The following is a 43,676-nucleotide window of genomic DNA, read 5'->3' as shown; positions in this document are numbered from 1 at the left end:
TCCTGCTGCCGGACGCCGCGCCGCTGCTGGGGATGTTCTGCTTCGGCAACCTGATGCGCGAGAGCGGCGTGGTGGAGCGGCTGAGCGATACGGTGCAGAACGCGCTGATCAACATCGTCACCATCTTCCTCGGGCTGTCGGTGGGGGCCAAGCTGGTGGCGGACAAGTTCCTGCAGCCGCAGACGCTGGGGATCCTGGTGCTGGGGGTGATCGCCTTCTGCGTGGGGACCGCGGCCGGGGTGCTGATGGCGAAGCTGATGAACGTGTTCAGCCGGCACAAAATCAACCCGCTGATCGGCTCGGCGGGGGTGTCGGCGGTGCCGATGGCGGCGCGGGTGTCGAACAAGGTGGGTCTGGAAGCGGACGGGCAGAACTTCCTGCTGATGCACGCCATGGGCCCGAACGTGGCGGGGGTGATCGGCTCGGCGATCGCCGCCGGGGTGATGCTCAAGTACGTGCTGGCGATGTAGGCCGGCATCCTTCCCGGAGGTGTGGCTGTCGCCCCACCTCCGGGCTGATTTGATACCCACTCCTGGCATGACGGGGCCGGGCACATGTCTGAAATTTTCTGTTCTGTGCTCCACCTGTCGGCGCCGGGGGCGCAAAACGGGGAGAATAACAATTTAATGTCTATCTACCCAATGTATACCCGAAAAATCACCCACTGGTTTGCCAGGCGATCGTTTCAGAATCGCATCTTCCTGCTGATCTTATTCACCTCGACGATCGTCATGCTGGCGATGTCATGGTATCTGACAGACATTACCGAGGAGCGTCTGCATTATCAGGTCGGGCAACGGGCGCTGATTCAGGCGATGCAGATTTCGGCGATGCCGGAGCTGGTGGAGGCAGTGCAGAAACGCGATCTCGCCAGAATCAAAGCCCTTATCGACCCCATGCGTTCGTTCTCCGACGCCACCTACATCACCGTCGGTGATGCCAGCGGCCAGCGCCTCTATCACGTCAATCCTGATGAAATCGGCAAATCGATGGAAGGCGGCGATAGCGATGAGGCGTTGATAAACGCTAAAAGCTACGTGTCAGTGCGCAAAGGCTCGCTGGGATCGTCGCTGCGCGGTAAATCGCCGATTCAGGACGCAACCGGCAAGGTGATCGGCATTGTGTCGGTAGGCTATACCATTGAGCAACTGGAAAACTGGCTCAGCCTGCAGATAAGTTCGCTGCTGATCCCGATGGCCATCATGTTACTGCTTCTGCTCTTTTGCGCCCGCCGCTTCTCACTACATATCAAAAAACAGATGCTCAATATGGAACCCCAGCAGCTGTCACAGCTGTTGATCCAGCAAAGCGTGCTGTTTGAATCGGTGTTCGAAGGGCTTATCGCCATCGACTCCGATTATAAAATCACTGCGATTAATCAGACTGCGCGTCGCCTGCTCAATTTGAGTCAGCCGGAACCGACGCTTATCGGCAAACGGATCAGCAGCGTTATCTCGCAGGAGGTCTTCTTCTACGATGCGCCACAGACCAATAAAAAAGACGAGATCGTTACCTTCAATCAGATCAAAGTGATCGCCAGCCGGATGGCGGTGATCTTAAACAATGAGCCACAGGGCTGGGTGATCAGCTTTCGCAGCAAAGACGATATCAACACCCTTAGCCTGCAGCTTAGCCAGGTACAACAATATGCCGATAACCTGCGCGCCGTACAGCATGAGCATCGCAATCTGATCTCCACTATCGCCGGTCTGCTGTTTCTTAAACGCTATAACCAAGCGCTGGAACTGATCCAACAGCAGTCGGAAAGTCACCAGAAGGTGATCGATTTTATTGCACGCAATTTCCAGGACAACCACCTGGCCGGGCTGTTGATCGGCAAATATTACCGGGCCAAAGAGCTTGGACTTGAGCTGATTTTCGATCCGGCCTGCTTCGTTGATAGATTACCTACCGCCCTTTCGCACAACGAATGGATCTCGATCGTGGGGAATCTACTTGATAACGCCTACAATGCCAGCCTGCGTCAACCGCAGGGTTCAAAACAGATCGAATGCCTGATCAACAGTGATGGCCAGGAGGTGATCATTGAGATCGCCGACCAGGGATGCGGCATTGACGAGGCGCTGCGCGATCGGATCTTCGAGCGCGGCGTCACCAGCAGCGCCAGCAAAGATCATGGTATCGGACTCTGGCTGGTACGCAGCTACGTGGAACAAGCAGGCGGCAGTATCGTCGTCGAAAATAATATTCCTTTTGGCACCATTTTTACGCTTTATATCCCCCTGACCCGAGATGAACATCATGGATAGCATCACTACTCTTATTGTTGAAGACGAACCTATGCTGGCGGAGATCCTGGTGGATAACATTAAACAGTTTCCCCAGTTCGACGTCATTGGTATTGCGGATAAGCTTGAGAGCGCCAGGAAACAGCTCAGACTGTATCAACCGCAGCTGATCCTGCTGGATAATTTTTTACCCGACGGCAAAGGTATCGATCTGATCCGCCATGCAGTCAGTACACATTACAAGGGACGGATTATCTTTATTACTGCGGATAATCACATGGAAACCATCAGCGAAGCGCTGCGTCTTGGGGTGTTTGATTACCTGATTAAGCCGGTGCACTATCAGCGCCTGCAGCACACGCTGGAGCGCTTTGCCCGCTATCGTAGCTCGCTGCGCTCCAGTGAACAGGCCAGCCAGCTCCATGTCGACGCGCTGTTTAATATTCAGGCCCGGGAACAAACGGAACCCGCCAGCGCACCACTGCGCGGGATCGATGAAAGCACCTTTCAGCGCGTGCTCCAGCTGTTTGCCGACCCGACGGTGGTGCATACCGCCGACTCGCTGGCCCGTATCCTCGGCAGCAGCAAAACCACCGCTCGCCGTTATCTGGAACAAGGAGTGAAGAACGACTTTCTGGAAGCGGAAATCAGCTACGGCAAGGTTGGCCGACCTGAGCGTATCTATCACGGCAAGCAGACCTATCCTGAGCAGAGATAAAACGCTTACGCCAGGGTGTAGCTGACCACCAGCTGCCCCTTCTTCATCTTAATCTGACTAATGACAATGTCGCCCAGCTCCGCCAGACGGGCGACGTGGGTGCCTCCGCAGGGATAGGCTGGCAGCTCGCCGAATCCCACCTTGCGCATGCCATCAGCGAACGTCACCTGACGCGGTAAGTCCTGCGCCTGCCATGCCTTTACTAACGCCAGTAGCGCACTGGCGTCCGGCAGCGCGGCGCTATTCCTGCTGGTAAAGGTTATCCGCCCTTCGCCGGGCCAGTGGTGCGCTTTCACCGGTTGCCAGCCAAGCTGTTCGCCCGCCAGGCCAAGCAGGTGGCCGGCAGAATGCAGACGAGCATGCAGCTGTCTCGCGGAGGCATCAATTTTCATCTCCACTTCACCGAGGGGAAGGGGTTGCGACAGAATATGCAACACCCTTTCGCCGCGCACAGCCACCGTCTCAACCACCTGCCCGGCAATCCATCCACGGTCCGCCGGTTGACCGCCCCCTTGCGGGTGAAACAGCGTCCGATCCAGTTCGATGGCGTAACGGCCATCCGCTTCTGCAGTGCAGGCGATGATCTGGGCGCGCCCGTCGGTAGCATCGCTGGTGTAATAAACCCGTTCAGTCATAGTGATTCTCCTCTCTGTCCGGCCAGTATATTATTAATGCCGACAGCGATAATCCCACCACCCGCCAATGCACTCTTGCTCCGGGAGCACAAATGAATCTGAACCTCCTGCCCGACCTCGCTCTTTTCGTTCAGATAGTCGACCAGGGCAGCTTCTCCGCCGTCGCCCGCCAGAACGGCATTACCCCTTCAGCCGTTAGCCGCAGCGTGTCACGGCTGGAGCGAGAGATGGGCTGTAAACTGCTGCAGCGTACCACCCGCAAGCTGCGTCTTAGCGATGCCGGGGAAACGATATATCAGCATGCCCAGCAGATGCTGGAAGCGGCGCGACAGGCAATGGATTCCGCAGGCAGTCGCCAAACGGTCGCCCAGGGAAAGCTGACGCTCAGCGTCCCGAAAGCCGTCGGCCGCTTTGTGATCCACCCGCTGATGATGGCGTTTTTCCACCGCTACCCGCAGGTGGACGTCTGCCTGCGGCTGGAAGATCGCCCTCTCGATTTTATCGATGACGGTATTGATCTGGCGCTACGCATCACCGATACCCCCTCCCCCGGCCTGCATGGCAAACCGCTGATGCCAATCAGGCACGTTATCTGCGCCACTGAGGCCTATTTACAGCAGCACGGTACGCCGTACACGCCGCAGGATCTGCGCTCGCATAGCTGCATTAGCCTTGGCGAAACGCCCGCCGATGCGCGCTGGAAGTTCCGTCGGGAAGGCAAAACAGAAACGGTGCAAACCTACGGGCGGTACGCCGCCAACCATACCGCCGTACGCCTCGACGCGGTCAGACAGCATTTAGGGATCGGCAGCCTGCCGCTGTTCACCGCCCGTGAGGCGCTGGCGAACGGCGACATCGTGCAGGTGTTGCCCGAGTGGGAATTTATCAGCAGCTACTCAGGCGACCTGTGGCTACTGTGGGCGGGAGATAAGCATATGCCCGCCAGGATGCGGGCGATGATCGATTATCTCAGCGAGACGGTGCCGGCGCTGAACGCAGGCAGCACAGAGCCAGCGAAATAATTGCAAACCACGGAATGATAACTCCCAACACAAACCAGATCCCGGAGCGGCCGATATCATGCATCCGCCGGCAGCCTACAGCCAGCAGGGGGAGCGCCATCAACAGCAGCCACAGCGCCGCAAAGGGTATGACAACAAAACTGAGGATCCCGTAGTGAGGGTCAACAAGGGTGGCCAGACTCCAGGCGGCCACTGGCGCGGCGGCGATCAGCACATTGATAAGAAAAAACGTCCAAAACTGCTGCCGGCTGGCGCGTCCGCTAAAGTTAAAGGTCTCTTTCCAGCCGCTCAAATACGCCTGTCCATAGGTCATTGCTTCTCTCCTTGAAAATCGAGTGATATATCACGGCGCCAGGGCAATCACCTCCGCCGCCCAGCGCTGAAACCCTTCGACGTCGATGTCCAGCGCCACCTGGGCGTTCGCCGGCTGGCCCAGTCGTCCTTCGATATCCACCACCGTGGTGCCGGTGGTCCAGGTCCCCTGCGTCTCCACCGCCACAAAGCACGGCTGGAGAGTGAACAGTTCCGGGCGGGCCAGCCACGCAATAGCGCACAAGTCGTGCATGCGCAGACCACTGCTCATGCTGCCGCTGCGATAGTGGCTAAACAGCGCATGGAGCATTTTACCGGTCTGGTTCAGCGTCGGCAGCGTCGCCAGATAATCCGCCGCCAGCAGCGCCCGGTTGGTGACGTCCAGCCCGCACATCACAATCTCCAGCCCGCTGTGGAACACTTTCGCGGCGGCCTCCGGGTCGATAGCGATATTGAATTCCGCATTCGGCGTGAAGTTGCCGCGGCCCGCCGAGCCGCCCATGATCACCAGCCGGCGAATATTAAACACGCATTCCGGGTACTGGGTCAGCAGCAGCGCTATATTGGTCAGCGGGCCAATCGCCACCAGGGTGATCGGCTCGGCAGCATGCATAAGCGCATCACGGATAGCCTGGAAGGCCGGCTTCGCCAACGGTTGACGTTGATGCTCAACAAAGTCATACCCCTCCATGCCGGATTCGCCATGCACCGAGGCGGCGTCGCGCAACGGACGCACCAGCGGCATCGACGCGCCCTGCGCCAGCGGTACATCGGCATTCCAGAAATGCAGCAATTGCAGCGCGTTACGGGTCGTCTTCTCCACCGAGACATTGCCCGCTACGGTGGTCATCAACTGCAGATCCAGCTCAGGCGCGAACAGCGCCGCGGCAATGGCGGCGGCATCGTCGATGCCCGGATCGGTATCAAGAATGATTGGTAAGCGCATGGTTTCTCCCTAAAAAAATAGCCAGACGTTAAGTCTGGCATCTTCTCATACTGCTGGAGGAAAGAACTTACTCTACTTCACGGACATCCACACGCAGCTCTTTCGGCACTTCAAAGACGATATTCTCTTCCCGGCCTTCCAGCGGCACGGCTTCGCCGCCGCCCAGCTCCTGCAGGCGGGTAATGACGTTCTGCACCAGAATATCCGGCGCCGACGCGCCCGCCGTCACGCCGACGCAGGCCGCATCCTTGACCCACGCTTCCTGGATATCGGAGGCGTCGTCAATCAGGTAAGCCGCCTTACCCATCCGCTGCGCCAGCTCGGCGAGGCGGTTAGAGTTGGAGGAGTTTTTCGACCCGACCACCAGCACCACGTCAGCCTGCTCCGCCAGCGCGCGCACGGCTTCCTGACGGTTAGTGGTGGCATAGCAAATGTCGTCTTTGCGCGGGCCGACGATTTTCGGAAAACGCGCGCGCAGGGCGTCAATCACATCCGAGGTATCGTCGACGGAGAGCGTGGTCTGGGTCATAAACGACAGCCGGGCGTCATTTTTCACTTCCAGCTTCAGCACGTCTTCCGGCGACTCGACCAGGTACATCCCCCCTTGCGGGTTGTTGTACTGTCCCATGGTGCCTTCGACTTCCGGGTGGCCGGCATGGCCAATCAGAATCGACTCTTCGCCGCGGCGGCTGGCGCGGGCGACTTCCATATGGACTTTGGTCACCAGCGGACAGGTGGCATCGAACACCGTCAGGTCGCGGCTCTTCGCTTCGTTGCGTACCGCCTGCGACACGCCGTGGGCGGAGAAAATCAGGATCGCGCCGTCCGGCACTTCGCTGATCTGTTCGATAAAAATGGCGCCACGCTTGCGCAGGCTATCCACCACATAGCGGTTGTGCACCACTTCATGACGAACATAGATCGGTGCGCCATACAGCGTCAGCGCGTTTTCTACAATGCTGATAGCGCGGTCAACGCCAGCGCAAAAACCGCGCGGGTTAGCCAACAGGATCTGCATGTTACTCCTCCAGCGCCGGATCGATCTCCAGCACTTCAATATCAAAATGAACAGTGCGCCCGGCCAGCGGATGGTTGAAGTCAACGGTGATGGAATCGCCGTTCACTTCGCGGATCACGCCAGGCATTTCGCTGCCATCCATTGCGGTAAAGAGCATAATCGCGCCGATCTCCGGCTCGCCAGCGTCGATAAACTCGCGGCGAGAGAAATACTGAATCAGGTCCGGGCTGGGTACGCCAAAGGCGGCGTCAGGCTCCAGCGAAAAGGCCTTTTTCTCCCCCTCTTTCAAACCGAGAAGCTGTTGCTCCAGCCCTTCAGACAAAGAGGTGTCGCCGAGGCGAAACAGCGCCGGTTTGCCGTTGCTGCGGGTGGACTCGGCAGTGGAGCCGTCGTCCAGTTTCAGAGTGAAGTGCACCAGTACCGCGCTGTTGCTCTGTACGGATTTAGACATGCAAATTGCTCGCTTGTTTAGGTCACCCGGTGCCCGGCGGCATTACGCTTACCGGGCCTACGGGGGCCAAAAATTCTGTAGGCCGGGTAAGCGTCACGTCACCCGGCATTGAGATTTACGCCTGCTCTTTCACAGTCGGTTTCGGCAGGAAGCCTTCCAGCACAATCAGCGCTGCGCCGATGCAGATCGCGCTATCGGCGAGGTTGAAGGTGGCAAAATGCCAGTCGCCGACGTAGAAGTCGATCATATCGACCACAAAGCCATGCCACAGGCGATCGAACAAGTTGCCCAGCGCGCCGCCGATAATCAGCGCGTAGGCAATATTGTTCAGCTTTTGCGTCGCCTTCGAACGGTACATCAGCACCGTCAGCACTACGCAAATACCGATCGCGATCCCGGAAAAGAACCAGCGCTGCCAGCCGCCGCTGTCGGCGAGAAAGCTAAAGGCCGCGCCATAGTTGCGGGCATAATGCAGATTAAGCGACGGGAACAGCGGAACCGTCTCCCCCAGAGCGAAGTTCTGGAGGATCAGGAATTTGCTGCCCAGATCGATAATCAGCACGGCTACGACCACCCACAGCCAGCGTAGCCCCGTTGAACAGATCGATTTACTCATCAGGCGAATTTACGTTGCTCGCCGTCACCGGCGACGTTGCTCACACAGCGTCCGCAGATTTCCGCGTGTTCCGCCACCTTGCCGATATCGGTGGTGTAATGCCAGCAGCGCGGGCATTTCTCACCTTCAGCTTTACTCAATGCGACTTTCAGCCCTTTGAGCAGTTCGCTTTGCTGCGCATCAGCGGACGCGCTCGCATAGTCTGCGACGTTCGCCCCGGAGGTCAACAGGACAAATCGCAATTCATCGCCCAGCGCATTGAGCTTAGCCGCCAGATCGGCATCAGCATACAGCGTGACTGCCGCTTCCAGCGAGCCGCCGACTTTCTTATCCGCACGCGCCTGCTCGATCACCTTGTTGACTTCGCCACGCACCTTCAGCAGCTCATCCCAGAAATCGTCGTTCATCGCTTCGTCGTCGGCCAGGCCGAACAGACCTTCATACCACTCGCCGGTGAAGACATATTTCTCACGCTCGCCCGGCAGATAGCCCCAGATTTCATCTGCGGTGAAGGACATGATCGGCGCCATCCAGCGCACCAGCGCTTCCACGATATGGAACAGCGCGGTCTGACAGCTGCGACGCGCCACGCTGTCCGCCTTGGCGGTGTACTGGCGGTCTTTGATGATGTCGAGGTAGAACGAGCCCATCTCGATGGAGCAGAAGCGCATCAGGCGCTGCACCACTTCATGGAAGTCGTAGGATTCGTAGGCTTTCAGGATATCTTCCTGTGCCGCCTGCGCGCAGCCGACCGCCCAGCGGTCCAGCACCACCATCTCTTCCGGTTTAACCATGTCTTTCGCCGGATCGAAACCGTTAAGGTTCGCCAGCAGGAAGCGCGCGGTATTACGGATACGACGATAGCTGTCCGCAGCGCGTTTGAGGATCTCGTCAGAGACCGCCATTTCGCCGGTGTAGTCGGTGGAAGCCACCCACAGGCGCAGGATATCGGCGCCGAGCTTGTTCATCACGTCCTGCGGGCTAACGGTGTTGCCGATAGACTTGGACATTTTGCGGCCCTGACCGTCGACGGTGAAGCCGTGGGTCAGTACCTGACGATATGGCGCTTTGCCTTTCATCGCCGTGGAAATCATCAGCGAGGACATGAACCAGCCGCGATGCTGGTCAGAACCTTCCAGATACATATCGGCGGCGTGACCGGCGAATTCCGGACGCACGTCAACCACGGAAGAGTGGGTCGACCCGGAGTCAAACCAGACGTCGAGGGTATCCGGCACTTTCTCGTAGCTGTCGGCGTCATCGCCAAGAATGTCGCGGGAATCGAGATCCCACCACGCCTGGATGCCGTCAACTTCAACGCGTTTTGCCACTTCTTCCATCAGTTCAAGGGTACGCGGGTGCAGTTCATGGGTTTCTTTATGCACGAACAGCGACATCGGCACGCCCCAGGTGCGCTGACGGGAGATACACCAGTCAGGGCGGTTAGCGACCATCGATTCGATACGCGCCTGGCCCCAGTCCGGGATCCACTGCACGCCTTTGATCTCTTTCAGCGACTGCGCGCGCAGGCCTTTCTGATCCATGCTCACGAACCACTGCGGAGTGGCGCGGAAGATGATCGGCGACTTGTGGCGCCAGCAGCATGGATAGCTGTGCTGCAGTTTCTCAACGTGTAACAGCGCGCCACGCTCACGCAGCATCTCAACGATGATGTCATTGGCTTTGAAAACATTAATGCCGTCCAGAGACGGCCAGGTGCCAGGCAGGTAAGCGCCGTCCGGGCCAACCGGGTTGGCGATTTCCAGACCGTATTTCTGGCTGATGGTGTAGTCGTCCGGACCGTGGCCGCCAGCGGTATGCACCGCACCGGTACCGGCATCCAGCGTCACGTGGTCGCCAAGGATCGCCGGCACGTCGAAATCGAGGAACGGATGCTTAAAGCGCATCAGCTCAAGCTCAGAACCTTGTACCGCCGCCAGAATAGTGTAGTCCGTCGCGCCAACGCGCTTCATTACGCTCTCAACCAGGTCTTTCGCCAGGATCAGCGCCTGGCCGTCAACCTGCACCAGCGCATAGTCGAACTCAGGAGACAGAGAGATAGCGCGGTTGGCCGGCAGGGTCCACGGCGTGGTGGTCCAGATAACCAGCGACACCGGACCGTTGACGTCGGCTACGCCGAATTTCGCCAGTACCGCGGCTTTGTCTACCGCGTGGAACGCGACATCGATAGACGGAGAGGTTTTGTCGTAATACTCCACTTCCGCTTCCGCCAGCGCGGAACGGCAGTCTACGCACCAGTGCACCGGTTTGGCGCCTTTATGCAGGTGGCCATTACCGATGATTTTGCCCAGCGCGCGGATGATGTTGGCTTCGGTTTTGAAGTCCATGGTCAGGTACGGATGCGACCAGTCGCCCAGCACGCCGAGACGGATAAAGTCTTTACGCTGGCCATCGATCTGCTCGGCGGCATATTCGCGGCACTTAGCGCGGAATTCGGCAGCGGTAAATTTCTCACCCGGCTTGCCGTATTCCTGCTCCACTTTCAGCTCGATCGGCAGACCGTGGCAGTCCCAGCCCGGAACGTAAGGCGAGTCATAGCCCGTCAGTCCTTTGGACTTAACGATAATGTCTTTCAGAATCTTGTTTACCGAGTGACCAATATGAATGCTGCCATTCGCATAAGGAGGGCCATCATGCAGAATGAAGGTTTTTTTGCCTTTTTTGGCTGCACGAATGATGCCGTACAGGTCATCATCGGTCCAACGCGCCAGCATTCCCGGTTCGCGTTTGGCGAGGTCGCCACGCATAGGGAACCCTGTTTCCGGCAAATTCAGGGTCGATTTATAGTCACTCATCAGATTCTCGGTTCCGTATTTCGGTTTGATAAACACCAGTGGCTCAGGCCTGGCTGGTCAGCCCAAATAATTCGCGGGCCGTTAACTCATCACGTGCGATTTGCGCCTTCAGCTCGTCCAGCGACGCAAACCGCTGCTCGTTACGTATCTTTTTACGCAGTATTACATTGATATGGCGACCGTAGAGGTCCATTACAACGTCCAACAGATGTACTTCGAGCTGCTGACGCACGCCCGCAACCGTTGGACGGGTGCCAATATTGGCGACGCCCGCTATCGGTTTGTCACCCAGCCCTGTCACTTCTACCGCATAGACCCCTTTAACCGGGGAAACCTGACGACGCAGCGGTAAGTTCGCCGTCGGAAAACCTATGGTTCGGCCTAGTTCATCACCATGCACGACGCGTCCGGAGATGCTAAACGGATGGCCGAGCAGCGTCTCCGCCAGCAGGAGATCGTCATCGGCCAGCGCCTGGCGTACCGCCGTGCTGCTGATTCGCACCCCGCCTTCGCAGAAGGTTTGGGTACTGGTGACGTCGAAGCCATATTCCGCCCCCGCCTTTTGTAATAACAAGAAATCCCCCTGGCGACCAGCGCCAAAGCGGAAATCGTCACCAACGGCGAGGAACTGCACGCCCAGGCGACGCACCAGCAGTTCACTGATAAAATCCTGCGCGGTTAGCGCGGCGAACCGGCGGTCAAAGCGAACGCACAATACATAGTCAACCCCGCTTTCAGCCAGATAGCCCAGCTTTTCACGCAGGCGGGTCAATCGCGCCGGGGCTTTATCAGCGGCAAAGAGCTCCAGCGGCTGGGGTTCAAAAATCATCACCACGACCGGTAAACCGCGCTGGCGGCCCTCTTCGCGCAATCGCTGCAGCAGCGCCTGATGCCCACGATGCACGCCGTCAAAATTGCCAATGGTCAGCACGCACCCGTGCGGGGCCTGACTGAGATTATGTATGCCGCGTATCAGCTTCATGTCTGGCTCAAAACAGTGAAAATCGTCCGAGTATACCTTGTACAACTGTCAACGTTAACCAGCGATTGCTCCTCGGCAACGAAAGTTCTCAGGAATTCATTCACTCAGCGCGGGTAAGCGGGAAAACCGCCCGCCCCCGGCGATTTTTATGGTGGAAAAGCTGTATTCGCCTGCAACAAGCTGGTAGAATCTTGCGCCATCACTACGTAATGAAGCGCTGTGGTGTTAAACGGCGCTTATTTGCACAAATCCATTGACAAAAGAAGGCTAAACGGGCATATTCCTCGGCCTTTGAATTGTCCATATAGAACACATTTGGGAGTTGGACCTTGGCTAATATCAAATCAGCTAAGAAGCGCGCCGTTCAGTCTGAAAAGGCTCGCAAGCACAACGCTAGCCGTCGCTCTATGATGCGTACTTTCATCAAGAAAGTATACGCAGCTATCGAAGCTGGCGACAAAGCTGCTGCACAAAAAGCATTTAACGAAATGCAACCGATCGTGGACCGTCAGGCTGCTAAAGGTCTGATCCACAAAAACAAAGCTGCGCGTCATAAGGCTAACCTGACCGCTCAGATCAACAAACTGGCTTAATCGCTGCTTGTTGTCGCTTTGTGAAAAAACCCGCGAAAGCGGGTTTTTTTATGCCTGTCATCTTCCCCGCCCTGGCGCGACCTGAGCCACGCCAGCCACGCTTTCCGGCTATCTGGGTTCAGTAAACAGCGACGAATAATCGCGATTGCAGATGCGCTGTACCGCCGGATGCTGAATCATCCGTTCGGCGAAAATAGCGTGATACTCCTCCATCACGCTATCCATGCGGCCAATTTCGACAATCGATTCATCATGATAGAAATCATGCGCGTAGAGCGTCGGCGCGACAAATATCGCATTATGCGCAGCGCCAAAGGCTTTCATGAGCGCCGCGTCGTCAAACTCGCCGAGAATCTCCACCTTCAGACCCTGCACATTAATCCAGTTCAGCAGCTTACGTCCCAGCATCGATCGTCGGCCGGGGATTAGCAGCCGTCGCTCTTCGAGACAAGCCGGGAACGGCTTCGTCGGCGCCGGGTTCATACACCAGAAGCTGACGCTACACTCGCCAATCTTCACCGAAAACAGCCCTTCCTGCTGCGTCGAGTCGATCGGGCAGTCAGAGATAATCATATCGAGCTTATGCTGGCTCAACTGCTCCAGCAGCAGCTCATGGGTGGATTCAAAACAGCGCAGATGAATCTGCTCGCTTTCGACAACGGCGGCATCCAGCACGCCGCTGACCAGCCGCTTCGAGAGCGCATCGGCCACGCCGACGTCAAACAGCAGATTAGACTCTTTGCGATAGTTGACGATGTCGAGCATCTCCTGGCTCAGGGTAAACATCCGGTCGGCATAGCGGAAGACCAACTCCCCGAGCTCGCTCGGCTCCAGCCCTCTTCCCTTGCGCTTGAATAATTTACCCTGCAGACGTTCCTCCAGCGCTTTGATCTGCCCGGTAATGGTCTGCGGCGTCAGAAACAGCGCCTCCGCCGCGCCCACGACAGACCCTTCTTTATAGACGTGTCAGAAGTAGTACAGATGGTTGTAGTTGATATGTGACATGCTTCTCTCCCTGATAATGTCCTGGAGGGCCGGAGAGGCCCTCCGCAGAAAGGTTATACCGCGAGGCGAGTATCCGTCGCGCGCTGACGCAGTATGAGGTATCCGGTGACGGCCGATAACACTGAGCCGATCAAGATGCCAAGCTTGGCCCAGTTGATCAACGCGGGATCCACGTTGCCAAAGGCGAGACTGGCGATAAAAATCGACATCGTAAAGCCAATCCCGCACAGGATCCCCACCGCCATAATCTGCCCGCAGGTGGTCCCCTCCGGCAGCGAGGCCCACTTCAGCTTCAGGGCCAGCCAGCAGAACAGGCTGATCCCCAGCGGCTTACCGATAAACAGGCCGGCCATGATGCCCAGAGGCAGCAGCGACGTCAGTCCATCAAGTGTGACCCCTTGCAACGAGACACCCGCGTTGGCAAAGGCAAACAGCGGTAGGATCATAAACGCGACCCACGGGTGCAGGACATGCTCAAGCGCTTTGGCCGGGGATTTACCCTGCTTTTCCTGTAACGGAATCATAAAGCCGACGATGACCCCGGCAAGCGTCGCGTGAACGCCGGACTTCAGCACCGCCGTCCACAGCACCGCGCCGACCAGAATATAGATCCCAGTGCGCCGCACGCCGCTCAGATTCAGGGCCACCAGCACCGCAATCGCCGCCGCCGCCACGCCCAACGAGAGCATTGACAGGTCGTGGGTATAAAACAGCGCGATAATCACGATAGCCCCCAGGTCATCAATGATCGCCAGCGCCATCAGGAAAATCTTTAGCGCCGTCGGGACGCGGCTGCCTAACAGCGCCAGCACGCCAAGGGCAAAGGCAATATCCGTCGCTGCCGGGATCGCCCATCCCTCTCTGGCGACAGGATCCTGAGCGTTAAAGGCCAGATAGACCAGCGCCGGGACGATCATCCCGCCGAGCGCGGCAATCACCGGAAAGACCGCCTGACGACGACTCGCCAGCGAGCCCTGAATCAGCTCGCGTTTGACCTCCAGGCCAATCAGCAAGAAGAACACCGCCATCAGGGCATCATTGATCCAGAGCAGCATATTCTTGTTGATCTCCAGCGCCCCCACCCGCAGCTGTACAGGCGTATCAAGGAAGGAGTGATACAGACCGCTGGTCACGCTGGTATTTGCCATGACCATCGCCAGCACCGCGGCGATGATTAAGACAATGCCGCCGGAAGCATCGCTACTGAAGAATCGTTGCAGATGTTTCACTTTTACTTTCATCCTGTTGGTGAATAACTCGATAAAAGCATAATACACAAACTGATAACTCGAAAAAATCAGATTTAAGTTGAGCAAACATTCGATTTTTACGAATAAAAGAGGAGCGATAAGACAAAAAAAGCCCGGGCAGCAAAGGCCCGGGCCAGGAGTCAGCGAAAGCGGAATTAGCGGGTCAAATCGTCGAAGAACTTCTTCACACCGTCAAAGAAGCTTTTCGAACGCGGGCTGTTGTTTTCCCCGGTCGGGCCGCCGAAGCTTTCCTGTAGCTCTTTCAGCAGCTGCTTCTGCTTCTCGTTCAGCCCCACCGGCGTCTCCACCACCACCCGGCACAGCAGATCGCCCTGCGCGCCGCCGCGAACGGATTTCACGCCTTTGCCGCGCATGCGGAACAGTTTGCCGGTCTGGGTTTCGCCCGGAATCTTGAGATTGACGCGGCCGTCGAGCGTCGGGACCTCAATCTCGCCGCCCAGCGCAGCCATGGTGAAGTTGATCGGCACTTCGCAGTACAGGTTGTTGCCTTCACGCTCAAAGATAGCGTGCTGCTTCACCTGGACCTGAACGTACAGATCGCCTGCCGGTGCGCCATGCTCGCCGGCTTCACCTTCGCCCGCCAGACGGATCCGGTCTCCGGTATCCACGCCCGCCGGGATTTTAACCGACAGGGTTTTGGTCTTCTCAACGCGGCCGTGACCATGACATTTATTGCACGGATCTTTAATCAGCGTACCGCGTCCCTGACAGTGCGGACAGGTCTGCTGTACCGCAAAGAAGCCCTGACGCATCTGTACCTGGCCTGCGCCATGACAGGTCGGACAGGTTTGCGGTTTGCTGCCTGCTTTGGCGCCGCTGCCGTGGCAGACGTCGCACTCTTCCAGCGTCGGAATACGGATCTCTTTGGTGACGCCACGTACCGCTTCTTCCAGCGTCAGCTCCATGTTGTAACGGAGATCGGCGCCGCGCGCCGCGCGCTGCCGGCCACGTCCGCCGCCAAAGATATCGCCGAAAACATCGCCAAAGATATCGCTGAAGTCCGCACCGCCGCCAAAACCGCCACCGCCGCCCATGCCGCCCTGTTCAAAGGCCGCGTGGCCGTACTGATCGTAGGCCGCACGCTTCTGGGCATCAGTCAGGATTTCATACGCTTCTTTGATTTCTTTAAATTTGGCTTCGGCCTCTTTATCACCCTGGTTGCGGTCCGGGTGATACTTCATGGCCAGGCGCTTATAAGCCTTTTTGATTTCACGCTCTTCCGCTGTTTTGGAGACGCCTAAAATCTCGTAGTAATCTTGCTTTGCCATCGGTGTTTTTCAGCCCCTTAACATGCGTGCACGGGCGGAGAGGAAACCTCTTCGCCCGTGCCAGTGTTTTACCCGTTCAAAGGGCGATTATTTTTTATCTTTCACTTCTTCGAACTCAGCGTCGACAACATCGTCGTCTTTCGCGTTGCTCGCCTGAGCGTCAGCGGAACCCGCCTGCTGCTGAGCATGCTGCTGCTGGGCGATTTCCATCAGCTTCTGGGAAGCCTGCGCCAGCGCCTGCATTTTCGCTTCGATGTCCGCTTTGTCTTCACCTTTCAGCGAAGTTTCCAGCGCGGTCAGCGCAGACTCGATGGCAGTTTTGTCGTCAGCCGGCAGTTTATCGCCTGCTTCTTCAACCTGCTTGCGAGTGCTGTGCAGCAGATGGTCGCCCTGGTTGCGGGTCTGTACCAGCTCTTCGAACTTACGGTCAGATTCGGCGTTAGCTTCCGCTTCGCGAACCATTTTCTGAATTTCTTCTTCATTCAGACCGGAAGACGCTTTGATGGTGATCTTCTGCTCTTTACCGCTGTTTTTGTCTTTCGCGGAGACGTGCAGGATACCGTCAGCATCGATGTCAAAGGTCACTTCGATCTGCGGCATGCCGCGCGGCGCCGGGTTGATACCATCCAGGTTGAACTGACCCAGAGATTTGTTATCAGACGCGCGTTTACGCTCACCCTGCAGCACATGGATGGTGACCGCAGACTGGTTGTCTTCAGCGGTAGAGAACACCTGGCTATGCTTGGTCGGGATGGTGGTGTTTTTGCTGATCAGCGCAGTCATCACGCCGCCCATGGTTTCGATACCCAGCGACAGCGGGGTCACGTCGAGCAGCAGAACGTCTTTCACATCGCCAGTCAGTACACCGCCCTGAACGGCAGCACCGATCGCCACGGCTTCATCCGGGTTAACGTCTTTACGCGGTTCTTTACCAAAGAACTCGGCCACTTTCTTCTGCACCATCGGCATACGAGTCTGACCACCAACGAGGATCACGTCGTTGATATCGGAAACGGACAGACCGGCATCCTGCAGGGCTACTTTCAGCGGCTCGATGGAACGGTTAACCAGGTCTTCTACCAGGCTTTCCAGTTTCGCGCGAGTCACTTTGATGTTCATGTGTTTCGGACCGGTCGCATCTGCAGTGATGTACGGCAGGTTAACGTCGGTCTGCTGAGCAGAAGACAGTTCAATCTTCGCTTTCTCAGCGGCTTCTTTCAGACGCTGCATCGCCAGCGGGTCGTTGCGCAGGTCAATGCCCTGATCTTTCTTAAATTCATCAACGAGGTAGTTGATCAGACGGGTATCGAAGTCTTCGCCGCCCAGGTGGGTGTCACCGTTGGTCGCCAGTACTTCGAAGGTTTTTTCGCCATCCACTTCGTCGATTTCGATAATAGAGATATCGAAAGTACCACCACCGAGGTCGTAAACCGCGATAGTACGGTTGCCCACTTCTTTATCCAGACCGTACGCCAGCGCGGCCGCGGTCGGTTCGTTGATGATACGTTTGACTTCCAGACCGGCGATACGGCCAGCATCTTTGGTGGCCTGACGCTGCGCATCGTTGAAGTAAGCCGGTACGGTGATAACCGCTTCAGTTACCGGTTCACCCAGGTAATCTTCAGCCGTTTTCTTCATTTTTTTCAGCACTTCAGCAGAGATCTGCGGCGGTGCCGTTTTGGTGCCTTTCACATCCAGCCATGCGTCGCCATTGTCTGCGGCAACAATTTTGTATGGCATGATAGAAACGTCACGCTGAACTTCTTCGTCCTGGAAGCGGCGGCCAATCAGGCGTTTAATCGCAAACAGGGTGTTTTGCGGGTTTGTCACTGCCTGACGTTTAGCCGGCTGACCAACCAGAGTTTCACCATCCTGGGTATAGGCAATGATAGAAGGCGTGGTGCGATCGCCTTCGGCGTTCTCCAGCACGCGTGCAGTAGTGCCATCCATAATCGCTACACAAGAGTTGGTAGTACCCAGGTCGATACCAATAATTTTACCCATCTAAACGTCTCCACTAAAAATTCGATCAACATGTGGTTGTGAACCTGTAATAAGGGCGAAACCTGCGGTTTCAACTGCCCAGACATCATTTTTTTTCAGGTTCTTCACTGCGGTTGACTACAAGATGGGGTCGCCCACTCCGGCATCAAGGGGCAAGTAGAAAAATTTTTTGCCGGGTACCAGCCGACGCCCTCGCCCCCTGTCGCCGATGGCTCAGCAAACGATGTTGCCGGGCGGCAAAAAAGATGGCGAAACATCCATATAAATAACGAATAAAATAACCAAATATATTCATAATATCATTGACATAAAACGCAATACTTGTGCGCTAAAAGCCCCGTTTTCGCAGTGATAAGATCCCCGCCCTCGCACTTTACTTATTCAGGGGACAGATTAATGAAATCACTATTCCGGCTTTCAGCGGGGCTTATCCTTAGCGTGTCAGTTATCACCTCGGCGGCCGCCAACGACCATAAGATCCTCGGCGTGATCGCCATGCCGCGCAATGAGACCAACGATCTGACGCTGAAGCTCCCCGTCTGCCGGGTGGTCAAACGTATTCAGCTCAGCGCCGAGCGCGGCGATATACAGCTCTCCGGAGCAACCGTCTACTTTAAGGCCAGCCACGGCGCCAGCCACACGCTGAACGTGCCCGCCGGGATCAAAGAGGGCAACACCACCGGCTGGATCACCCTCAACAGCGATAACGACAACAAGCGCTGTGTGAAAAAAATCGCCTTCTCCGGCCAGACGGTCAACTCCTCAGATATGGCCTCACTGAAAATTATCGGCGACGACTAACGTCGTCCCCTGCCCGAGAGAAAACGTTATGCGTATTAATTATCTGGATGATGACGATCTCGCCTTTCTGCCTGAGTGCAGCGAGGCGCATCTGGAAGCGTTTACCCGTATTCTGACCCACGGGGAAAATGGCAAACCCCGTCTCTCCAGTACGCTGCTGCGCAACGAAACCTTTCTGTCTATGGAGGGCCACCCGGAGCGCTATCGCCGCAACTGGCAGTTGATCGCCGGCGAGCTACAGCATTTCGGCGGCGACAGCATCGCCAATACGCTGCGCCGCCATGGCAAATTTTATCGCGCCATCCTGCTGGATGTGTGTAAGAGGCTGAAGGCAAAGGTCGATAAACAGATGACGACGCCGCAGATTGAGCAACAGTTGTTGACGCATTTTCTGCAGCACAGCTGGAATAAGCTGGATGCGGCACAAAAAACGCAGTTTCTCGCCGCGGTGGAGTGCCGGAGTCTTGAGCTGGAAAGCCTGCTGCCCCATCTGTTGAGACGCCGCAAGCTGAGTGAAGGCGTTGCCCTGCTACTGGATGAGCGGTTAACCGCCATCCTGCGCACGCACGCCGCCGTGAGCGTCATCGGTCATGGCCTGGTACGCGGCGCCGGGCTGGGGGGCCGCTTGGCGCCGCGCTGAACAGCGTGAAAGCGGTGAGCGGCAGCGCTTATCGGGTCACCATCCCCGCGGTCCTGCAAATTGCCTGTTTACGACAAATACTCCACTCGTCGTCGGGCGCAACTGAAATTGGTGAAAAATACCCCGCCAGATCATAGACAGCCTTTACGCGCCTCATTATTATGCCGCGCCCCGCCGCCAAGTCGCGGGGTAATGCTTCCCTTTTAATGATAATTTTGAGGAATTATGGGCAACACTAAGTTGGCTAATCCGGCACCGCTGGGCCTTATGGGCTTCGGCATGACCACTATTCTGCTTAACCTGGCGAATAGCGGCCTCTTCGCATTCGATGTAGCTATCCTGGCGATGGGCATTTTTTACGGTGGCATTGCGCAAATTTTTGCCGGCCTGCTGGAATACAAAAAAGGCAACACCTTTGGCTTGACCGCTTTTACCTCCTACGGCAGCTTCTGGCTGACGCTGGTTGCTATCCTTCTGATGCCGAAAATGGGCCTGGCTGATGCGCCGAACGCGCACTTCCTCGGCATGTATCTCGGCCTGTGGGGTATTTTTACGTTGTTCATGTTCTTCGGCACGCTGAAAGCCGCACGTATGCTGCAGTTCGTGTTCCTGAGCCTGACGGTGCTGTTCGCGCTGCTGGCGATTGGGCATCTGGTAGATAACGAAGGCATCGTGAAAGTAGCCGGCTGGATCGGCCTGATCTGCGGCGCCAGCGCCATTTACCTGGCGATGGGCGAAGTGCTGAACGAGCAGTTCGGCCGCACCGTGTTGCCGATCGGCGAACCGCGTTAATCTTCCGCCGCCGCCCTGTGACAGGGCGGCGGCTGGTCATCATCGGTAAACCCTGCTTAGCGCTGCAGCTCCCCTTCCGGCAACCTCGCCGCCGTCAGCCCCTGACGCAGCCAGATACCTAATCCCAAGCCCATCAGCGACAAGGCCAGAACATACCAGGCCGGGGCCATCGGCGACACCCCCATCAGCATCGTGACGGCAATCGGCGTCAGGCCGCCAAAAATCGCGTACGACAGATTGTAGGAAAAGGAAATGCCGGTGAAGCGCACTTCCGCCGGGAAGGCCCGCACCATCACATAAGGCACCGCCCCCACCACGCCCACGCAGAGTCCCACCGTACCGTACAGCAGAAACAGCCGCTGCGGGCTGGCGCCGGACAGGTGATAAAATGCCCAGCTGGCAACCGCCAGCAGCAGGCTGCCGACGATAAAGGTGCGGCTGGCGCCGAAGCGGTCCGCCGCCAGCCCGGCGAGCAGACAGCCGATGCACAACATAATCGTGGCAATGCTGTTGGCCTGCAGGGTCATCGCCGGGGCGAAGCCATAGTGTTTCTGCAGCCAGACCGGCGACATCAGGATCACCACCACCACGCCTGCCGACAGCAGCCAGGTCAGCAGCATAGAGACCGCCACCGCCTTCTGGTGCTTGAGGACGACCGCCTTTACCGGCAGTTCCTGCGCCAGCGCTTTGCGCTGCTGCATCTCAAGAAAAATCGGCGTCTCCTGCAGCCAGCGGCGCAGATACATCGCCACCAGGCCAAATACGCCCCCCAGCAGGAAGGGGATCCGCCAGCCGCCGTCGTGGATCCCCTGCAGCGTCAGGCTGGTGTTGATAAGCGTCGCCACCACCGATCCCAGCAGGATGCCTACGGTCAGGCCGGCCGTCAGCGTGCCGCAGGCGATACCAATGCGTTTTTCCGGAACATGCTCGGCGACAAACACCCAGGCGCCAGGTACCTCGCCGCCGATCGCCGCCCCCTGCAGAATACGCATCAGCAGCAACAGCAGCGGCGCGACGATGCCCACCGAGCTGTAGGTCGGCAGCAGACCAATCGCCAGGGTCGGCACCGCCATCAGCAGAATGCTGAGGGTAAACATTTTTTTACGCCCTACCAGATCGCCAAAGTGGGCCATGATGATCCCCCCCAGCGGACGCGCCAGGTAACCGGCGGCGAAAATGCCAAAGGTCTGTACCTGGCGCAGCCATTCCGGAATATCCGCGGGGAAGAAGAGCTCGCCGACGACGGCGGCGAAGAAAACGAAGATGATAAAGTCATAAAACTCCAGCGCGCCGCCAAGGGCGGCCAGCGTTAGCGTTTTATAATCCTGGCGGTTGAGCGGTCGGTTTGCATATGACATAACGCGATTTCATCCTGAGGTGTGCAGCGTATTTTATAGTGTGTAAAGTAAACAGCACTATATCGTAAATAAAACGGCACACCATCAGCGATGCAGGTTATGTCACAAATGCATCAAATTCAGGATAAAGTTTCGCGTCTGGCGCTTTTTGGACGAAATGCTTCTACCACACGGCCATCGGTTTCCACATAAGGCCCCTCCAGCAACTGTACACAATAAGGTACACTTGCGAAAATACCGTGCACCAGCACGTTGCCGTCAGCATCTTTCACCCCTTCCAGGGTCTCCTGAATCGCTTTCGGTTGTCCGGGTAGATTGAGGATCAGCGCCTGCTTGCGGATCACCCCGACCTGCCGGGAAAGGATCGCCGTCGGCACAAAGTGTAGGCTAACCTGGCGCATTTGCTCGCCGAAGCCCGGCATCTCGCGATCGGCAATCGCCAGCGTGGCGTCGGGCGTCACATCGCGACGCGCAGGGCCGGTTCCGCCGGTGGTCAGCACCAGGTGGCACCCCATCTCGTCAACCAGTTCGCACAGCGTTTGCTCAATAATGACCTGCTCATCCGGAATCAGGCGAGTCTGCAGTTCAAAAGGGGTAGTGAGGGCACGCGCCAGCCACTCTTCCAGTGCCGGGATGCCTTTGTCCTGATAGACGCCGCTGGAGGCGCGATCGGAAATGGAAACTAAGCCGATTCGTAAGGTATTCATGGTTATTCCGTTCAAACTGTAGCGTTAAACGAAATGATACACTGCTGCTGGCGGGACAGACAGTGTAATGTGGCCGACGGGCGTCGGCCACTTGCGGGATTACAGCAGTTCGCCGATCATTTTTTCCAGTTTTTCCTGGTCGATCGCAAACTTACGGATACCTTCCGCCAGTTTGTCTACCGCCATCGGATCCTGGTTATGCTGCCACAGGAACTCAGATTCGGTAATACGCTCCGGACGCGCTTTCACTTCACCGGTATACACCAGTTTACGCTCAACGGCGCCTTCGCTCTCGGACAGCTCTTTCAGCAGCGCCGGGGCGATGGTCAGGCGGTCACAGCCAGCCAGTTCGAGAATTTCACCAACGTTACGGAAGCTGGCGCCCATCACTACGGTTTCATAACCGTGCTGCTTGTAGTACTCGTAGATTTCGCTGACGGAAACCACGCCCGGATCTTCTGCCGGCGCGTACTCTTTCTTATCGGTGTTGGCTTTGTACCAGTCGAGGATACGACCAACGAACGGCGAAATCAGGAAGACGCCCGCTTCGGCGCAAGCACGAGCCTGAGCGAAGGAGAACAGCAGGGTCAGGTTGCAGTTGATGCCTTCTTTTTCCAGCTGCTCAGCGGCGCGAATGCCCTGCCAGGTGGAAGCCAGCTTGATCAAAATACGATCGTTGCTGATGCCCGCGTCGTTATACAGCTTGATGATGCGCTTGGCTTTGGCGATAGACGCTTCAGTATCGTAGGAGAGACGTGCATCCACTTCGGTGGAGATACGGCCCGGGATCAGTTTCAGAATTTCGAGACCGATGTTCACCGCCAGCTTGTCGGAAGCATCAAGGATCTGCTGTGCGCGATCGCTGCTCTGGCTACGAGCCCAGGCCACAGCGTCGTCAATCAGCTTACGGTACTCAGGGATCTGAGCCGCGCCGAGGATCAGGGAAGGGTTGGTGGTGGCATCCTGAGGCTGATACAGCTTCATTGCCGCAATATCTCCGGTGTCAGCGACGACAGTGGTGTACTGACGCAGAGAAGTTAATTTATCCGTCATGATATATTTCTCTTAAACAGCAGTTAAGGGGATGTAACCGGTCTGCCCAGATGATAACACGCTGCCGGGTCAGCGCAACCGCCGACGAGAGAAGAGCGCAGAGTGTGATAAACTATGCAGATTAATTTGCTGAAAGCGCAAGGATTGTCACTTAATTGGTAACGCTTACACTGGCGTTCCGGCATGGACAAGAGGATGTTTAATGCCTGATTTTCTCTCATTTATCAATGAAATACTCTGGGGCTCAGTGATGATTTATCTGCTACTGGGTGCAGGGATCTGGTTTAGCTGGCAAACCCGGGGTATTCAGTTCCGTTACGTGCGCAAATTTAGCCGCAGTCTGAAAAAAAGCCTGCACCCGCAGCCGGGCGGTTTAACCTCTTTTCAGGCGTTATGTACCAGTCTTGCCGCCAGGGTTGGCAGCGGTAATCTTGCCGGCGTCACGCTGGCCATCGCCGCCGGCGGACCCGGAGCGGTATTCTGGATGTGGGTCTCCGCCCTGCTCGGCATGGCCAGCAGCTTCGCCGAATGTTCCCTTGCCCAGTTGTATAAAGAACGCGATAGCCGCGGTCAGTTCCGCGGCGGCCCGGCCTGGTATATGGCGCGCGGGCTCGGCATGCGCTGGATGGGCGTTCTGTTTTCGATCCTCCTGCTGCTGGCCTATGGCTTTATCTTCAATACCGTGCAGGCCAACTCCGTGGCTCATGCCCTGCGCTATGCGTTCGATCTACCGGCGGCGGTCAGCGGCGGCGTGCTGGCGGTTGTCGTTCTGCTGGCCATCCTCCGCGGTTTACGCGGCGTGGCGCGCCTGATGCAGTGGATAGTGCCCATCATGGCGCTGCTATGGATCGCCACCAGCCTGCTTATCGGCCTGTGGCATATCACCGCCCTGCCGACGATTTTCGCCACCATCTTTCGCTGCGCCTTCGGCTGGCAGGAAGCCGCCGCCGGCGCGGTGGGCTACACCATCAGCCAGGCGCTGACCAGCGGCTTTCAGCGCGGCATGTTCTCCAATGAAGCAGGGATGGGCTCTTCGCCTAACGCCGCCGCAGCCGCCGCCTCATGGCCGCCGCACCCGGCGGCGCAGGGTATCGTGCAGATGATAGGCGTGTTTATCGATACCATCGTGATCTGTACCGCCAGCGCGATTATCGTCATGCTGGCGCCGCGGCCCGACAATGAATATACGCTCAATGGTATTCAGGACTTGCAACACGCGATGAGCGTGCTGGTCGGCGGCTGGGGAGCGGATTTTATCGCCCTCATCGTGCTGCTGTTCGCTTTTAGCTCTATCGTGGCCAACTACGTGTATGCGGAAAATAATCTGATCTTTCTGCATCTGGATAAGCCGCGTTATATCTGGGGTCTGCGAATACTCACCGTCCTGATGGTGCTGTTGGGGACCCTGGTTAGCCTGCCGGTCGTCTGGCAGAGCGCGGATATCATTATGGCGCTGATGGCGATGACCAACCTGACGGCCATCCTGCTGCTCTCCCCGACGGTGCGAATTATCGCCAGTGATTATCTGCGTCAGCGCCAGCTGGGCATCCAGCCCACTTTTGATGCATCGCGCTATCCCGAGATTCACCAGCAGCTGGCCCCGGGCGCGTGGAATGAACTGCCGCGCGAATAACGCGGCAATCGCAGCTATCGATCCCACCATGCACTTTTTTTGTTAAAATTCGTCGAAATTACCTGCAAGGACTGGATATGCTGATTCTGATTTCACCTGCTAAAACGCTCGATTATCAAAGCCCGCTGGCAACGACTCGCTATACCCAGCCCGAACTCCTCGAGTATTCTCAAGAGCTTATCAGCATCGCCCGTCAGCTGACCGCGCCGCAAATCGGCAAGCTGATGAGCATCAGCGACAAGCTGGCGGATCTGAACGCCACCCGTTTCCACGACTGGCACCCTGACTTTACGCCGCAAAATGCCCGCCAGGCGATCCTCGCCTTTAAGGGCGATGTCTACACCGGCCTGCAGGCAGAGACGCTCACTGAGGACGACTTTGACTTCGCCCAGCGACACCTGCGCATGCTCTCCGGCCTGTATGGCGTGCTGCGCCCGCTGGACCTGATGCAGCCCTACCGCCTGGAGATGGGGATCCGTCTGGAAAACCCGCGCGGTAAAGATCTGTACCAGTTCTGGGGCGATACCATTACCGAGAAGCTGAATCAGGCGCTGCAGGCTCAGGGCGACGATATCGTCATCAACCTGGCTTCCGATGAGTATTTTAAATCGGTGAAAACGCAAAAATTGCAGGGCCAGCTGATCAAGCCGGTCTTCCTCGATGAGAAGAACGGCAAATTCAAAGTGATCAGCTTCTATGCCAAGAAAGCCCGTGGCCTGATGAGCCGCTACATTATTGAAAATCGCTTAACCCAGCCGGAGCAGCTGAAATCCTTTAATAGCGAAGGCTATTTCTTTGATGCGGAGGCATCGGAGAAAGGCGAACTGGTGTTTAAACGCCACGAGCAGTAAGTAAGCGTCCCCCTGCGGCGTTCGACGCGACAGGGGGACGGTAAGGATTTAGCCCATCATCAGCTTACGCAGCGCGGCGAAATCCGCCGGCAGGTTGTGAGACAGCAGCGGCAGGTCGGCGCGGTCGGCCAGCTCTTTCGGCAGCGGCAGGGTCTCCTGCAGGATCTCCTCCACGCTCTCTTTGAACTTCGCCGGATGGGCGGTGCCGAGGAACAGACCGTACTCTCCCGGCTGCAGCTGATCGCGCAGCGCGCGCCAGGCAATCGCCGCGTGCGGCTCAGAGATGTAGCCGATGGCCTTCAGCTCGCGCATTGCCGCTTTGGTGGTCTCATCATCGACCGCGGCATAGCCCAGCTCGCTGAGACGCCAGATTTTACGGCGGAACAGCTCTTCGACACGCGGCCAGTTGTTCGGCTGGCTGACGTCCATGGCGTTGGACAGCGTCGCCTGGGTGGCTTTTGGCGCCCACTCGCCGCCCTGCAGATAGCGCGGAACAGTGTCGTTGGCGTTGGTGGCAGCGATAAAGCGTTTGATCGGCAGACCCAGCGACTTCGCCAGCAGACCGGCGGTCAGATCGCCGAAGTTGCCGCTCGGCACAGAAATCACCAGCTGATTGCGGGCTTCCTGCGGCAGCTGCGCCGCCGCTTCGAAGTAGTAGCAGATCTGCGCCAGCAGGCGGCTGATGTTAATGGAGTTAGCCGAGTTCAGCCCCAGCGTCGCCTTCAGTTCTTCATCGTCAAACGCCTGCTTCACCAGCGCCTGGCAGGCGTCGAAGTCGCCGTCAATCGCCACGGTTTCGATGTTGCCGCCGAGAGTACAGAACAGCTTCTCCTGCAGCGGGCTGATCTTGCCGCGCGGATAGAGGATCACCACCTTAACGTTCGGCAGACCATAGAAAGCATGCGCCACCGCCGCACCAGTATCGCCAGAGGTCGCCGTGAGGATGGTGACCGGCTTGTCGCCCGCAATGTGGGTCAGCATCTGCGCCATAAAGCGGCCGCCGAAATCCTTGAACGCCAGCGTGGGGCCATGGAACAGTTCCAGACAGCCGACATCCTCCTGAACCTTGCTCACCGGCGCCGGAAACGCAAACGCCGCGCGGACCCGCTGCTGCAGGACATCCTGCGGGATCTCATCGCCGATAAAGGCGGATAAAATTTTGGCGCTGCGGGTGACAAAGTCCTGCGCCAGCATATCGTCGATTTCAGTCAGGCTGAATTCCGGCAGATCGTGCGGAAAGAACAGGCCCTGATGCTTGCCAAGTCCCTGGGTAACGGCCTGCGCAAAGCTGACCTGCTCATTGTGATCTTTTAAGTTATACAGTTTCATTGGTTATCCCACTACGCGTGCGCCCGCCGTATCCAGCCGGCAAATATGAACAAAGCCTTCCTGATTCTGTAGATAGTGCGCGCCAAGCCAGTCGGCGACGCGCTGTGCGGTGTCCGGCTTATCGCACAACGCGAATAGCGTTGGGCCAGAGCCGGAGATGCCGCAAGCCTGGGCGCCCATCTCCATGGCCGCCTGACGCGCTTCGCTAAAGCCCGGCAGCAGTTTGGTTCGGTACGGTTCGGCAATCACATCTTTCATCAATTTTGCCGCCAGCTGCGGCTGGCGGGTGTAGCAGGCATGAATAAAGCCCGCGAGGTGGCGACCATGGGCGATACAATCCTGACGGCGGTACTGCGCCGGCAGAATCGCCCGCGCTTCGGCGGTGGAGACTTTAATCCCCGGATAGGCCAGCACCCACAGCCACTCATCAAACCCGGGCACCTGCTGGCTGATAATCCCATTCTCTTCGATCATCAACTGCATGCCGCCAAGATAGCACGGCGCCACGTTGTCGTAGTGAATGCTGCCGGAGATACGCCCTTCCATCTCCCCCATCAGCGCCAGCATGCGCGTCTCGTTCAGCGGCTTACCGCAAAACTCGTTCATCGCCACCAGCGCGGCGACCACCGAGCAGGCGCTGGAACCCAGCCCGGAACCAATCGGCATGTTTTTTTCCAGCGTCATCGCCACCGGCACCATCTTACCGATCTCCCGGCAAAAGCTTTCCCAGCACTGGTAAACAATGTTCTCTTGCGGCGCCGTCGGCAGTTTGCTGGCGAAGCGTCCCAGATTCTGCAGGCTAAATTGCTCCGCCGCTTCGACAGTGACATTGTCGCCAAGCAGCGTGCCATCGACCGGCGTGACCGCCGCGCCCAACACATCAAACCCGACGCTCATATTGGCACTGGAAGCCGGGGCATATACTTTGACCATCTTAAACTCCTAACTTCCAGGAAAGGGTGCGCAGCAGGTCGGCGAATACGCCGGCCGCCGTGACGTCGTTCCCGGCACCATAGCCGCGCAGCACCAGCGGCAATGGCTGATAATAGTGGCTGTAAAAGGCCAGCGCGTTCTCGCCATTTTTGACTTTGTACAGCGGATCGTTGCCGTCAACGGCGGCAATTTTCACCCGGCAGGTACCATCCTCTTCGATGTTACCGACATAGCGCAAGACTTTACCTTCATCGCGCGCCTTAGCGATCCGCGAAGCGAACTCATCATCCAGCGACGGCAGGCGGGCCATAAAGGTCTCGACATCACCGCTGGCGTCGAAGTCCGCCGGCAGCGCCGACTCGACGATAATGTCCGACAGCTCCAGTTCACGCCCGGTCTCACGGGCCAGAATCAGCAGCTTACGCGCGACGTCCACCCCGGATAAATCGTCGCGCGGATCCGGCTCGGTATACCCCATCTCACGGGCCATTGCCGTCGCCGCCGAGAAACTCACGCCCTCATCCAGCTTGCCGAAGATAAACGACAGCGAACCGGAAAGGATCCCGGAGAAATGGCGCAGTTCATCGCCGGCGTTGAGCAGGTTCTGCAGGTTCTCAATCACCGGCAGGCCAGCGCCAACGTTCGTGTCATAGAGGAACTTGCGGCGCGAGCTGCTCGCCGCGTGGCGCAGCTGATGATAGTAATCCAGTGAAGAGGTATTGGCCTTTTTATTCGGCGTGACCACATGGAAACCTTCGCGCAGGAAGTCGGCGTACTGATCGGCGACCGCCTGGCTGGAGGTACAGTCGACGATCACCGGATTCAGCAGGTGGTACTCTTTTACCAGGCGGATCAGGCGGCCAAGATTAAAGGGTTCTTTCGCCTCCGCCAGCGCTTCACTCCAGTTTTCCAGATTCAGACCATGCACGCTGGTCAGCAGCGCCTGAGAGTTGGCCACGCCGCAAACGCGCAGATCGATATGTTTGCTCTTCAGCCAACCCTGCTGGCGTTTGATCTGCTCCAGCAGCGCGCCGCCGACGCCGCCGACGCCGATGACGAACACTTCGATCACCTGGTCGGTGTTGAACAGCATCTGATGGGTCACGCGCACGCCGGTGGTAGCGTCGTCATTGCTGACCACCACCGAAATGGAGCGTTCGGAAGAACCCTGAGCAATCGCCACGATATTGATATTGGCGCGGGCCAGCGCGGCAAAAAATTTCGCCGAGATACCGCGCAGGGTGCGCATCCCATCGCCCACCACCGAGATAATAGCCAGACGCTCCATAATGGCCAGCGGCTCCAGCAGCCCCTCTTTCAGCTCGAGGTAAAACTCATCTTCCATCGCCCGTTTGGCTCGCGCGCAGTCGCTCTGCGGCACGCAGAAACTGATGCTGTACTCGGAGGAGGATTGGGTGATCAGCACTACCGAGATGCCAGCGCGGGACATGGTGGCGAAGACGCGGGCGGCCATGCCGACCATGCCTTTCATCCCCGGCCCGGAAACGTTGAACATCGCCATGTTGTTGAGGTTAGAGATGCCTTTAACCGGCAGATCGTCCTCGTCGCGGCTGGCGCCGATGAGCGTTCCCGGCGCCTGCGGGTTGCCAGTATTTTTAATCAGACATGGGATTTGGAATTGGGCGATAGGGGCGATGGTGCGCGGGTGCAGCACTTTCGCGCCAAAATAGGAGAGCTCCATCGCCTCCTGATAAGACATCGATTTCAGCAGACGCGCATCCGGCACCTGGCGCGGGTCGCAAGTGTACACTCCGTCGACATCGGTCCAGATTTCGCAGCAATCGGCGCGCAGGCAGGCGGCCAGCACCGCAGCCGAATAGTCGGAGCCGTTGCGCCCCAGCACCACCAGCTCCCCCTTCTCATTGCCAGCGGTAAACCCGGCCATCAGGATCATATGGTCTGCCGGGATCTGGCTGGCGGCGATGCGGCGGGTGGATTCGGCGATATCGACCGTGGACTCCATGTAGTGACCAACGGCAAGCAGTTTTTCCACCGGGTTAATGACACTGACTTTATGACCACGGGCTTCCAGCAGACCCGCCATGATGGCGATGGAGAGCTTTTCGCCTCGGCAGATCAGCGCGGCATTGACGCTATCCGGGCACTGACCCAGCAGGCTAATACCGTGCAGGACATGCTTAATCTGAGCAAACTCCTGCTCAACAAAGGCTTTCAACTGGGCGAGCGGGAAAGCGGGCTGGGCGTCGGCAAGGCCCTGAAGAAGTTCGGCAAAAATGCGTTCAGCGTCGGCAATATTGGGGAGGGCATCCTGGCCGCCAATGGTCTTTTCAATCATCGCTACCAGATGGTTAGTGATCTTCGCCGGGGCAGACAGGACGGTCGCTACCTGCCCCTGCCTGGCATTACTCTCCAGAATATCGGCAACCCGCAGAAACCGTTCCGCATTTGCCACTGATGTACCGCCGAACTTCAACACTCGCATGGTTCTTACCCCTTGATCTCTTGTCAAAAAAAAAGCCCGCACTGTTCAGGTGCGGGCTTTTTTCTGTGTTTCCTGTACGCGTCAGCCCGCACCGTTACCTGTGGTAATGGTGGTGGTGATAATGGTGGTAATCATGCCGATGCGATTCATGGATGTTGTGTACTCTGTATTTTTATCTGTCTGTGTGTCCTGCCTATATTGGTTAAAGTATCTGCCGTCTTAAGTCAATGAATTTCTCAATTAACCCCATTTCAGCCGGCTTACGTATTGCGCCACCCCGACAAGAAAAAACACCCAGATTGGCGGAACACCTCCCGCAAAAACAGTACATGCAACCATAAATAAAAAATATGACAGAACTTTATTCTGGTAGGTTTTTTTCAATATCATGCAGCAAACGATGCAACATTGCCGTGTCTCGCTGCTGCAGCAGCCCCAATCGTTGCGACAGCCAGTCGGCCAGTTTGGCATCGTCCTCCACGCCCAGACGCGAAAGCAAGGCCATGGTGCGGAGGCGCAACGCCTGCAGCTGATGATGGTCTGCCGCGGCAGCGGCGGGAGCCGATTGTTGCATAAGCGATGCTAATTGATAGCAGTAAACCATCACCGACTGACCGAGGTTCAGCGACGGATAATCCGCGACCATCGGCACGCCGGTCAGCACATCGGCCAGGGCCAGCTCCTCATTGGTCAATCCGGCGTCTTCACGGCCAAATACCAGCGCGGTATGGGTCATCCAGTTCGCCTTCTCCTCCAGCAGCGGCAACAACTGCTGCGGCGTGGCGTAATAGTGAAACCGCGAGCGACTGCGGGCAGTGGTGGCGACGGTAAAATCGACGTCGTGCAGCGCCTCAGCAAGGGTGGAATAGGTGGTGATGCCATCGAGGATGTCGCCTGAGCCGTGCGCCACCCAGCGTGCCGCCGGCGCCAGATGGGCTTCACTGTCCACGATCCGCAGATCGTGAAATCCCATGGTTTTCATCGCCCTGGCGGCGGCACCGACGTTCTCGGCCCGGGCAGGACCGACCAAAATAATCGTTAAACGCATTGCGGTTTCATTCTCTCTCTCAGGCGTTGTCTGAGGCGCGGAGCCCCCCATTTTACGCGGTGAAAATTTACAAATTTGCAACAAAAATCACTAAAATTGCGTTTTCTTACCCATAAAAAAATCTAAACTGTTCTCAGGAGGCCATGACAAGGAGTATGTTAACAGAACCCATTTATCCATATGATGGGCAATGAAATTTCATCTGACGCATCGTTCCAGACATTGGATTCACTGTATTTATTAATTTATCCACGCAACTAGTTGAGCCGGGTAAAGATTGTGACTATAAAGAGCATGGCGATGCAATGATTTCACAAGACTGTTAACGTGCTACAATTGAACTTGATATATGTCAACGAAGCGTAGTTTTATTGGGTGTTCGGCCTCTCTTAGCCTGTTATGTTGCTGTTAAAATGGTTAGGATGTCAGCCGTTTTTGACACCGTCGGGTCCAGAGGGAAAGTACCCACGACCAAGCTAATGATGTTGTTGACGTTGATGGAAAGTGCATCAAGAACGCAATTACGTACTTTAGTCATGTTACGCCGCGCATGTTAATTTGCGACATGCACCAGGCAGGTCAGGGACTTTGGTACTTCCTGTTTCGATTTAGTTGGCAATTTAGGTAGCAAACATGCAGACCCCGCACATTCTTATCGTTGAAGACGAGTTGGTAACACGCAACACGTTAAAAAGTATTTTCGAAGCAGAAGGTTACGATGTATTCGAAGCGACCGATGGCGCGGAAATGCATCAGATCCTGTCTGAAAATGATATCAACCTGGTGATCATGGATATCAACCTGCCGGGTAAAAATGGTCTTCTGCTGGCGCGCGAGCTGCGCGAGCAGGCCGACGTCGCGCTGATGTTCTTAACCGGCCGCGACAACGAAGTGGATAAGATCCTTGGCCTCGAAATCGGCGCTGACGACTATATCACTAAACCGTTTAACCCGCGTGAACTGACTATCCGCGCGCGCAACCTGCTCTCCCGTACCATGAACCTCGGTACCGTGAGCGAAGAGCGTCGCAGCGTGGAAAGCTACAAGTTCAACGGCTGGGAACTCGATATCAACAGCCGTTCCCTGGTTAGCCCGAACGGCGAACAGTACAAGCTGCCGCGCAGTGAATTCCGCGCGATGCTGCACTTCTGCGAAAACCCGGGCAAAATTCAGTCTCGTGCCGAGCTGCTGAAGAAAATGACCGGTCGCGAGCTGAAGCCGCATGACCGTACCGTTGACGTGACCATTCGTCGGATTCGTAAACACTTCGAATCCACTCCGGATACTCCGGAAATCATCGCTACCATCCACGGTGAAGGTTACCGTTTCTGTGGCGATCTGCAGGAATAATGCGAGTTATTCCGCAGCTATGATGTGAAAACGGCGCCCCGAGGGCGCCGTTTTTTTATGCCGTCACTCTTTCCACAGGCGCAGTTTGTCGTCATCGGCAGACGGCGGCGCACTGCCTTTCGGTAACGATAACGCATACCAGTCCACTCGCCGGGTCAAAAACATCAGAATGCTCAGCGCCAGCGCCAGCACACCGGTCCCCAACAGCAGCGCGCTGTCCTCGGAGTGCAGCAGAAACCACATCACCCCATCCAGCAGCAGCAGCGCGGCGACAAACAGCAGGCTGTTGCGCCATCCCCTGAGCACCGCCTGGAGGTAGATCCCATTCATCACCGCGCCGCACAGACTGGCGGCCAGCCAGGCGGCGGTAAAGCCAATGTGCTCCGAAAGCGCCAGCAGCACCAGGTAAAACAGCACCAGCGATAAGCCCACCAGCAAATATTGCATCGGATGCAGGGGTCGATGGGTCAGGCTCTCGAAAGCGAAAAAGGCCATAAACGTCAGCCCGATTAACAGGATGGCATATTTTGTCGCCCGATCGGTTAGCTGGTACTGGTCGGCAAGCGACATGACATCGGCACTGAACGCCGGTAAGCGCGACCACGGGATCTCCATATCATCCTTGAAATAGCTGCCCATATCATTGGCGAACCAGCTGCTTTGCCAGTGGGCGCGATAGCCGGCAGCATTCACTTCGCGTTTCGTTGGCAGGAAGCTGCCGAGAAAGCCGGGATGCGGCCAGTTACTGGTCAGCTGCAGCTCGCTGTTGCGCCCGAGCGGCGCCAGTGAAAATGCGCCCGTCCCGTTCAGATCGAGCGAAAAAGCAATCTCAAGCGGCTTGTTGTCCTCCGCCAGCGCAGGCATCCGCATATGGATGCCCGCCCCATCGCCGCTGATCCCCAGCCCTGGTTCCACGCTTAATACGCTGCCGTTAACCTTCGGGGCGTGGATGGCGCCAATGCCGCGGGCATCGCCGACGCTCACCACCAGCCGCGGCAGGCCCAGGGTGATATGCGTTTTTCGCAGCGACGCCAGACGCAGCGGATCGAAGGTGGCCTTAATCTGCAGGGCGTTATGCCATACCTGCCCGCTGTAGATGCCCACCCTTCTCGACTCCACGGTCTGTTTGCCGGTGACCGCCAGCGACTCCGGCAGCCAGTAGTACACCCAGCTACGCTGATAGGCGACCTCTTTTTGGTTTTCCCTGCGGGTCAGCGTCTCGGTTACCGGAATAGCGATCAGCGGCCCGGCGAGTTTTTGCGAACCGCTGGTGCTCTGCTCAATGGCGTCCACTACCTCGCTGCGATAATCAGCCCGCTCATTGATGAGCTCCCTGACCATCATTAAAGGTAGAGATAACAGCACAATACAGCCTATTAGCGTGGTGATTTTCCAGAATAACGGTGATTTCAACATAGCTTTCTCCCTATCGTGATGGCCTCACCATAGGGCGGCTGTGTGGGGAGAATTTGAAGCTATGTGAAGGGACGGTGAAGTCTCAGCGTAGCGACCACGCCGCCTTCGGGCCGATTGCGCAGACGGATATCGCCATGATGCAGGCGCGCCACTTCACGAACGAAGGCCAGCCCAAGGCCGCTGCTCTTGTGGCCGTCTTCACGCGGTAGCGAGTAGAACCGCTCAAAGATCCGCGTCAGGGCATAGTCCGGAATACCGCATCCGTTATCCGTTACGCTCAGTTGCACCTCTGCATTTCGTTTCTCTACCCCCAGGGCGATCTCGCCGCCCTGGGGGGTAAAATCAATCGCGTTGTCGAGCAGATTACCCAGCGCCTGGGCCAGCAGTTCGCCATCGCCATTGACCAGCATCCCACTCGCCTGCCAGCGCAGAGTAATGGCTTTCGCCGCCAGGGCGATGTCGCGCTCCTCCGCCAGGCGTTGGTATAGCGCATCTATCGACACCGGCTGTAGCTTTATCTCCAGCCGGCTTTCCAGTCGCGCCTGCTGGAGTAACCGCTCCACCAGCAGCTGCATGCGGGTGTTCTGCGCAAGGATATTCTCAGTAAACCGCGCCGCCACCGCAGGCGGCGGCCCTTCGCGCAGAATCTCCGCCGCACCGCGAATAGCCGCCAGCGGACTTTTCAGCTCGTGCGTCAGGTCATAGACATAGTTTTCGATGGCGTTTTTGCCTTCGAGCTTCACCCGCATGCTCTCCAGCGCCTGGGCCAGCTTACGCAGTTCGCTGCTGCCGACCTCCGGCAACGGCAGCGGGCGGTCAGCGGTCACGGAGTCCGCATAGCGCACCAGCTTACCGATAGAGAAATTGATCCACCAGACGACGCCGCAGCCGATCAACAGCGCAATGCCCAGCAGGGCGCCGCCGGCCCAGAGGATCCGCCGCTCGCTGCGCTTAATGACCGGCGTCATCGCCAGGTTGGGTTTACCGACGCTCAGCACGCCGATAATCCGCCCCTTATCCATCACCGGCGCGGCGATATACATCACCGAGCTGGCTTCATCATGCGGATCGCTGCGCGAACTGCGCGCGCCATACTGCCCGCGCAGGGTGAGCCAGACGTCGTTCCAGCGTGAATAGTCCTGCCCTGTCGCCTCTCCACTGGAGTCAAACACGACCTTGCCCCGGGCATCGGTCAGATAGACGCGGTACTCATTACGCACCTTTTTAATTCCGCCAATGTTGGCGTTTAGCCGCTGCTGGTTGAGCTGTTGAAAGGCCTGCGCCAGCCTGCCCTGCTGCGGGTTTGCCACCAGCAGGTCCTCACGCGCCAGCGCCGCCAGCAGGGTGGCGGTATCGTTGAGGGTCCCCTCCGTCGCCCGGCGCACGCCCGGCTTCACTTCCTGGACAAAGATCGACAGTACAAACCACGCGGCGATCGCGACGATAAGGAAATAGCCCAGCAGCAGGCGCATGCCGATGCGCATCAGCTGCGCCCCAGGCTGTAGCCCATCCCGCGATGGGTATTGATTGGCGACAAATCAGGATTCACGGCCCGCAGTTTAGCGCGCAGGGTTTTGATGTGGGTGTCGACGGTGCGGTCGAGGCTTTCCCAGGCATCGCTCCATACCCGCTCCATCAGCTGCTGACGGGAGAAAACGCGACCGGGCGCGTGAAGCAAAGTTTTCAACAGCAGAAATTCATAGCGCGTCAGGTTCAGGGGCTGGCCGAACCAGCTTATCGACGCCGCCTGCTCGTCAAGCACAAACTCGCCGACGCGAACTACCGACGAAGGCGCGGCAAATTTTTGCAGCCGTCGCAGCACGCTGCGCACCCGCGCGCAAACTTCGCGCGGCGAAAACGGCTTGGCGATGTAATCGTCAGCGCCGATTTCCAGCCCCAGCAGCTTATCGACCTCATCGCTCCGCGCCGTGAGAAACAGCACCGGCAGCGCCGGAAAGCGCGTCAGCAGGCGCCGACAGAGCTCGAAGCCGCTGATATCCGGCAAGCCAACGTCGAGGATGGCGACATCGGGCGCCTGATGCGCCGCCGCCTCCAGCGCGGGCAACCCGCGGTCGAAGACGGTGACCTGGAAGCCCTCCTGCTGGAGCATATAAACCAGGGTATCGGCGATACTCTGTTCATCCTCAACTAACCAAATCCATGGCTGCTGCATGCGCGCTCCCGTTTATTTATTCCAGGGCATAATCGGCACGGCGCTGATGGCGTTCTTCGGCGAACCATCAACTACTTTATCCGAATAGGTCAGGTAGACCAGCGCATTGCGCTTCGCATCATAGAAGCGAACGACCTGTAGCTTTTTAAATACTAACGAGGTGCGCTTCTGGAACACCACGTCGCCCTGGCTTTTGCCATTTTTGATTTTGTCCGTCAGCTCAATCGGCCCGACCTGCTGGCAGGAAATCGCCGCGTCGGAGGTATCCTCCGCCAGCCCCAGGCCGCCTTTGATCCCGCCGGTTTTCGCCCGGCTGATATAGCAGGTCACGTTCTGTACATCCGGATCGTCAAAGGCTTCGACGACAATTTTGTGATCCGGTCCTAACCATTTGAAGACCGTATCCACGGAACCAATCTGCTCCGCCTGAGCAACCTGACAGCCGGCCAGCAACAGCAGGCCCATCGCAAACTTCTTGTATTTCATATTGTTACCATTATTAAAAAATATAGCTAAGTGATTATCACGGACCTAGCAGAAAAGGTTTATAGATCACAGCTTTACAAAATTATCGTTCAGATCCACTGACCTACCGCATTTAAAAGCAAAAAAAACACTGAATGCTAAAACATCAAAAAATGCTATTATCCGCTACTTTAATATCAGGCACCTGTGTTTAAGGATGGGGACATTTTATGGATCAAGCAGGGATTATTCGCGATCTCCTTAGCTGGCTGGAAGGTCACCTGGATCAGCCGCTTTCTCTGGACAATGTGGCGGCGAAGGCAGGTTATTCCAAGTGGCATCTGCAGCGAATGTTTAAGGATGTCACCGGCCACGCTATCGGTGCCTATATTCGCGCGCGCCGGTTGTCGAAATCAGCTGTCGCATTACGCCTTACCGCCCGTCCAATCCTTGATATTGCGCTGCAGTACCGTTTCGACTCCCAGCAGACCTTCACCCGTGCGTTCAAGAAGCAATTCTCGCTGACGCCGGCTCTCTACCGCCGCTCGCCGGACTGGAGCTCGTTCGGTATGCGTCCGCCGCTACGTCTTGGCGAGTTTACCCTGCCGAAACATGAATTTGTCGCCCTACCCACGACTCAACTGCTCGGTGTGACTCAGAGCTATACCTGTAAGCTGGAGGAAATCTCCGACTTCCGCAACCAGATGCGGGTCCAGTTCTGGCGAGATTTCCTCGGCAACTCGCCGTCGATCCCCCCGGTGCTCTACGGGCTGCATGAACCGCGTCCGAGCCTGGAGAAAGACGATGAGCAGGAAGTGTTCTATACCACCGCGCTGACGCCGGAGATGGCTAACGGCCACCTGCAGAACGCCCATCCGGTGACGCTGGAGGGCGGCGAGTATGTCATGTTTACGTATGAAGGGCTGGGTACCGGCCTGCAGGAATTCATCCTGACGGTCTACGGCACCTGCATGCCGATGCTGAACCTGACGCGTCGCAAGGGGCTGGATATTGAACGCTTCTATCCTGAAGATGAAAGCCGGGATCAGGCCACGCCGATTCAGTTGCGCTGCGAGTATCTGATCCCGATCCGCCGTTAACGCTGCAGCTCGTCCATCGCGGGGGCGTCAAGATGCGAGACGTCGCCCGCCGTTTCCACCACCCAGCCGGAAGCCAGCCACGGGCTTTGCTGATAATCGACGCGCGAGATCGAGCAGTTGCGCAGGCGCAGACGACGCTCTGCGTATGCCGGCAGCCCTAAAATCGTACTCACCAGGCAGCCCAGCGCGATACCATGACTCACCAGCAGCGGTCGACTACCGGCCGGTAATTCCAGACAGGCGGCCAGCGCCGCATGCATACGTTCGCTAAGCTCCTGCATCGATTCGCCCTGCGGAATGCGACCATCCGGCGTGCCGTTGACCAACTGGCGGCGCCAGCCCTCTTCTTCTTCGCTGAGCGAGTCAATATGGCGCTTCTCCAGCACTCCCATATCCAGCTCGCGCAGGCGCGCATCAGCGATCACGCTGCAGCCGCAGGCTTCGGCGATAATCTCTGCTGTGCGACGGGTTCGCCCCAGATCGCTGGTAATGATATGGGTGATCCCCAGCGTTCTGGCGCGCTCGCCAACCTGCCAGGCCTGGCGCTCACCGTGTGCGGTCAGCGGGCTGTCGGACTGACCCTGAATACGTCGCTCGGCGTTCCACTGCGTTTCACCGTGGCGAACAAGGTATACCTGTAACATGCTTTTTTTCCGTTCTGAACTCGTTATCGACCGCTTGCAGGCATTACCGACTGCCCTGGGGGTGATTTAGAGTATACTGCGATGACGTTAGTTTATTCTGAGTTGTTTTGATTATGCACCATGTTGTCTCAGCGACCACTAATCCCGCCAAAATTCAGGCAATTCTGCAGGCTTTTGACGAGATTTTCGGCGAAGGATCCTGCCACATTGAGTCCGTCTCCGTCGAGAGCGGCGTGCCGGAACAGCCCTTCGGCAGCGAGGAAACGCGCGCTGGCGCACGAAATCGCGTCGCCAATGCGCGCCTCGCCCAGCCCCATGCCGATTTCTGGGTCGCCATCGAAGCCGGAATTGACGATGACAGTACCTTTAGCTGGGTGGTCATCGAAAGCGCCAGCCAGCGCGGAGAAGCGCGCTCAGCCACGCTGCCGTTGCCTGACGTTATTCTTGAGCAGGTTCGCGCTGGCGAAGCCCTCGGGCCGGTCATGTCGCAGTATACCGGCATCGATCAGATTGGTCGTAAAGAGGGAGCGATTGGGGTTTTCACCGGCGGCAAATTAACCCGCAGCAGCGTTTACCATCAGGCGGTCGTGCTGGCGTTAAGCCCGTTCCACAACGCTATTTATCGCTAGCCAACAGCGTCTGCTCCAGCCACTGGCGCAGCTCAACCGGCGCCGACTTCAGGCTGTTGGACCCGCGGGTAATGGTCGCAATGCCGGCACCGAGCTCATTTTTCAGCTCGCGCTGGCTCATCTCACCGCGCAGCAGCTCTTCGATAATGCGCACCCGAGTCCCCAGCGCTTCACGCTCATCAGGGGTCAGCATGAGCTGCAGCAACGGTAGATGCAGATCCTGCGCATAGGCCTGCTGTAGCAGCGCCACAAAGCGCAGCCACTCCTGATGACGTTGTTCGGCAACGGCCGCGGAATAGGGAGATTGTTGGGTCATATCGCGCCACCATATTGAGACGGGCAGCTTACGCTGCCCGTCGAATGTACTCATCAACGAGTACAAAGCATAACATACTTCCCGGCGATCAGTAACGCTGCCGCCACTCCGCATCGCTGAAGAGCTTATCCTGCTGTCCCATAAAGTAGCGATAGTAGGCGTCATAGGAGAGGACATTCTTCACGTAGCCGCGTGTTTCCGAGAACGGAATACTCTCGACAAACGCCACGGCGTCGATCCGTCCGGCGCTGTTCCCCTGCCAGGTGCGTACCCGACCCGGCCCGGCGTTATAGGCCGCCGAGGCGTAGATGCGGTTATTACCGAACTGCTGGTAAACGTACTGCAGATAGCTGGTGCCGATGTTGATGTTGGTTTCCGGATCCAACAGCTGCGACGGGCCGCTGTAGCCGGGAATGCTGAACATGCTGACGGTATGCGTCGCGGTGCCCGGCATAATCTGCATCAGCCCGCTGGCGCCGACCGGCGAGCGCACTTTCGGGTTCCAGGCGCTCTCCTGGCGGGCAATCGCCATCGCGTAGCTCTGCGGAATATCTTTACCGCTGATATAGCGGGCAAACAGATCGTTATAGGCCAGCGGGAAGCGCTCCTCCAGCTGATCCCACAGTTTTCCGGCGATCGTCGCCTGCACGCTCAGATCCCACCAGTGTTGATCAAAAGCGTAACGCGCCAGCTGCGCCTGCTGGGATTTACTACGGCTGGTGACCAGGTTCGCCCATTCAGTGCGCGCGGTGTTATCCATATTCCAGTACATCAGCTCGCGCACCCGGGCCATCTCCGGACCGGAGGCCAGCGCCGGATCGAGCGTGCCAATCGCTTTATCAATGCGGAAGGTATACTCCTCGCCGAGACGCTGCGCAGCGACCATCGGGTAGAAACCCCGCTGCTGCATCAACGACCGGAGGATCGCCTGCGCCTCCTCGTCCCTGCCGCGCTCCAGCAACAGATCCGCCTGCCAGTAGCGCCATTCGTCTTTCTCTTTCGCCTCCATCGGCAGGCGCGCCAGCCAGGTATTCAGACCATGGCGATCGCCCGTCCCCAGCGCCATCCGTACCCGCCGCTCCACCAGCGGCGTGGACTGCGAGCGCATAATCGCATCGTCGCGCCAGATGGCCTGATCTTCGGTCACATCGTTCCCCATCAGGCGCCAGGCGACAATATCGCGTAGCTCCTGGGTCTGATCCTCATTGAGCTGCTGGGCCTGCACCAGCGAAGGGATCATCAAACGGGCATTTTCCACATCCTGACGGGCGACGCTGGCGAAAGCGACGGCGGCCATCTGGCGGGTAAAGTCCGTCGCCCCGGTGGTGCGGGCAAAGGTCAGAACGCTGTTAGGATCGTTAGCCAGGGCGACCACGGCGCTGGCGATGCTCTGGTAGTTGGCAGGCATCTGCTGGGCCAGCGATTTCACCAACCCAATATTGCCGGCCTTCATCGCCAGGCGGATCCGTTCGAGATAGGCCAGCGGATCCTGTTGGCCGGAGTCGCGCCAGGCGCTGAACAGCGGTTCACAGGCGCCGGGCTGGTTCTTGCCCGTCAGCCAGAGCGCTTTCGCTCCGCTCCAGGCCTCCTGCGACTGACCCACGCTCAGTTTGGCGTAGTAGTAGTTGCACTGCGCCTCGGTGCTGGTCGGCTTATCGGGGCTAAACGCCAGCAAGCCGCGCCAGTCGCTGCGCCGGGCCAGTTCATTCACGAAACGCGAACGTAATGAACGCGCCGGGGGCAGCGTCGGGTTGGCGTCAATAAAGTTTTTCACCACCAGCGCCGGCTGGTTCATCAGATCGTCGGTAATCTGCCGGTACTGCAAATAGGGATACAGGGGATAGGTGCTTAACGTGGGCATCAGCTGGTCAACCACATCCATCTGCCGGTTATCCCACGCCTGCTTAATTTGTGCGTAGCGGCTGCGCTGTTCATCCAGTGAATCCGCATGCGCCAGCTGACTCAACGCCAACAGACCAACGCTGGCAGCCAAAAGATGCCACGCCATTTTTTTGGCTTTTTCCACAAGCTCTTCCTCTTTCAGGTGCATTTTCGCAGCATCGTGCCGCTTAAAAGCCCCTGCCGGTTCGGCAGGCGGCTTTACTTATGCTAATCAGACAACGCTAAACGCGCCATGTCCTGAACATTTTTTTACGCTTCTGTGAATCCTGTCGCCTCGCTGGGATTAGCGCGCGAAAAAGGCTACACTTCGGCTTTGAACTATCTATCAAAATAGAAAGAGGCGAAGTCCAACGTGGCTCAATTCGTTTATACCATGCATCGTGTCGGCAAAGTGGTTCCGCCGAAACGTCATATTTTGAAAAATATCTCCCTCAGCTTTTTCCCTGGCGCGAAAATCGGTGTGCTCGGTCTGAACGGCGCCGGTAAATCTACCCTGCTGCGCATCATGGCCGGTATCGACACCGAGATCGAAGGTGAAGCGCGTCCGCAGCCCGGCATTAAAATTGGCTACCTGCCGCAGGAGCCGCAGCTCAACCCGGAGCACACCGTGCGCGAGTCCGTGGAAGAAGCGGTCGCCGAAGTGGTTAACGCGCTGAAGGGTCTGGACGAAGTCTATGCCAAATACGCCGAGCCGGATGCGGACTTCGATAAGCTTGCCGCACAGCAAGGCAAGTTCGAAGAGATTATCCAGGCGCACGACGGCCACAACCTGAACGTGCAGCTGGAGCGCGCGGCCGACGCCCTGCGCCTGCCGGACTGGGATGCGAAAATCGCTAATCTTTCCGGTGGTGAACGCCGCCGCGTCGCACTGTGCCGCCTGCTGCTGGAAAAACCGGATATGCTGCTGCTCGACGAACCGACTAACCACCTCGACGCCGAGTCCGTCGCCTGGCTGGAACGCTTCCTGCACGACTTCGAAGGCACCGTGGTGGCGATTACCCACGACCGTTACTTCCTCGATAACGTCGCCGGCTGGATCCTCGAACTTGACCGCGGCGAAGGTATTCCGTGGGAAGGCAACTACTCCTCCTGGCTGGAGCAGAAAGATCAGCGTCTGGCGCAGGAAGCTTCTCAGGAAGCCGCACGCCGCAAATCCATCGAGAAAGAGCTCGAGTGGGTACGCCAGGGCGCGAAAGGCCGTCAGTCTAAGGGCAAAGCCCGTCTGGCGCGCTTTGAAGAGCTTAACAACGTTGAATACCAGAAACGTAACGAGACCAACGAACTGTTCATTCCGCCAGGCCCGCGTCTGGGCGATAAAGTTCTGGAAGTCAGCCATCTGCGCAAATCCTACGGCGACCGCGTGCTGATCGACGATCTGAGCTTCTCGGTACCGAAAGGCGCTATCGTCGGCATCATCGGTCCGAACGGCGCGGGTAAATCCACCCTCTTCCGCATGATGTCTGGCCAGGAACAGCCAGATTCCGGCACCATCACCCTGGGTGAAACCGTTAAGCTGGCTTCCGTCGATCAGTTCCGCGACGCGATGGACAACAGCAAAACCGTGTGGGAAGAAGTGTCCGGCGGCCTGGATATCATGAAGATCGGCAACACCGAAATGCCGAGCCGCGCCTACGTGGGCCGCTTTAACTTCAAAGGCGTCGACCAGGGTAAACGCGTTGGCGAGCTGTCCGGCGGTGAACGCGGTCGTCTGCACCTGGCGAAGCTGCTGCAGGTCGGCGGTAACGTCCTGCTGCTCGATGAACCGACCAACGACCTGGATATCGAAACCCTGCGCGCGCTGGAAAACGCCCTGCTGGAGTTCCCGGGCTGCGCGATGGTTATCTCGCACGACCGCTGGTTCCTTGACCGTATTGCCACCCACATTCTGGATTACCAGGATGAAGGTAAGGTGGAGTTCTTCGAAGGTAACTTTACCGAGTACGAAGAGTACAAGAAACGCACTCTCGGCGCCGACGCGCTGGAGCCCAAGCGAATCAAGTACAAACGTATCTCAAAATAAAATGCAAAAAAGGCAACGCAAGTTGCCTTTTTTTAATGTTTTGCTCCCTCTCCCACCGGGAGAGGGCCGGGGTGAGGGCAAAGGTAAAAGTAAAAAGGCAACGCAAGTTGCCTTTCTGAGACACGCAACGAGGGGATAGGCAAGGC

Annotated in this window: 40 protein-coding genes, 2 pseudogenes and 1 other annotated feature; of the genes and pseudogenes, 14 read left to right on the top strand and 28 right to left on the bottom strand. The window is 57.5% G+C overall.

What is annotated here, in order from left to right:
• The 3 genes from HMPREF1024_RS31805 to HMPREF1024_RS07590 all read left to right on the top strand — a co-directional run.
• A partial coding sequence (locus tag HMPREF1024_RS31805; protein ID WP_114148237.1) for a sodium ion-translocating decarboxylase subunit beta occupies nucleotides 1-470 on the top strand: 470 nt, incomplete at its 5' end.
• 171 nt (nucleotides 471-641) lie between these two features.
• Nucleotides 642-2,270: a sensor histidine kinase gene (locus tag HMPREF1024_RS07585; RefSeq protein WP_004151379.1), complete on the top strand. Its 1,629-nt coding sequence runs from the start codon at nucleotides 642-644 to the stop codon at nucleotides 2,268-2,270.
• A complete protein-coding gene (locus HMPREF1024_RS07590; protein ID WP_004222618.1) occupies nucleotides 2,263-2,967 on the top strand; it encodes a response regulator in 705 nt (234 codons plus the stop codon). The genes HMPREF1024_RS07585 and HMPREF1024_RS07590 overlap by 8 nt, the downstream gene beginning before the upstream one ends.
• Before the next feature lie 5 nt (nucleotides 2,968-2,972).
• Here the strand turns inward: HMPREF1024_RS07590 and HMPREF1024_RS07595 are convergent, their stop codons facing one another.
• Nucleotides 2,973-3,602: a hypothetical protein gene (locus tag HMPREF1024_RS07595; RefSeq protein ID WP_009309191.1), complete on the bottom strand. Its 630-nt coding sequence runs from the start codon at nucleotides 3,600-3,602 to the stop codon at nucleotides 2,973-2,975.
• Nucleotides 3,603-3,694: 92 nt separating this feature from the next.
• Here HMPREF1024_RS07595 and HMPREF1024_RS07600 point away from each other — a divergent pair, with 92 nt between their 5' ends.
• Entirely contained in the window at nucleotides 3,695-4,624 is a 930-nt protein-coding gene (locus HMPREF1024_RS07600; protein WP_009309189.1) for a LysR family transcriptional regulator, read from the top strand.
• On the opposite strand, the gene HMPREF1024_RS07605 is transcribed toward HMPREF1024_RS07600, so the two are convergent.
• From HMPREF1024_RS07605 to ribF, 7 genes are all read right to left on the bottom strand, one after another.
• Nucleotides 4,572-4,937, bottom strand: a complete 366-nt coding sequence (locus HMPREF1024_RS07605; RefSeq protein WP_009309187.1) for a DUF805 domain-containing protein — start codon at nucleotides 4,935-4,937, stop codon at nucleotides 4,572-4,574. The two genes, HMPREF1024_RS07600 and HMPREF1024_RS07605, sit on opposite strands and share 53 nt — an antisense overlap.
• 30 nt (nucleotides 4,938-4,967) lie before the next feature.
• Complete coding sequence (gene rihC / locus HMPREF1024_RS07610) at nucleotides 4,968-5,882, bottom strand: ribonucleoside hydrolase RihC (protein WP_009309185.1); 915 nt, start codon at nucleotides 5,880-5,882, stop codon at nucleotides 4,968-4,970.
• A 67-nt stretch (nucleotides 5,883-5,949) separates the two neighbouring features.
• Complete coding sequence (ispH, locus tag HMPREF1024_RS07615) at nucleotides 5,950-6,900, bottom strand: 4-hydroxy-3-methylbut-2-enyl diphosphate reductase (protein ID WP_002887979.1); 951 nt, start codon at nucleotides 6,898-6,900, stop codon at nucleotides 5,950-5,952.
• A gap of 1 nt (nucleotide 6,901) precedes the next feature.
• The gene (fkpB, locus tag HMPREF1024_RS07620) at nucleotides 6,902-7,351 is read right to left on the bottom strand and encodes an FKBP-type peptidyl-prolyl cis-trans isomerase (protein ID WP_002887976.1); all 450 of its coding nucleotides are present in this window, start codon (nucleotides 7,349-7,351) and stop codon (nucleotides 6,902-6,904) included.
• A 115-nt stretch (nucleotides 7,352-7,466) separates the two neighbouring features.
• The gene (lspA, locus tag HMPREF1024_RS07625; RefSeq protein ID WP_002887973.1) at nucleotides 7,467-7,967 is read right to left on the bottom strand and encodes a signal peptidase II; all 501 of its coding nucleotides are present in this window, start codon (nucleotides 7,965-7,967) and stop codon (nucleotides 7,467-7,469) included.
• Entirely contained in the window at nucleotides 7,967-10,783 is a 2,817-nt protein-coding gene (gene ileS, locus HMPREF1024_RS07630; protein ID WP_004212580.1) for an isoleucine--tRNA ligase, read from the bottom strand. The genes lspA and ileS overlap by 1 nt, the downstream gene beginning before the upstream one ends.
• 43 nt (nucleotides 10,784-10,826) lie before the next feature.
• Entirely contained in the window at nucleotides 10,827-11,765 is a 939-nt protein-coding gene (ribF, locus tag HMPREF1024_RS07635; protein ID WP_002887969.1) for a bifunctional riboflavin kinase/FAD synthetase, read from the bottom strand.
• 329 nt (nucleotides 11,766-12,094) lie between these two features.
• Here ribF and rpsT point away from each other — a divergent pair, with 329 nt between their 5' ends.
• Nucleotides 12,095-12,358, top strand: a complete 264-nt coding sequence (rpsT, locus tag HMPREF1024_RS0127070) for a 30S ribosomal protein S20 (RefSeq protein WP_002887965.1) — start codon at nucleotides 12,095-12,097, stop codon at nucleotides 12,356-12,358.
• 108 nt (nucleotides 12,359-12,466) lie between these two features.
• Here the strand turns inward: rpsT and nhaR are convergent.
• From nhaR to dnaK, 4 genes and pseudogenes are all read right to left on the bottom strand, one after another.
• Nucleotides 12,467-13,363, bottom strand: a pseudogene (gene nhaR, locus HMPREF1024_RS07640) (transcriptional activator NhaR).
• 53 nt (nucleotides 13,364-13,416) lie between these two features.
• Nucleotides 13,417-14,592, bottom strand: a complete 1,176-nt coding sequence (gene nhaA, locus HMPREF1024_RS07645; RefSeq protein WP_017901221.1) for a Na+/H+ antiporter NhaA — start codon at nucleotides 14,590-14,592, stop codon at nucleotides 13,417-13,419.
• Nucleotides 14,593-14,768: 176 nt separating this feature from the next.
• Nucleotides 14,769-15,902, bottom strand: coding sequence for a molecular chaperone DnaJ (gene dnaJ / locus HMPREF1024_RS07650; RefSeq protein WP_002887955.1), 1,134 nt, complete (start codon nucleotides 15,900-15,902; stop codon nucleotides 14,769-14,771).
• A gap of 87 nt (nucleotides 15,903-15,989) precedes the next feature.
• The gene (gene dnaK, locus HMPREF1024_RS07655) at nucleotides 15,990-17,906 is read right to left on the bottom strand and encodes a molecular chaperone DnaK (RefSeq protein WP_004204234.1); all 1,917 of its coding nucleotides are present in this window, start codon (nucleotides 17,904-17,906) and stop codon (nucleotides 15,990-15,992) included.
• A 396-nt stretch (nucleotides 17,907-18,302) separates the two neighbouring features.
• On the opposite strand from dnaK, the gene HMPREF1024_RS07660 reads away from it, so the two are divergent.
• The 3 genes and pseudogenes from HMPREF1024_RS07660 (at nucleotide 18,303) to satP (ending at nucleotide 20,139) form a co-directional block, all read left to right on the top strand.
• Nucleotides 18,303-18,707, top strand: coding sequence for a DUF2541 family protein (locus HMPREF1024_RS07660; protein ID WP_009309180.1), 405 nt, complete (start codon nucleotides 18,303-18,305; stop codon nucleotides 18,705-18,707).
• Nucleotides 18,708-18,735: 28 nt separating this feature from the next.
• Nucleotides 18,736-19,484 (top strand): annotated as a pseudogene (gene msyB, locus HMPREF1024_RS07665) (acidic protein MsyB).
• A gap of 88 nt (nucleotides 19,485-19,572) precedes the next feature.
• Nucleotides 19,573-20,139 (top strand): acetate uptake transporter, encoded by a 567-nt coding sequence (gene satP / locus HMPREF1024_RS07670; protein ID WP_004204231.1) that lies wholly within the window; start codon nucleotides 19,573-19,575, stop codon nucleotides 20,137-20,139.
• 56 nt (nucleotides 20,140-20,195) lie between these two features.
• Here the strand turns inward: satP and HMPREF1024_RS07675 are convergent, their stop codons facing one another.
• From HMPREF1024_RS07675 to tal, 3 genes are all read right to left on the bottom strand, one after another.
• Nucleotides 20,196-21,497, bottom strand: a complete 1,302-nt coding sequence (locus HMPREF1024_RS07675) for an MFS transporter (RefSeq protein ID WP_009309178.1) — start codon at nucleotides 21,495-21,497, stop codon at nucleotides 20,196-20,198.
• Between the two features lie 119 nt (nucleotides 21,498-21,616).
• Complete coding sequence (gene mog, locus HMPREF1024_RS07680; RefSeq protein WP_004204229.1) at nucleotides 21,617-22,204, bottom strand: molybdopterin adenylyltransferase; 588 nt, start codon at nucleotides 22,202-22,204, stop codon at nucleotides 21,617-21,619.
• Nucleotides 22,205-22,303: 99 nt separating this feature from the next.
• On the bottom strand, nucleotides 22,304-23,257 hold the full coding sequence (gene tal / locus HMPREF1024_RS07685; protein ID WP_004204228.1) for a transaldolase: 954 nt from the start codon (nucleotides 23,255-23,257) through the stop codon (nucleotides 22,304-22,306).
• A 202-nt stretch (nucleotides 23,258-23,459) separates the two neighbouring features.
• On the opposite strand from tal, the gene HMPREF1024_RS07690 reads away from it, so the two are divergent.
• Nucleotides 23,460-24,890, top strand: coding sequence for a sodium:alanine symporter family protein (locus tag HMPREF1024_RS07690; protein ID WP_004204227.1), 1,431 nt, complete (start codon nucleotides 23,460-23,462; stop codon nucleotides 24,888-24,890).
• A 77-nt stretch (nucleotides 24,891-24,967) separates the two neighbouring features.
• The gene (gene yaaA / locus HMPREF1024_RS07695; RefSeq protein WP_009309177.1) at nucleotides 24,968-25,741 is read left to right on the top strand and encodes a peroxide stress protein YaaA; all 774 of its coding nucleotides are present in this window, start codon (nucleotides 24,968-24,970) and stop codon (nucleotides 25,739-25,741) included.
• 48 nt (nucleotides 25,742-25,789) lie between these two features.
• Here the strand turns inward: yaaA and thrC are convergent, their stop codons facing one another.
• The 6 genes from thrC to yjjY form a co-directional block, all read right to left on the bottom strand.
• A complete protein-coding gene (gene thrC, locus HMPREF1024_RS07700) occupies nucleotides 25,790-27,070 on the bottom strand; it encodes a threonine synthase (protein ID WP_002887863.1) in 1,281 nt (426 codons plus the stop codon).
• Between the two features lie 3 nt (nucleotides 27,071-27,073).
• Nucleotides 27,074-28,003, bottom strand: coding sequence for a homoserine kinase (thrB, locus tag HMPREF1024_RS07705; protein WP_009309176.1), 930 nt, complete (start codon nucleotides 28,001-28,003; stop codon nucleotides 27,074-27,076).
• A gap of 1 nt (nucleotide 28,004) precedes the next feature.
• Nucleotides 28,005-30,467, bottom strand: a complete 2,463-nt coding sequence (thrA, locus tag HMPREF1024_RS07710; protein WP_009309175.1) for a bifunctional aspartate kinase/homoserine dehydrogenase I — start codon at nucleotides 30,465-30,467, stop codon at nucleotides 28,005-28,007.
• A gap of 25 nt (nucleotides 30,468-30,492) precedes the next feature.
• Nucleotides 30,493-30,610 (bottom strand) — a sequence feature (Thr leader region).
• On the bottom strand, nucleotides 30,549-30,617 hold the full coding sequence (gene thrL / locus HMPREF1024_RS29115) for a thr operon leader peptide (protein ID WP_004222578.1): 69 nt from the start codon (nucleotides 30,615-30,617) through the stop codon (nucleotides 30,549-30,551). (Overlaps the previous feature by 62 nt.)
• 211 nt (nucleotides 30,618-30,828) lie before the next feature.
• Nucleotides 30,829-31,515 carry a tRNA/rRNA methyltransferase gene (locus tag HMPREF1024_RS07715; protein ID WP_032451403.1) on the bottom strand — a complete coding sequence of 229 codons (687 nt, stop codon included), beginning with the start codon at nucleotides 31,513-31,515 and terminating at the stop codon, nucleotides 30,829-30,831.
• Nucleotides 31,516-31,912: 397 nt separating this feature from the next.
• Nucleotides 31,913-32,053: a protein YjjY gene (yjjY, locus tag HMPREF1024_RS30755; RefSeq protein WP_004146984.1), complete on the bottom strand. Its 141-nt coding sequence runs from the start codon at nucleotides 32,051-32,053 to the stop codon at nucleotides 31,913-31,915.
• Nucleotides 32,054-32,148: 95 nt separating this feature from the next.
• Here yjjY and arcA point away from each other — a divergent pair, with 95 nt between their 5' ends.
• Nucleotides 32,149-32,865 carry a two-component system response regulator ArcA gene (arcA, locus tag HMPREF1024_RS07720; RefSeq protein ID WP_002887843.1) on the top strand — a complete coding sequence of 239 codons (717 nt, stop codon included), beginning with the start codon at nucleotides 32,149-32,151 and terminating at the stop codon, nucleotides 32,863-32,865.
• Nucleotides 32,866-32,928: 63 nt separating this feature from the next.
• Here the strand turns inward: arcA and creD are convergent, their stop codons facing one another.
• From creD to creA, 4 genes are read right to left on the bottom strand one after another with little or no spacing between them, the layout of a single operon-like run.
• On the bottom strand, nucleotides 32,929-34,281 hold the full coding sequence (gene creD / locus HMPREF1024_RS07725) for a cell envelope integrity protein CreD (RefSeq protein WP_009309173.1): 1,353 nt from the start codon (nucleotides 34,279-34,281) through the stop codon (nucleotides 32,929-32,931).
• 59 nt (nucleotides 34,282-34,340) lie between these two features.
• Entirely contained in the window at nucleotides 34,341-35,765 is a 1,425-nt protein-coding gene (gene creC / locus HMPREF1024_RS07730) for a two-component system sensor histidine kinase CreC (RefSeq protein WP_009309172.1), read from the bottom strand.
• Nucleotides 35,765-36,454, bottom strand: coding sequence for a two-component system response regulator CreB (gene creB / locus HMPREF1024_RS07735; RefSeq protein ID WP_009309171.1), 690 nt, complete (start codon nucleotides 36,452-36,454; stop codon nucleotides 35,765-35,767). Before creB ends, creC begins: the two co-directional genes overlap by 1 nt.
• Before the next feature lie 12 nt (nucleotides 36,455-36,466).
• Nucleotides 36,467-36,940 (bottom strand): protein CreA, encoded by a 474-nt coding sequence (creA, locus tag HMPREF1024_RS07740; RefSeq protein ID WP_009309170.1) that lies wholly within the window; start codon nucleotides 36,938-36,940, stop codon nucleotides 36,467-36,469.
• 209 nt (nucleotides 36,941-37,149) lie between these two features.
• On the opposite strand from creA, the gene robA reads away from it, so the two are divergent.
• Complete coding sequence (gene robA, locus HMPREF1024_RS07745) at nucleotides 37,150-38,019, top strand: MDR efflux pump AcrAB transcriptional activator RobA (protein WP_004204217.1); 870 nt, start codon at nucleotides 37,150-37,152, stop codon at nucleotides 38,017-38,019.
• Here the strand turns inward: robA and gpmB are convergent.
• Nucleotides 38,016-38,663 (bottom strand): 2,3-diphosphoglycerate-dependent phosphoglycerate mutase GpmB, encoded by a 648-nt coding sequence (gpmB, locus tag HMPREF1024_RS07750; RefSeq protein ID WP_004204216.1) that lies wholly within the window; start codon nucleotides 38,661-38,663, stop codon nucleotides 38,016-38,018. The genes robA and gpmB overlap by 4 nt on opposite strands.
• Before the next feature lie 113 nt (nucleotides 38,664-38,776).
• Here gpmB and yjjX point away from each other — a divergent pair, with 113 nt between their 5' ends.
• Nucleotides 38,777-39,292: an inosine/xanthosine triphosphatase gene (gene yjjX, locus HMPREF1024_RS07755; RefSeq protein WP_004204215.1), complete on the top strand. Its 516-nt coding sequence runs from the start codon at nucleotides 38,777-38,779 to the stop codon at nucleotides 39,290-39,292.
• On the opposite strand, the gene trpR is transcribed toward yjjX, so the two are convergent.
• Both trpR and sltY read right to left on the bottom strand, forming a co-directional pair.
• On the bottom strand, nucleotides 39,279-39,608 hold the full coding sequence (trpR, locus tag HMPREF1024_RS07760; protein ID WP_004204213.1) for a trp operon repressor: 330 nt from the start codon (nucleotides 39,606-39,608) through the stop codon (nucleotides 39,279-39,281). The genes yjjX and trpR overlap by 14 nt on opposite strands.
• An 88-nt stretch (nucleotides 39,609-39,696) precedes the next feature.
• Nucleotides 39,697-41,634: a murein transglycosylase gene (gene sltY, locus HMPREF1024_RS07765; RefSeq protein WP_032451406.1), complete on the bottom strand. Its 1,938-nt coding sequence runs from the start codon at nucleotides 41,632-41,634 to the stop codon at nucleotides 39,697-39,699.
• 228 nt (nucleotides 41,635-41,862) lie between these two features.
• Between sltY and ettA the strand changes: the two genes are divergently transcribed.
• On the top strand, nucleotides 41,863-43,530 hold the full coding sequence (ettA, locus tag HMPREF1024_RS07770) for an energy-dependent translational throttle protein EttA (RefSeq protein WP_004204211.1): 1,668 nt from the start codon (nucleotides 41,863-41,865) through the stop codon (nucleotides 43,528-43,530).
• Nucleotides 43,531-43,676 lie beyond the last annotated feature (146 nt).

It is taken from the genome of Klebsiella sp. 4_1_44FAA (genome assembly GCF_000238715.1).
In the GTDB taxonomy this organism is placed as follows: Bacteria; Pseudomonadota; Gammaproteobacteria; order Enterobacterales; family Enterobacteriaceae; genus Klebsiella; species Klebsiella pneumoniae.
The sequence above is the reverse complement of the archived record's forward strand: the minus strand, read 5'-3'. Positions and strand labels throughout refer to the sequence as shown.

Coding starts and splice junctions, on each gene's coding strand:
- HMPREF1024_RS07585 (WP_004151379.1), top strand. CDS start 642: ATGTATACCCGAAAAATCACCCACTGGTTTGCCAGGCGATCGTTTCAG.
- HMPREF1024_RS07590 (WP_004222618.1), top strand. CDS start 2,263: ATGGATAGCATCACTACTCTTATTGTTGAAGACGAACCTATGCTGGCG.
- HMPREF1024_RS07595 (WP_009309191.1), bottom strand. CDS start 3,602: ATGACTGAACGGGTTTATTACACCAGCGATGCTACCGACGGGCGCGCC.
- HMPREF1024_RS07600 (WP_009309189.1), top strand. CDS start 3,695: ATGAATCTGAACCTCCTGCCCGACCTCGCTCTTTTCGTTCAGATAGTC.
- HMPREF1024_RS07605 (WP_009309187.1), bottom strand. CDS start 4,937: ATGACCTATGGACAGGCGTATTTGAGCGGCTGGAAAGAGACCTTTAAC.
- rihC (WP_009309185.1), bottom strand. CDS start 5,882: ATGCGCTTACCAATCATTCTTGATACCGATCCGGGCATCGACGATGCC.
- ispH (WP_002887979.1), bottom strand. CDS start 6,900: ATGCAGATCCTGTTGGCTAACCCGCGCGGTTTTTGCGCTGGCGTTGAC.
- fkpB (WP_002887976.1), bottom strand. CDS start 7,351: ATGTCTAAATCCGTACAGAGCAACAGCGCGGTACTGGTGCACTTCACT.
- lspA (WP_002887973.1), bottom strand. CDS start 7,967: ATGAGTAAATCGATCTGTTCAACGGGGCTACGCTGGCTGTGGGTGGTC.
- ileS (WP_004212580.1), bottom strand. CDS start 10,783: ATGAGTGACTATAAATCGACCCTGAATTTGCCGGAAACAGGGTTCCCT.
- ribF (WP_002887969.1), bottom strand. CDS start 11,765: ATGAAGCTGATACGCGGCATACATAATCTCAGTCAGGCCCCGCACGGG.
- dnaJ (WP_002887955.1), bottom strand. CDS start 15,902: ATGGCAAAGCAAGATTACTACGAGATTTTAGGCGTCTCCAAAACAGCG.
- dnaK (WP_004204234.1), bottom strand. CDS start 17,906: ATGGGTAAAATTATTGGTATCGACCTGGGTACTACCAACTCTTGTGTA.
- HMPREF1024_RS07660 (WP_009309180.1), top strand. CDS start 18,303: ATGAAATCACTATTCCGGCTTTCAGCGGGGCTTATCCTTAGCGTGTCA.
- satP (WP_004204231.1), top strand. CDS start 19,573: ATGGGCAACACTAAGTTGGCTAATCCGGCACCGCTGGGCCTTATGGGC.
- HMPREF1024_RS07675 (WP_009309178.1), bottom strand. CDS start 21,497: ATGTCATATGCAAACCGACCGCTCAACCGCCAGGATTATAAAACGCTA.
- mog (WP_004204229.1), bottom strand. CDS start 22,204: ATGAATACCTTACGAATCGGCTTAGTTTCCATTTCCGATCGCGCCTCC.
- tal (WP_004204228.1), bottom strand. CDS start 23,257: ATGACGGATAAATTAACTTCTCTGCGTCAGTACACCACTGTCGTCGCT.
- HMPREF1024_RS07690 (WP_004204227.1), top strand. CDS start 23,460: ATGCCTGATTTTCTCTCATTTATCAATGAAATACTCTGGGGCTCAGTG.
- yaaA (WP_009309177.1), top strand. CDS start 24,968: ATGCTGATTCTGATTTCACCTGCTAAAACGCTCGATTATCAAAGCCCG.
- thrC (WP_002887863.1), bottom strand. CDS start 27,070: ATGAAACTGTATAACTTAAAAGATCACAATGAGCAGGTCAGCTTTGCG.
- thrB (WP_009309176.1), bottom strand. CDS start 28,003: ATGGTCAAAGTATATGCCCCGGCTTCCAGTGCCAATATGAGCGTCGGG.
- thrA (WP_009309175.1), bottom strand. CDS start 30,467: ATGCGAGTGTTGAAGTTCGGCGGTACATCAGTGGCAAATGCGGAACGG.
- HMPREF1024_RS07715 (WP_032451403.1), bottom strand. CDS start 31,515: ATGCGTTTAACGATTATTTTGGTCGGTCCTGCCCGGGCCGAGAACGTC.
- yjjY (WP_004146984.1), bottom strand. CDS start 32,053: ATGACTAAAGTACGTAATTGCGTTCTTGATGCACTTTCCATCAACGTC.
- arcA (WP_002887843.1), top strand. CDS start 32,149: ATGCAGACCCCGCACATTCTTATCGTTGAAGACGAGTTGGTAACACGC.
- creD (WP_009309173.1), bottom strand. CDS start 34,281: ATGTTGAAATCACCGTTATTCTGGAAAATCACCACGCTAATAGGCTGT.
- creC (WP_009309172.1), bottom strand. CDS start 35,765: ATGCGCATCGGCATGCGCCTGCTGCTGGGCTATTTCCTTATCGTCGCG.
- creB (WP_009309171.1), bottom strand. CDS start 36,454: ATGCAGCAGCCATGGATTTGGTTAGTTGAGGATGAACAGAGTATCGCC.
- creA (WP_009309170.1), bottom strand. CDS start 36,940: ATGAAATACAAGAAGTTTGCGATGGGCCTGCTGTTGCTGGCCGGCTGT.
- robA (WP_004204217.1), top strand. CDS start 37,150: ATGGATCAAGCAGGGATTATTCGCGATCTCCTTAGCTGGCTGGAAGGT.
- gpmB (WP_004204216.1), bottom strand. CDS start 38,663: ATGTTACAGGTATACCTTGTTCGCCACGGTGAAACGCAGTGGAACGCC.
- yjjX (WP_004204215.1), top strand. CDS start 38,777: ATGCACCATGTTGTCTCAGCGACCACTAATCCCGCCAAAATTCAGGCA.
- trpR (WP_004204213.1), bottom strand. CDS start 39,608: ATGACCCAACAATCTCCCTATTCCGCGGCCGTTGCCGAACAACGTCAT.